Source organism: Thioclava sp. PTB-PU3-1 (assembly GCF_055666785.1).
The window spans coordinates 165,939-221,361 of sequence record NZ_JBVNVL010000006.1; the positions used below are offsets into that span (position 1 = coordinate 165,939).

Genomic DNA, 55,423 nt, shown 5'->3' on the forward strand with positions numbered 1-55,423 from the left:
CGCGATCACCCGGGCGCAGCATCGACTCTTGTGGGTGGTGCGGGCGCGGTTGGCGCGGCCCTCGGCGCCGCTGACCATTGACGACCTGCCGAAAGGCGGCGGTAAGCTGGAACTGAAAGCCGAACCGCAGGACGGATAGGGCAGGAGCCTCCGGCGGGGATATTTGAGCCAAGGCGAAGGAGGGGCGAGATGGGCGTGATGGTGGTGACCGGGGCGAGCGCCGGGATCGGGCGCGCAGTGGCAGAGGCCGCGCTGGCCGAAGGCTGGCAGGTCGCCTGTCTGGCGCGCTCGGAGGACAAGCTGGCGGAGGTCGCCGCGCAAGGCGACGGGCTGGCGGTGGCTTGCGATGTGAGCGATGCAACAGCGGTGGAGCGCGCCTTCGCCGAGGTGGTCGCCAAGTTCGGGCGGATCGACGTGCTGTTCAACAATGCCGGGATGTTCCCGTCTGCGGCCTTGCCCGACGAGGTTACGCTGGAGGATTGGGACGCCTGTATCGCGGTGAACCTGACGGGGATGTTCCTGTGTGCCCGGGCCGCTTTCGCGCAGATGCGCAAGCAGGCGCCGCGCGGCGGGCGGATCATCAATAACGGCTCAATCTCGGGGCAGGTGCCGCGCGCGAAATCGCTCGCCTATACGACCACCAAACACGCGATCAACGGTATGACCAAGCAGATCGCGCTGGACGGGCGCGATTTCGACATCGCCTGCGGCCAGATTGACGTCGGCAACGCGCGCACGGGGCTACTGGCCAATATGGATTCGGCGGCGACCAAGACGGCGGAGCCCACGATGGACGTGGCCAATGTCGCGCGCTCGGTGCTGCACATGGCCGGGCTGCCGCTCGAGGCGAATGTGCTCAACATGACGGTGATGGCGAGCGCGATGCCCTTCGTCGGGCGCGGTTAACGCACGAAGCGGAAGATCGCGGCGGCGGCCCAGCCTGCGAAGACGGCAAGCGCCAGCGACAAGAGCCCGTAGAGCGCCGCGTTCTCATGCGCGAGCGTGTAGAGCCAGCGCTCCAGCCCGACTTTGCGCACCTCGATCGCGGATTGGTATTTGTCCACCAGCTTGCCGTCGCGCAGCAGGAAGATACGCGTCTTGTAGTCGCCCTCGGTGAGGTTCGCAGGCAGCGCGAAATCGGCGCGGAACAGCGTGTTGTCCACGATATGCACGCCGCCGGTCTCGAGCTTGTAGAGCCCCTGCTCCTTTCGGATATCGACGAGCGCTTCGGTGAAGGGGATCGAATCGTCGACGGTGATCGGACCGGAGAAAGCGCGCATCGCGAGCGGAATCGAGATCCGCTGCTGGGTGTCGGTGCGCCGATCGAGGATGCCGCCGAGCGGGCCGGACGTGGCGACGGCGTAATAGCTGGGGGCTGCGGCGACGCCGACCGAAGCCGTGTTCACCCAGATCCCGAATTCACGCGATTTCTTGCGGATGGTGACCGGGCCGAGCGGCCCTTCGAGCGTCACGATCACCGCGAGTTTCTGCCCTTCGGGCTCCGGCTTCTCGCGTTTGATGGCGCCGTAGATCAGGATCTGGCTGCCGTCGAAGGAAGTGGTGATCCCGATATTGTCGCGGCTGAGGCCCGCCACGATCTGCTCATCGGGTTCGGGGCGATTGGTGATCGGCATGCCCGGACGCGCGGGCAGAACCTGTTGGTCCTGTGCCAGAACGGGCAGGGCGACAGCGCAGAGGCCGAGGGCGAGGAGGGCGGCTCGGATCATCATTCGCCTCCCGTCGCGATGGAGTAGAGGTTGCTCGGATGCAGCACGAGGTCGAGGCCGAGTTTGCCCGCGACGAGGATCACCAGCAGCGCCAGAAGGATGCGCAACTGTTCCGCCTTGAGGCGCGCGCCGAGACGCGAGCCGATCTGTGCACCGATCACGCCGCCGACGATCAGCAGGAGCGCCAGCATCACGTCGACCGTCTGGTTGGTGATCGCGTGCATCAGCGTGGTGAAGGCCGACACGAACAGGATCTGGAACAGCGAGGTGCCGATCACGACCTTGGTCGGCATGTTCAGCAGATAGATCATCGCCGGGACCATGATGAAGCCGCCGCCGACGCCCATGATCGCCGCGAGGATACCGACTGCGACCCCGACGAGCAGCGGCGGGATCACCGAGATATAGAGGCCCGAGGCCCGGAACTTGAACTTGAAGGGCAGCTTGTGGACCCAAGTGTGCTGCACGCGTTTCTTGCGCACGCCACCGCCCTTGCGCTGCTTTTGGATGGTGCGGATGCCCTCTTGCAGCATCAGAAGGCCGATCAGGCCGAGGAAGACGACGTAGCAAAGCTGCACCGCGAGGTCGATCTGGCCCAGCTCGGTCAGCAGGTTGAAGACGTAGATGCCGCTGGCCGAGCCGAGCAGGCCGCCCACCAGCAGCACGAGCCCCATCGGAATGTCGACCGCCTTGCGCTTGAGCTGTGCCAGAACGCCCGACACGGACGAGGCGACAACCTGGTTCGCGCCGGTGGCCACGGCGACGGAAGGGGGGATGCCGATGAAGAACAGAAGCGGGGTGATCAGGAAGCCGCCGCCCACGCCGAACAGGCCCGAGAGCAGCCCAACGATGCCGCCGAGCCCCAGCAGGGTGAAGATATTGACCGAGACTTCGGCGATGGGCAGGTAGATCTGCATGAGCTGCACCCGCTGAGGAGGTTGCATCGTTAGTGTCCCCGAAGGGCAGGCGAAGTCAAACCCCGCCGTGCCGCAGGGTTACAACTGTTGCAGATATCGTCGCAAAACCTGTTCGAGCTTGGCCGCGCCCATCGGCGCGATCGCCTTGGTCTGCTCGTGGCTGATATTTTCCTGCGCCATGCCCGCCCCCATATTTGTGATGACGGAAACGGCGGCGACGCGAAGGCCGAGGAACCGGGCGAGGATCACTTCCGGCACGGTCGACATGCCCACCGCGTCGGCGCCGAAGACTTTCGCGGCGCGGATTTCGGCGGGGGTCTCGAAGGTCGGGCCGGAGAACCAGCAATAGACGCCTTCGGGCAGTTCGATCCCTTCGGCCTTGGCGGCGGCTTTGAGCCCGGCGCGGATCTCCGGGTCATGCGCCTCTGTCAGCGGCACGAAGCGGGCATCCGAGGGCTCGCCGATCAGGGGATTGTTGCCCGAGAAGTTGATGTGATCGCTCAGCATCATCAATCCGCCGGGCTGGATGTCCTCGCGCAGGCTGCCGGCCGCATTGGTCAGCAGCAGGCGCTCGCAGCCGAGCTCCTTGAGGATCTCCAGCGGCAGGCGCATCTCGGCGGGATTGCCGTGTTCATAATAGTGAACCCGACCGCCGAAAACCGCGACGCGGACGCCTTCGAGCGTGCCGATCACCAGCTTCGGATTGTGTCCCGAGACGCCCGCATGAGGAAAGCCCGGAAGCTCCGAATAGGGGATCGCCACGCCCTCGACCTCCTCGGCCAGATGGCCGAGGCCGGAGCCGAGGATCAGGCCGAGGCGCGGGGCCTCGTCGCCCGCACGCTCGCGGATCAGTTGCGCGAGTTCAGCGCTCTTTGACATAGGGCTGCCCCCCTGCACGCGGCGGGATCGCCTTGCCGATGAAACCCGCGAGGATGATCACGGTGAGGATGTAGGGCACCGCCTGCATGAACTGGATCGGCAGGGTTACGACGCCCAGATCGATATTCGGATAGCGGTTCGAGATCGCTTCCAGCAGGCCGAAGAGCATCGTGGCCCCAAGCGCCGGAACGGGCCGCCATTTCGCGAAAATCAGAGCCGCGAGAGCGATATAGCCGCGCCCGGCGGTCATTTCCTTCACGAAGCCAGCCGCCAGACCGGTTGCCAGATAGACGCCGCCCAGACCCGCCAGAACGCCGGTGATGGCGACGGCGGTGTAGCGCATCCGAATGACCGAGATGCCTGCGGTGTCGACCGATTCCGGGTTCTCGCCCACCGCGCGCAGGCGCAGGCCGAAGCGGGTGCGGAACAGCACCCACCAGGTGATCGGCACCATCGCGAAGGCGACATAGACGAGGATCGAGTGTCCCGAGATCAGGTTCGAATAGATCGGACCGAGGAAGGGTACATCTTGGACCGCGTCGGCGCCGGGCAGGGTGATCGGATCGAAGCGCCCGTTGCCCGAGAGTTGCGGCGTGCGACCACCCTGATGGAACCAGCTTTGCGCGATCAGAACGGTAAAGCCCGAGGCAAGGAAGTTTACCGCGACGCCGGAGATCAGCTGATTGCCGCGGAAGGTGATCGAGGCGAGGCCATGCACGAAGGCGAGGCTCATCGAGCCTCCGACGCCTGCGAGAAGGCCAAGCCACGCATTGCCCGTCACCGCCGCGACCGCGCCGGAGAAGAAGGCGGCCATCAGCATCTTGCCTTCGAGGCCGATGTCGAAGATGCCCGCGCGTTCCGAGAACAGGCCCGCGAGGCAGGCGAGCAGCAGCGGCGTGCCGAGGCGAACGGCGCTATCGAGAATTTCGATGATCGTTCCGAAATCCATCTCAGGCCTCCTTCCGGGCGTTGGCGCGCGCGACGAAGAAGCTCTCGATCGGTGCGCGCAGCATGTTGTCGAAGGCCCCGGTGAACAGGATCACGAGCGCCTGGATCACGGTGATCAGCTCGCGCGGGATCGTGGTTTCCAGCGCCAGCTCGCCGCCGCCCTGGTAGAGGAAGCCGAAGAGAAGCGCGGCGAGGAACACGCCGAACGGGTGGTTGCGGCCCATCAGGGCCACTGCGATCCCGATGAAGCCCGCGCCCTCGACCGAGTTGAGCACGAGGCGATGCGCCTCGCCCATCACGTTGTTGATCGCCATCAGGCCTGCGAGGCCGCCCGAGATCAGCATCGCCGCCATCACGATTTTCACCGGCGAGATGCCTGCATAGCGCGCTGCCGACTCCGACCGCCCGAAGGCGCGGATTTCGAAACCCAGTTTGGTGCGCCAGATCAGCACCCAGACGAGGTAGCAGGCGAGGATCGCCACGAAGAACGACACGTTCGCCGGGACCGATTTCGAGAAGAACTGACCGACGAGCGGGAAGTCATGGAAGGTCGGCAGATGTGTCGACGCGCCGAAGCGCGCGGTGGCCGGGTCCATCGAGCCGCGCGGACGCAGCACGTTGACCAGCATGTAGTTCAGCACCGCCGCGCCGATGAAGTTGAACATGATCGTTGTGATCACGATATGGCTGCCGCGCTTGGCTTGCAGATAGGCCGGGATCGCCGCCCAAGCCGCGCCGAAAATCGCGCCGCCCGCCATCGCTGCGATCAGTGCGATGGTCCAATGCGGCCACGGGAAGGCCAGCAGCACCAGCGCCACGCCCAGACCGCCGAGCGTCGCCTGACCCTCGCCGCCGATATTGAACTGGCTGGCGTGATAGGCGACCGCGACCGCGAGGCCGGTGAAGATGAAGTTGGTCGCGTAATAGAGCGTGTAGCCCCAGCCATAGGGCGAGCCGAGCGCGCCCGAGACCATGACCTTGATCGCCTTGATCGGGTCTTCGCCGATTAGCAGCACCACGATCCCCGAGATCACGAAAGCGATCAGCAGGTTGAGGAGCGGAATCAGGGCCACATCGACCCATTTCGGTGTCTTTTCCATTATTGGCTCTCCTCGGGCGCGGCGATCGTCCAGCCGTCCATGCCGCGCACGTCCTCACCGCCCATGCCCGCCATCAGGCAGCCCATGCCGGTCTGCGTGGCGGTCTCGACGGGGCCGATGCCCATGATCTGCCCGTCGAACATGACCGCGACCCGGTCCGAGAGCGCCCGGATCTCGTCAAGCTCGACCGAGACCAACAGGATCGCGGCGCCTTGGTCGCGTAGTTCGATGATGCGTTTGTGGATGAATTCGATTGCGCCGATATCGACGCCGCGGGTGGGTTGGCCCACCAGCAGCAGCGCCGGGCTTCGTTCGATCTCACGCGCCAGCACGATCTTTTGCTGGTTGCCGCCCGAGAAGCTCTTCGCGGGCAGGGTCGGGATCGGCGGGCGCACGTCGAAGCGTTCCATCGCCTCGGCCGTGTGGGCGACGATCCCCGCATTGTCCATGACGAAGCGGTTCTTCTGATAGGCCGGATCGGAGTGATAGCCGAAGACCATGTTCTCCCACGCGGCGAAATCGAGGATCAGCCCGAGACTGTGGCGGTCCTCAGGAACGTGCGAGATGCCCCGGCGGCGCCGCGACTGGCCGTCGCTATGCTTGCCGGTGAGGTCGATCTCTTCGCCGTTGATGCGGATGTTGCCGGTGCCCTTGGCGAACCCGCCGAGGATTTCCAGCAGTTCGGACTGGCCGTTGCCCGCCACGCCCGCGATGCCGAGGATCTCTCCCGCACGGATCTCGAGATTGATGCCCTTGAGGCGCTCGATCCCGTCTTCGTCCTTCACGCGGAGGTTCTCGACCTCCAGCACGGTCTTGCCGGGCTGCGCAGGCGTCTTGTCGACGTTGAGCAGAACCTTGCGGCCCACCATCAGCTCGGCCAGTTGCTCGGGCGAGGTCTCGGCGGTCTTCACCGTCGCCGTCATCTCGCCGCGACGCATCACGCTGACCGTGTCGGTGATCTCCATGATCTCACGCAGTTTGTGGGTGATCAGGATGATCGTCTTTCCTTCCTTGCGGAGGAAATCGAGGATGCGGAAGAGGTGATCGGCCTCGGCGGGCGTCAGGACCCCCGTCGGCTCGTCGAGGATCAGGATATCCGCCTGACGATACAGCGCCTTGAGGATTTCGACGCGCTGCTGGTGGCCGACGGAGAGCTCTTCGATCTTCTCGTCGGGATCGACGTTGAGCTCGTATTCCTCGGCGAGGCGCTTGAGTTCCTTGCGGGCCTTGGAGAGCGAGGGGCGCAGCAGCGCGCCATCCTCGGCCCCAAGGATGATGTTCTCGAGCACGGTGAAATTCTGCACCAGCTTGAAATGCTGGAAGACCATGCCGATGCCGGCGCTGATCGCAGCCTGGCTGTCGGGGATATGGGTGTGCTTGCCCTTGATCCAGATCTCGCCCGCATCGGCTTTGTAGAAGCCGTACAGGATCGACATCAGCGTGGATTTACCCGCGCCGTTCTCGCCGATGATACCGTGGATCGTGCCGGGCATGACCCGGATCGAAATGTCCTTGTTGGCCTGCACCGTGCCAAAGGCTTTCGAGATGCCTTTCAGCTCGATCGCGGGCGCGCCCGTGGGCGTGGCGGCAGCGTGGGCCGCTTCGGCCGCATCGCTGGCGTTTTCAGTGGCAAGGGCGGCAGTTGCCTGCCGCCCCGCGTTGTTCGACTCTGTTGTGCTCATCACTCGACCGGGCAGCTGTCGTCCGACATGTAGTCATGCACTTCGATCTTGCCCGACGCGATGTCGGCTTTCGCCTGCTCAACGGCTTTTTCCATCTCGGGCGTGACGAGCGACTTGTTGTTGTCGTCCATCGCGACGCCGACGCCGTTCTGGGCCAGACCCATCACCTTGATGCCCGGCTTCAGATCGGGGCCCGCCGAGAACGCGTCATAGACGGCGTTGTCGACACGCTTGAGCATCGAGGTCAGGACCTTGCCCGGGTGCAGGTAGTTCTGGTTGCTGTCCACGCCGATCGACAGGACGTCGCCATCCGCGGCTGCCTGCAGAACGCCGATGCCGGTGCCGCCGGCGGCTGCGTAGATCACGTCCGCGCCCTGGCTGATCTGGGCCTTGGCGATCTCGCCGCCCTTCACCGGGTCGTTCCACGCCGCCGGGGTGGTGCCGGTCATGTTCTGGATGACTTTCGCGTCGGGGTTCACGGCTTTCACGCCCTGAACGTAACCGCAGGCGAATTTGCGGATCAGCGGGATGTCCATGCCGCCGACGAAGCCGACGGTGCCGGTTTTCGACGCCATCGCGGCCATCATGCCGACGAGGTAGGAGCCTTGCTCTTCCTTGAAGACGATCGACTCGACGTTGGGCTGGTCGACGACCATGTCGACGATCGCGAACTTGGTGTCGGGGTAGTCGGGAGCGACGGTGTTGAGCGTGTCGCCGAAGGCGAAGCCGGTCATCACGATCGGGTTGGCGCCCGACTCGGCGAGTTTACGCAGGGCCTGCTCACGCTGAGCTTCCGACTGCATTTCCAGTTCCTTGTAGGAGCCGCCGGTCTCTTCGGCCCAACGCTTCGCGCCGTTGAAGGCGGCTTCGTTGAAGCTCTTGTCGTATTTGCCGCCCAGATCGTAAATGATCGCGGGATCGGCCAGCGCGGCCCCGGCGCTCAGCGCGAGCGCGGTCGCGGCGCCAAGGAACTTGGTGAAATAGGTCATGGATTACTCCCGAACGTTATGGCCCTGTTGGATAAGCCTGTTGGCGCGCTCGGTTCAGCGCGCGGACAGGCCGATTTGGGCAGAGCTTGCCAAGGGGGTCAAGCGTCAAGTTGTGGATGACGCGAGGTCGCAAGACAAATTTGATTGAACGGTCAGCTTGTCGCTCTAGCGAGCGGCAAAGTGAGAACCAGCGCGTCGATGCGATCGCCCTCCGGGTTGCGGTAATACCTCTTGCGACGCCCCGATTCCTTCCAGCCGGTCGCGGCATAAAGCGCGCGCGCGGCGTCGTTCTCGGCGGAGACTTCGAGGAAGGCGCTTTTGGCCCCCAGCGCTTCGGCTTCCTGTGCGAACCGCTCCACCAGCGCGCGGCCCGCGCCGTTGCGGCGGCCTTTCGGGTCGACCGCGAGGGTCAGAAGCTCGGCTTCGCCCGCGATGACGCGTCCCAGCAGGAAGCCTCGGTTTTCGTTCAACAGGAAGGTGCCGGGGCCGCGCATCAGATCCCGGAATTCGGCCTCGGTCCACGGGCGTGGTGTGGTGAAGCAGGCGGCATGCAGCTCGGCGAGGGCTTCGGCGCGCATCAGTCGAGGATCCTTGGCGGCGGATCGGAGGGGGGCGCGGCATCGGCCGCACGCAGATAAAGCGGTGCCGGGCGTTCTCCGGGGATGAATTCGCGAGAGGCCGCGATCCGTGCGATGGCTTCGGCAGGCGCGAAAGCCGCGGGTGCGGCGGCGGCCCCGATCCGTTGGGCGACCTCCTCGGCGGCAGTGCCGATGCAGGTCAGGCCGGGTTCGGCCAGACCTTCGGGCAGGGCGTCGAGCTCATGCAGATCCAGCGGGATGGCCTGTGCGGTGCGGAACCCTTCGAGATAGACGCGTTCGCGCGGCGCTGCGACGGCGGCAAGCACCGGACCTTCGCTGCCGAATTGCGCGGCATCGGTGATCGAGACGCCGAGCGCTGGCGCTCTCAGGCTCAGCGACAGCCCACGTGCGGCAGAGACGGCGATGCGGACACCGGTGAAATTTCCCGGCCCGATCCCGACGCCGATCCGCGTCAGGTCGCGCCAGCCGACGCCCGCCTCTGCGAGCACCTCTTCGAGAAGCGGCATCAGCCGTTCGGCCTGTCCGCGTCCCATTTCCTCGTGTCGCGAAACGAGGCAGTCATCACCCGACAGCAAAGCGGCCGCGCAATGCGCGGCCGATGTGTCGAAGCCTAGCGTCAGATCAGGCATTGACCGGACGCACCTCTGAAACCTCGGGGATATAGTGTCTGAGCAGGTTCTCGATCCCCATCTTGAGCGTCAGCGTCGACGAGGGGCAACCGGCGCAAGCGCCCTGCATGTGCAGGTAGACCACACCACGCTCGAACCCGTGGAAAGTGATGTCGCCACCGTCCTGCGCCACGGCCGGGCGCACGCGGGTGTCGAGCAACTCCTTGATCTGCGAGACGATCGCGCCGTCCTCGCCGTCGTGCTCGGCATGGCCCGAGGGCGCAGCTTCGCCTTCGATCACCGGGGCGCCGGATTGGAAATGCTCCATGATCGCGCCGAGGATCGCCGGTTTCGCGTGATCCCAGCTGGTCGCATCGTCCTTCGTCACGGTCACGAAATCCGAGCCGAAGAACACGCCGGTCACGCCGGGCACTGCGAAAACGCGCTTGGCCAGCGGCGATTTGGCCGCCGTCTCGGCGGTGGGAAAATCAGCGGTGCCGGTCTCCAGCACGGTCTGGCCGGGCAGGAATTTCAGCGTCGCGGGGTTCGGGGTCGTCTCGGTCTGAATAAACATCGCGTGCCTCCTTGGCTTGCCGCTCATATGCGCCTTCCGACTGAATTAATCAAGTAATCGCGGCTATGCGCTAGATGATGCGCGGCGCGATCTCGGCGGGATCGGTGATCTCCGGGCGCCAGAACGCCTCCGCTTCCGGTCCGATCCGCGCGAGAGCGGCCTCGAAGTCACGATGATTGACATGGCGCCAGAGCGCAAAGGCGGTGGCCTCGATGGCGTTATCGGGGGTCAGGTTGTGATGCGGGCGCAACGCCTGCGCTTCGCGGGTCATCTCGGTCCGGCTGCCGAACGGGCGCGGCGTCGCCATCACATCCCAGTGATACAGGAAGATCGCGCGCAACACCGCAGGCAGGCAATCGGCGAAGGCGATGGCCTCGACAGGGCGCAGCCGTGCACGGAAGGTGACGAAGACGCCCTCCACCGCCGTGTAGGTCATATTGTCGGATTCGAGGCCCATCCGATCGCGCGCATCGGCGAGGAAGGAGGCGAACTCCTTCTGCGCATGGCGATAGGTCCAGGGCATCGGCATCGGTCAGGTGATCTGTTCGAGCTTTTCCTTCGACATCTCGCCCGGCACGATGGTCAGCGGGCAGGGCAGCGTGCCCGCCTGCTTGACCATCTGGCTGACCAGCGGCCCCGCACCGCCCTTGCCGGAGCCTGCGCCGAGAACCAGCACGCCGATCTCGGGATGTTCGTCCATCACGCCGATGATCTCGGGCACCGGTTCGCCCTCGCGGATCACCAGTTCCGGCTCCACGCCCTGACGGTCGCGCATCCATTTCGCGAAGACCTCGAAATGCGCCTCGATCCGCTCGCGGGCTTCTTCGCGCATGATCTCGGCCACGCCGATCCAGTGCTGGTATTCGTCGGGCGGGATCACCGAGAGGATGATCACGCCGCCGCCGGTATGGTTCGCGCGCATCGCCGCGAACCGCATCGCGTTGAGGCATTCGCGGGTATCGTCGAGCACAACCAGAAACTTGCGCATGGCTCCTCCGGGACGGGGTGTTCGTGGATCATCGCCCGGCGCGAGGTCTTTGGCAACCGCGGGGGTGTCGAGGCTCAAAGCGGCGACCCTTGTGCCCAGTCCATATAGGCCTCGCGCGCCCGCTGGGTGCCCTTGCCGGGCGTGTAGCTGACATCGTCGAAGCCCGCGACCGGCGTGACCTTGGCGAAGTTGCCGGTCAGGAAGACCTCGTCGGCATTGCGGAAATCGTCGAGCGTCAGCACCGCTTCATGCACCGTCTCGCCACCCTCGCGCAGAAGGCCCATGATCCGTTTGCGCGTGAGCCCCGCGAGGAAGGTGCCGTTCGGCATGGGCGTGAAATACTCGCCATCCTTCACCATCCAGACGTTTGCGGTCGCGCTTTCGGCGACGTTGCCCATCGCATCCTGCACCAGCGCGTTGCCAAAGCCCTTGCGCTGCGCCTCGACCAGCATCCGGGCGTTGTTCGGATAAAGGCAGCCCGCCTTCGCATCGGTGACGTTATCGGCCAGAACAGGACGGCGGAACTGCGTGGTGGTCAGCGTCGTCGACTTGCCGGGGTCGGGCATCGCCACCTCTTCGAGGCACAGCGCGAATCCGGTCTCGCCGGGCTTCGGCGCCACGCCCAGATCGGAACCCGCAATCGCCCAGTACATCGGGCGCACGTAAACGGCGGCACCCTTGTCGTATTTCCGCAGGCCCTCGCGCGCAATCTCGACAATCTCCTCGGCGGCGAGAGTCGGCGTGATCATCAGCGCCTCGGCGGAGCGGTTGGTGCGCGCGCAATGCAAGTCGAGATCGGGCACGACCCCGTCGAAAAGCCGCGCCCCGTCAAAGACTGAGCTGCCTTGCCAAAGCCCGTGATCGGCGGCGCGCATGACGGCGATATCGCCCTCGTGCCATGCGCCTTCGAACCAAGTGCGGATGTTTTTGCCGAATGCCATCGGTGCCTCCTTCGTATCGGGCGCGATCCAACCACTCGCGCCCCGCGAAGTCCATACGACCGATTGTATCGGTGTCAGGTGTCGTGAGGTCCGGTCATGGGAGCGGGGCTGCGTTAACCGCATCGCAACTGCGACCTGCCTAGGCTTGCGGAAGTTTCGCCCCTTGTGGCTACCCGTAATTGGAGATTTGGCATGACCCCGGCCCGGCGCAGGCGTAAACGTCTCTTCGATCTGACGCTGGCGGTGCTGGCGCTGCCCGTGGTCTTGCCGCTGATCGCGCTGGTCTGGCTGGCCGTCGCGCTGGTGCAGGGGCGACCGTGGTTCTATGGCGGCGAGCGGATGCACAGTCCGACGCGCAGCTTCCGGATGTGGAAGTTCCGCACGATGGAGGCGGAGCTGGGCGATCACGGCATCACCGCCGGGCATAAGCGCGCGCGGATCACCCCGCTCGGGCAGATCCTGCGGCGGTGCCACGCGGATGAGTTGCCGCAAATCTGGAATGTCCTGCGCGGCGATATGAGCTTCGTCGGACCGCGCCCTCCGCTGCGCGAGGTGGTGGCGCGTTTCCCGCAGCTCTACGCGCAGGTGCTCGCAAGCCCCCCGGGGATCACCGGCCTCGCGAGCGTCCAGTTTGCGCAAAAAGAGGCGCGTCTGCTGGCGCGATGTCGGACGGCGGAGGAGGCGCGACGAATCTACGATCAGGCTTGCGTCACCGAGAAAGCCCGGCTCGATCTGCTTTACCAAAGACAGGCCTCGTGGCGGCTCGATCTGGCGCTGATCTGGCAAACTCTGTGCGGAGGGATCGCGTGAGGGGAGCGCTTATCGACAAGATCGCGACGCGCCTGATCGCGCTGTCGCGCCCGCGCAAGGCGGCTGTCATCGCGACGCTCGATGCGCTGCTCGCGATGGCGTGCCTTGCGTTGGTGTTGCAACTAACGCCTGCCTTGAGCCGTGGGGGCCTCGAGATGGATGCCTGGATCCCGGTCCTGATCGGGAGCGGTCTCGCCGCGGTGGCAAGCCTTGGCACCGGCTTGGCGCGCCTGCCCCTGAAGGATTTCGCCATGCTAGGGGCGGGAAAGTCGGTCGTCCTCTCCTGCCTTCTTGCACTGACCCTCTGGGCCGGCCTCGGATGGCAGGGCGGCGACACTGCGCTCTTCTTTGGTTGCGCGTTTCTATCGGGCATCGTGGTCCAGCGCCGGGCGCTTCTGGCGCTGACGGGATGGCTCTATCGACGCTCGAACGTCGTCTCGCGCATCGCGATCTACGGTGCTACGCCGGAGGGGATCGCGCTGGCACGGGCGTTGCGCGACCGATCCGGGTTTTTGACCTGCGCCTATCTCGACGACAGCCCGGTTTTGCGCGGCGCGACGTTGGACGGGGTGCCGGTTCTGGGTCCCGCGGCGCGCAAGGCGCTGATCCGCAAGTTCAATGTCGATCGCGTCGTCCTCGCCGATCCGCGCCTGCCCGAGCAGCGTAAGGCCGCGTTGGCGCGTGACCTCTCGCGCCTTGGATTGCTCTGCGAGGCGCTGCCGGATTTCGCCCTGCTGGTCGGCGGCGCGGATCTTGCCGCGCGGCTCGAACCGGTGCGCCCCGAGCGCTGGCTGGGCCGCTGTGAGATCACCGGGGGCGACCCGCCCGAGGCGGAGTTCTACCGCGGAAAATCCGTGCTCATTTCGGGGGCGGGCGGCTCCATCGGGGCAGAGCTTTGTCGTCAGATTCTCACCTGTAGCCCGGCGAAACTCGTCCTGCTCGAACTCTCGGAGCCCGCGCTTTTCGCCCTCCTGTCCGACCTGACGCCGCTCGCCGCCCGCGCGGGTGTCGACCTCGTCACCCGGCTCGGCTCCGCGGGGGACGCGGCGCTGGTGCGGGAGATCTTCGCGCGAGAGGCGATCGATGCCGTGTTCCACGCCGCCGCCTACAAGCACGTCGCACTGGTTGAGGAAAACCCGCTTTCCGGATTCGCGAATAACGTCACCGCCACGGTCTGCCTCGCGCGGGGGGCGCGGGCCGCGAAAGTTGCGCGGTTCGTGCTGATTTCCAGCGATAAGGCGATTGCACCTCGCTCGGCCATGGGTGCGTCGAAACGGATGGCCGAGCTGGTGGTGCAGGATCTTGCGACCCGCGCGGGCGCGACGGTTTTCTCGATCGTGCGCTTCGGCAATGTGATCGGCTCGTCGGGATCGATCGTGCCGATTTTCGAGCGGCAGATCGCGCAAGGCGGGCCGCTCACGCTCACCGATCCTGACGCCACACGCTATTTCATGACCATCGCCGAAGCGGCGCGGCTCGTGCTGATCGCCGGGCGCTGGGAGGTTTCGGGGCGGGTCTACGCGCTCGATATGGGCGCACCGATCCGGATCGGCGATCTCGCCCGGCAGATTGTCGAGGCGCGCGGGTTACGGCTGCGCGGGCCGGACTGCCCCGACGGCGAGATCGAGTTGTTGCGGATCGGTTTGCGGAGGGGGGAGAAGTTGCACGAGGCCCCCGTGACCGGCGCGCATAGCTGCGCGACTGCGCATCCGAAGATCACGCATGCGCCAGTGGCCCACCTCTCGGAACGCGAGACCGCCCTGCTTCTGCGTGATCTAGATGTGGCTGTGGCGCAGCGTTGCCGAGAGCGGCTTGAGGAACTCATATCGACGCTGCGGCGAATTGAGGGCGATGCCCTAGCGCCGCTCGTTTTGGACGAAGCGTCGCGTCTACAAAGCGCGGACGCGCGGGAAATCGATGTCACCGCGAAGGGCTGGCGCCGGCAAAACGGAACGCCCGGAAGCGAAGTGGCAAGCGCCGTGAATGAGGACGCGGCGTTCGTCCCTGCTGAAACGCGCGGCGTCGCCGTGCCAACACGAATGCCGTTTCTTCCCGCCCCGCCCGGCGCGCGGGGCGCGTCAGGCGAAGGGGTCGCTCGGATAGCCGACCGCGCTTAGATAGAGCCCCTGCGGCGGGCAGACCGGTCCGCAAGCGGCGCGGTCGCGCGCGGCGAGCGCTTCGCCCACGCGCTCGGGCGGCCAGGACCCGGCGCCGACGCGCTCCAGCGTGCCGACGATCGAGCGGACCTGATTGTGCAGGAAGCTGCGCGCGCGCAAATGAAACCGGACCTCGCGCCCATGCGGGATGTCGATCGCCTCGATCCGGATCTCGTCGAGCGTTTTGACCGGCGAGTTCGACTGGCACATGGTCGAGCGGAAGGTGGTGAAGTCATGATGTCCGATCAGATGCGCGGCCCCTTCACGCATCGCCTCGATATCGAGTGGGTTGAGCACCTGCCAGACCAGCCCGCGGTCATGGGTCACCGGCGCGCGGCGTTGCACGAGCCGGAACAGGTAGCGCCGCTCTAGTGCAGAAAACCGGGAGTGGAATTCGTCTTCGACCCGGGCACAGGCGAGGATCGCGACCGGCGCGGGGCGCAGGTGAGAGTTCAGCGCCTCCGACAGCCGGAACGGGTCCCAATCCTTCGTCAGATCGGCATGGGCGACCTGCCCCGTCGCGTGAACACCCGCATCGGTGCGACCGGCCGCCGCGATCGTGTGGGGGCCGGGTTCGAGCTTCGCCAAAGCGGCCTCGACCGCGCCCTGCACCGAAGGCTGATCGGCCTGACGCTGCCACCCGGCAAAGGGGCCCCCGTCATATTCGATTTTGAACGCGTATCTCGGCATGGATCGCCCATAGCCCGAGCGCGCACCGTTTCGCAATCCCCTCCCGGTCCCGCGCCGCGATTGCGGGCCCCTGCACGGGGCGGCTTGCCCTTGTCATAACCCGGAGCTACCGATTGCCGGTCGGGCAGAGAAGGGTGCGGATATGAGTTTGACGATCATGGCGGCGGTGCTGGGCGCGGCCTTCCTGCATGCCCTGTGGAATGCGCTGATCCGTCTGGGCGGCTCGAAAATCCGCGCCATGGTGATGCTGTCCATTGCCGAGGCTCTGATCGGGCTTGTCGTGGCCCTGTCGCGACCGCTGCCGGACAGTGCCGCGCTCGGCTGGATCCTCGCCGCGGGCGTGATCCATTTTGGCTACAAGTTCTTCCTCGCCCATGCCTATGAGCAGGGCGATCTGAGCCGGGTCTATCCGATCGCGCGCGGAACCGCGCCGATGATGGTAGCGATCGTCTCCGCGGCACTGGCGATCGATGCGATCAGCGGGCTCGAATATGCGGGGATCGCGGTGCTGGGGCTCGGGATCGCGTTGATGGCGCGTGGCGTGTTCACCGATGGCGAAAGTCGCCGCCTGCTTCCCTATGCGCTGGGCTCGGCGCTGGCGACCGCGAGCTATACGCTGGTCGATGGGATGGGTGCGCGCATCTCGGGTGAGCCCGTGGGCTATGTCGGATGGATCATGGTGTTGGGCGGGGTGTTTTTCGCGATGGGCATGGTCGGGCTGCGTGGGACCGCGATGCTGCGCGCCGCGCCACGCGAATGGGGGATCGCGACGCTAGGGGCCGCGGCCTCCTATGCGGCCTATGCGATTTCGATCTGGGCGATGACCCGTGCGCCGATCGCGCTGGTCGCGACCCTGCGCGAGACCTCGATCCTGTTCGCGGTGCTGATCGGCTGGCTCGTCTTCGGCGAGAAGATGCGGATGACGAAGGCGCTGGCAGCTCTGTTGATCGTGTCGGGCGTGGTGCTGACGCGGGTCTGAGCGATTAAAATCGCGGCTGGCCTTGCGCGTCGCAGCTGCTCGGCATGGCGTCGTCCGCCGGGCGCGCGATCAGGTGCCCGGTCACGACTTGCAGCGGCGTGAAGGGCGGTTCCTGAATCGCGGGCTGGATCTGGCGGGTCACATAGCAGCCGCCGAAGCTCTCGGTTTTGCCGTCACCCGTCCGGGCGCTCACCGTCACCCCGAGCGCGGTGTAGATCGAGCCTGCCGCGCCTTCCGATGTCACCGGGCCGATCGTGACCGAAGCCTCGGCGGTGTCTGCATAGCCTTTCGCGAAATCCGCATAGGCGCCGTTCTTTTCGGGATCGGCGAAATAGCTCCAGGCGCGGGCGTAGTGATGCATCGAGATCGCGTTATAGAGCGAGCGGATCAGCGCGGACGGGGTCGAACGGTCGTCGAGATAATCCGGCGTCGCCATGGCCGATTGCGCGGAAAACACGAGAGCCAGAAGTGCGAGACTGCGGCGCATGCGACCTCCGTTTCGCGGCCCGTGCGGCGTGGGTCGCCGCGCCGGGGCCGCAGTTCGAGTCAGCTTCGCTCGGGCACGAGTTGTTGCACGATGCCGACGAGCAGCAGGTAGATGGACGTGACGACCAGCCCCCAATGCGCCCAGCTTGCCGGATCGAAATCGACCCATGCGGCCCAGCCCGCGAAGAAGGTCCACAAAAGCGCCATCGGCAAGGAGACCACGCGCCAGCGCTTCGTGCGCACGGGGTGGATGAACTTCAGCGGTAGGAACATCGCGATGGCGAGCGCCACGACGACGAGCAGGATCGTCCAATAGCCGGGCTTTAGCGCGAACAGCACCAGTACCAGCATGTTCCACGCGCCCGGGAAGCCCTGGAACGAGTTGTCCTTCGTCTTCATCCGGGTGTCGGAGAAATAGACGACGCTGCCATAGGTGATCGCGATGATCGCGAGCCAGCCCGTCCATCCCGGCAGCAGGCTCGACTGGAACAGCGCGAAGGCGGGGATGAAGACATAGGTCAGATAGTCGATGATCAGGTCCATCAGGACGCCGTCATAGAGCGGGAAATTCGCCTTCACATCATAGCGCCGCGCGAGCGGGCCATCGATCCCGTCGACGAAGAATGCGGTGACGAGCCAGAGGAACATCAGCGCCCATTCGCCCTCTGCGGCCGCGAGAAGCGCGAGCATCGACAGCACGGCGCCGGTGGCGGTGAGGAGGTGAACGAACAGGGCTTTGATGCGGATATCCATCTGCCCGTGATGCCGGATTTGCGACGCAGGGGCAAGCGAACTTCAGGCGCGCGGATGGCTCTTGTCGTAGATTTCCATTAGCCGCGCGGCATCGACGGCGGTGTAGATCTGGGTCGTTCCGAGGCTCGCATGGCCCAGCAGTTCCTGAATGGCGCGCAGGTCGCCGCCGGCCGCCAGCAAATGCGTCGCGAAGCTGTGGCGCATCGCGTGCGGGGTCGCCGTGGAGGGCAGGCCCAGCGACATGCGCGCCCGCTCCATCGCCTTGGAAATCATGCGCGGATTGAGCGGCTTTCCGCGTGCGCCGTAGAACAGTGGGGCATCCGGCTCGGCGGGGTAGGGGCACAGGCGCATGTACTCCGCGACGGCATCGCGGGCGGCGGGCACGACCGGCACGAGCCGCTCCTTGTCGCCCTTGCCGCGGATGCGCAGCACCTCGGGCAGAGGATGAGCGTCGGCGCGCAGGGCGAGCGCTTCGGAGATTCGCAGCCCGCAGCCGTAGAGCAGCGTCAGAACAGCGGCGTCGCGCGCGGCGATCCACGGTTCCATCGCCTGCGTGTCGACCTGTTCGATCATCCCGGCCGCGGCGTCCTCGTTCAGCGGGCGCGGCAGTTTGCGCTGATATTTCGGGCTGCGGGTCGAGAGGATATGGCTCGCATCGAACCCGTCGCGATCGGCGAGCCAGCGGATGAAGCTTTTCACCGAAGAAAGCGCGCGGGCGAGCGAGCGCGACGAGACCTCTCGGCCGCGTTCATGCGCCATCCAGGCCCGCATATCGGAGGGGCCAAGTTCTGCGATCCGGGCGGTGCCCAGGCTCTCGCCATGATGGGTTTGCAGAAAACCCAAGAAGCTCGCCACGTCGTGCCGGTAGGCGGTGATAGTGTGATCGGAGGCGTCGCGCAGCCCGCGCAAATGGCTCAGCCATTCGGCGAGCGCGTCTTGCAACCCTGCGGACGGCTCCGCCATCAATCCAGCCAGCGCCGCATCGTGCGTTCGAATACGCCCGCGAAGAAGGCCAGAAGGTCGGTGCCTTGCGACGGTTTGAACTGATGCGGGTCCTCGGCGGCCATGACCAGCATGCCGGGCAGGCGGCCCTCGCCCAGATCGAGCTGCATCAGCGCCTCGGAGCGCACCCAGTTCGCCGCCTCGCCGAAGATCGCCTCGGAGCCCGGCACGGTCTGGCGCAGCACAACCTGTCGCGGTTGCCCGCCACGCCCGCCGCGCATGTATTCGGTGATGAAGCCGGGTTCGGCAACGCAGAGCACCTCGCCCAGCTGGCGCAGCGCCGGGTCGTTCTCGTTCTGGTGGCTTTCCAGCACGAGGCGGACGGCGTCGACGCGCAGAATCTCGGCCACTTCGGTCGCGAGGTTGGACAGGAAGGACTGGAAGTCATGCGGGTCGAGCATCCGGAGCACCGCGCGGTGAATCTGGTTCGTGCCTGCGAGGTTCTCATAGGCTGCGGCGATGACAGACCGGTGGGTATCTTCGAGCCGGTCGAGCCGCGCCTCGAGCCGGGACATGGCCGCGCCGCGCAGGTCGACGATATTGCCGCCCATCGCGGCCTCGTTCGCAGCGATCAGCGCCCGCATCAGGTCGCGGTCCTCGAGAATCACGTCAGGGTCGGAAATGATCTTGTCGCGGAGTTGCTCCACGAGGGCCGGTTCGGTCATGCCTGTCTCGTCGCTGGTCGATGCATCATTTTTTCCAAGCATACACGATGCGCCCCGCGACGCAGTCGAAAAAATCGGCCCGCTCGACGAAAAAGGCCCGCCGGAGAGGCGGGCCTTTGTTGTATCGGACTCACGCGAGAAGATCAGATCTTCTGGCCGGTCGCTTCCCAGTCCTTGAGGAATTGGGCCAGACCCTTGTCGGTCAGCGGGTGGTTGACCATCGACTTGATGACCGCCGGCGGTGCGGTGATCACGTCGGCGCCGATGCGGGCAGCGTCGCTGATGTGGTTCACCGAACGGATCGACGCGGCGAGGATCTGGGTCGTGAAGTCGTAGTTGTCATAGACCGTGCGGATGTCCTCGATCAGGTTCATCCCGTCGAGGTTGATGTCGTCGAGACGGCCGATGAAGGGCGAGATGAAGGTCGCGCCCGCCTTCGCGGCGAGGATCGCCTGCGCGGTCGAGAAGCACAGCGTGACATTGACCATGTGGCCTTCGGATGCGAAAGCCTTGCATGCGGTCAGGCCGTCCCAGGTCAGCGGAACCTTGATCGCGATATTGGGGGCGATCTTGGCGAGCTTCATACCTTCTTCGATCATGTCCTTGGCTTCGGTGGCCACGACTTCGGCCGAGACCGGCCCGTGGACCATGTCGCAGATTTCTTTGGTGACTTCGAGAATGTCGCGGCCCGATTTCAGGATCAGCGACGGGTTGGTGGTCACGCCATCGACCATGCCCAGATCGTTGAGTTCCTTGATCGCGGCGGTGTCGGCGGTATCGACGAAGAATTTCATGGCAGCTCTCCTTGGCAGCAGTCGCGAGCGTGTTAGCGCAAAAGTGGCGACGGCGAAAGAGGTCGCAGCAGGACGGGGGCTCCGCCCCGCGGCTTCGCCGCTCCCCGGGATATTTAGCGCAGTTGGAAGGCATGGCGATGTCTGAACCCGGTTGGTTCGAAGAGGGCGCGCGGGTCGCGGTACTGACGGCGGAGCCGATCGGGCGCCCGCTCGATTATCGCGCGCCGGAGGGCGGTTGTTTCAGCGGGGCTTTCGTCGAGGTGCCGCTGGGGCCGCGCAAGGTGCTCGGCGTGGTCTGGGGGGCGGGCGAAGGCGGTTTCGATGCCGCCAAGCTGCGCGCGGTGAACCGGGTCTTCGACGTGCCGCCGATGCGCGACGAGCTGCGGGTGTTTTTGGAGCGGATGGCGGAGTACACGATGACGCCGCTGCCGCAGGTGCTGCGTCTGGCGACGCGCGCGCCGGGCTTGGGCGATCCGCCGGGGATGCGCAAGATTTACCGGCTGGGCGACCGGGAGCCGTCGCGGATGACCGATGCGCGGGCGCGGGTGCTGGAGGTGCTGGAAGAGCATGGCGGTGCGGGCTTCTATCTGAGCGAGTTGGCGCATCTGGCCGGGGTGACGACGCAGGTCGTGAAGGGGCTGGTGAAGACCGGCGCGCTTATCGAGGCGGAGGTGCCCCGCGATCAACCGTTCCCGCGGCTCGAACCGGCCCTGCCCGGCAAGGCGCTGTCGGAGGCACAGACCACGGCGGCGGAGGCTTTGCGCGCGGGCTCCGGGGCTTATTCGACGACGCTGCTTAAAGGCGTGACCGGATCGGGCAAGACGGAGGTCTATCTGGAGGCGGTCGCGGAATGTCTGCGCAAGGGGCGGCAGGCTTTGGTGCTGTTGCCCGAGATCGCGCTGAGTTCGGAGTTTCTCTCGCGGGTCGAGGCGCGGTTCGGCGCGCGCCCCGGCGAGTGGCATTCCGGGGTCACGCAAAGCGAGCGGCGCAGGCTGTGGAAGGCCTGCGGGGCGGGCGAGGTGCAACTTGTCGTAGGAGCGCGCTCGGCGCTGTTTCTGCCGTTCCGCGATCTGGGCCTGATCGTCGTCGATGAGGAGCATGACAGCTCCTACAAACAGGAGGAGGGCGTTCTCTATAACGCCCGCGACATGGCGGTTCTGCGCGCCTCGGGCTGTTCGGCGCAGGTGGTGCTGGCCTCGGCGACGCCAAGCCTCGAGACATGGGCGAATGCAGAGGCCGGGAAATATCAGCGGCTCGATCTGGGCGCGCGGTTCGGCACGGCGGAATTGCCCGAGATGGGCACGATCGACATGCGCGACGAAGCGATCGAGAGCGCGCATTGGATCGGGCCGACGCTGGTGAAAGAGGTTCTCGCGCGGGTGGCCGAAGGGCAGCAGGCGATGCTGTTTCTCAACCGTCGCGGCTATGCGCCGGTCACGATCTGCCGCGCCTGCGGGCATCAGATCGGCTGCGATCATTGTGACGCGCGGATGGTGGAGCACCGTTTCCTCAAGCGGCTCGTCTGCCACCAATGCGGCGAGACCAAGCCGATCCCGGTGAAATGTCCGAGCTGCGAGGTGGAGGGAAAGCTCGCCCCGGTCGGGCCGGGGGTGGAGCGGCTGGCCGAGGAGGTCGCGGAGCGCTTCCCCGAGGCGCGTCTGGCGGTGCTGTCCTCGGACCTGTTCGGCTCGGCCCGCGCGCTGAAGGAGAAGATTGCCGAGATTGCACAGGGCGAGGCGGATATCATCATCGGGACGCAGATCGTGGCGAAAGGGCATAACTTCCCGCGGCTGACGCTGGTGGGGGTGATCGACGCCGATCTTGGTTTGCAGGGCTCGGATCTGCGCGCGGCGGAGAAGACGTTCCAGCTGATGCGGCAGGTGGCGGGCCGGGCGGGCCGCGCCGAGGAGAAGGGCGCGGCGCTGTTGCAGACCTACCAGCCCGAACACCCGGTGATCCGCGCGATTCTGGGCGGCGACGAGGAGGCGTTCTGGGCGCAGGAGGCCGCTGCTCGGCAGGCGCAGGGCGTGCCGCCTTACGGGCGGATGGCTGGGATCATCCTGTCGGGGCCGGATTTGCAGCCGCTGTTTGAGGTGGGCAACCACCTCGCGCGCAACGATGCCGCGCTTCGCCGGATCGGGGCGCAGGTCTTCGGGCCCGCGCCTGCGCCGATCGCACGGGTGCGCGGGCGGCATCGGGTGCGGCTCTTGGTGAAGGCAGAGAAAAGCGCGCCGCTACAGGGCGCGCTCAAGGCTTGGCTCAAGGGGCTGAAGCTGCCGACCAATGCGCGGCTCGCGGTCGATATCGATCCGCAGAGCTTTCTGTAGGGGGCGCTTAGCGGCTCCCGCCTGGAACCCAGAGCACATCGTCCTTGCCGTCGTCATTCGCGATCCGGGCAGCGACGAAGAACCAGTCGGACAGGCGATTGAGATATTTCACCGCCCATTCGTTGACGCCTTCTATCGCGGCCAGTGACACGGTTTCACGCTCGGCACGCCGTGCCACGGTGCGCGACATGTGCAGGTGCGCGGCAAGCGGCGTGCCGCCCGGCAGGATGAAGCTGCGCAGCGGCTCCAGCTTCTTGTTCATCGCGTCGATCTCGGTCTCGAGCCGGGTCACCTGAGACTCGACCATGCGCAGGACCGGGTAGCCCGCCTCGTCGTCATGCTCCATATCGGGGCGCGCCAGATCGGCGCCCAGATCGAAGAGGTCGTTCTGGATCACGGAGAGCTGCTTTTGCAGCGCCTCATCCGCATGCAGGCGCGCAATGCCCACGGTCGCGTTCAGCTCGTCCACGGTGCCATAGGCGGTCACGCGCGCGGAATGTTTGGCGACGCGCACTCCGTTCGAGAGCGCGGTTTCCCCGGCATCGCCGGTGCGCGTGTAGATGCGATTGAGAACGACCATCAGCCACCCCTTCTAAGATAAACGAACAACAGGATCAGTGCGATCGCGACCGCCTGGGCGGCAATGCGCAACCGCATCAGCTTGTTGGCGTGTTTCTTGTTGAAATCGCCCCCGCGTCCGAAGCCCGCGATGCCGATCATCAAGATCACCAGAACCGCCAAACTCGCCAGAGCGACGACATAAAATAACGGGTCGTTGCGCATGTAGTCTCTCTCCCTCTGGGCTCAAGACATAGCTGGAGATCACGAAAATGCGAAAGGATTTTCAGCCCTTGTCCAGCACCCAGTCGAGCATCCGGTCCGGCAGGAAGCGACGCACGACGCTGATCGCCTTGGTCGGCGTGGTGATCTTGTAGCGCGGCTTCGGGTTCGGGGCCTCGAGCGCCTTGAGGATCGCCTTGGTCACCTCGGAGGGCGGCAGTTCGAACGTGTCGGGCTTGCCGCGGCTTTGGTAGAGGCGCTTGAGCAGACTTCCCTCGTATTGCGCGCGGCGGGCGGAATTCTCCCAATCCACCCATTTCTCGAAAGGCGGGATCGAATTGACCCGGATTTTCGAAGTGATCGGGCCGGGCTGGATCAGTACGATCTTGATATCCGTATCGGCCATTTCGAGCCGCATCACATCGGTCAGCCCTTCCAACGCGAATTTCGTCGAGGCATAGGCTGCGCGCCATTTCAGCCCGACGAAGCCCAGCACCGAGGAGCATTGCAGGATGCGCCCCTCGCCATTGTCGCCCTGCGCGCGCATCACCTTGATCGCGCGGGTCGTCAGGTCGTGAAGGCCGAACAGGTTGGTCTCGAAGATCTCGCGCAGCGCGCCGGGGGGGATGTCCTCCGCAGCGCCGGGGCAGGCGAAGGCTGCGTTGTTGTAGAGCGCGTCGAGCCGACCGTGCCCGCGCGCGAGAGCCTCGTTGAAGCCCGCCTCGATGCTTTCGGGATCGGCCACGTCGAGCTGGAACGAGATCAGCCCTTCGGAGCGCAGGCGCTCGCAATCCTCTTCACGGCGGCAGGTGGCGAAGACTTTCCAGCCCGCGGCTTTCAGCCCGTGGGCCGCGTCGTAGCCGATGCCCGAGGAGCATCCGGTGATCAGGATCGTCTTGGCCATGCGCGCGCCTTCCCTCTGATCCGGCGACGCAAAGGAAAACCCGCCGGAGATTTGCCTCCGACGGGGGTATTTCGAGCCATTTGAAAAGGCAAGATTTTAGCGGCTGGCAGGCCGGTTTAGGTCAATTTGCCGGGCGCAGGTACTTCTTGGAGACCCAGCCTTCGGTGCCGTCGCCCTCGATCTTCACATTCGCCCAGCCGCCGATCTCGGCCACGACGAGCACTTCGTCGTTCTTGCGGACGCGGTCGATCACGCTGTCGCTGGTGGACGGGCCGGAGCGCACGTTGAGCGCATTGGCAGACACGCTCCAGAGCGTGCCGCCCTCGACTTTCGGCGCCGAGGTGTCGCGATATTCCGGCGACGGTTTGAGCTCCGGGCCCGGCATCCGCGTGTTCGGCGTGACGCGCGTGATCAAAGAGGCTTTCTCGATTTTCGGCGCGTTGGCTTGCGATGCGGCGGCAGCCTTCGCGACAATTTGAGGAGCTTCGCTGGCCGAAAGCTCTTGATTGTCGCTCGCGGCGCGTGAGACCTGTACGGTGTCATTCGACGTGGCCGCAGAGGCCTGTTCGACGTTCCCGGGAACGTCGCGTCCGGCGATGGCCATAACGGCGTAAATACCCGCCAAAGTGGTCAGCAACAACTTGCCCATGATCAACCCCCTGATTCCGATTGGCAGCTGGGGAAGCGTGAAAATATTAACACGATTCTCTCTGCTCTACGTCGGTGAAATTCCGCCGACGGGGGAAAAGTTCCGTGGAAATTCTTATTACTGCTTTTCCCGCTGGACCGGGATCGGGTGCGGCTTTAGTAAATCGGCATGAGCAGTGACGAAGAAAATCCCCTCTCCACCAGTTCCGAACCGCTGAGCCGTGCGATTGGCGAGCGCTATCTGACCTATGCGCTCTCGACGATCATGCACCGGGCGCTGCCCGATGCGCGCGACGGGTTGAAGCCGGTGCATCGGCGCATCCTCTTCGCGATGCGCGAGCTGAAGCTGTCGCCCACCGGCGGTTTCCGGAAATCCGCGAAAATCTCGGGCGACGTGATGGGGAACTACCACCCCCATGGCGATGCCGCGATCTACGATGCGATGGCGCGTCTCGCGCAGGATTTCGCGATGCGCTACAAGCTCGTCGACGGGCAGGGCAATTTCGGCAATATCGACGGCGATAACCCGGCAGCCTCGCGTTACACCGAGGCGCGTCTGGCGTCCCCGTCCGAGTCGCTTCTGCAAGGTCTGGCCGAGGACGCGGTCGATTTCCGTCCGAACTACGACGGCACGCTGACCGAGCCGGTCGTGCTGCCCGCCGCCTTCCCGAATCTCCTGGCCAATGGCGCAAGCGGCATCGCGGTCGGCATGGCCACGAATATCCCGCCGCATAACCTTGGCGAGCTGGTCGAGGCCCTCTTGGAGATGATCAAGCGTCCTGACATCACCGATGACGAGCTGGTCGAGCATATCCCCGGCCCCGATTTCCCGACCGGCGGCGTGCTGGTCGAGCCGCCCGAAAATATCCGCGACGCCTATCGCACCGGCCGCGGCGCGTTCCGCCTGCGGGCGCGTTGGGAGAAAGAGGAACTGGGCCGCGGTCAATGGCAGATCGTCGTCACCGAGATCCCCTATCAGGTACAGAAATCGAAGCTGATCGAGCGTCTGGCCGAGGTCATTCAGACCCGCAAGGTGCCCGCGCTGGCCGATGTGCGCGACGAGAGCGCCGACGATATCCGCATCGTGCTGGAGCCGAAATCGCGCACCGTCGAGCCCGAGATGCTCATGGGGATGCTGTTCAAGAACTCCGATCTGGAGGTCCGGTTCTCGCTCAACATGAACGTGCTGATCGACGGGCGGGTGCCGAAGGTCTGCTCGCTCAAGGAGGTGCTGCGTGCCTTCCTCGATCACCGGCGCGAGGTGCTGCTGCGCCGCTCGCAGCACCGGATGGACAAGATCGATGCGCGTCTCGAAGTGCTCGAAGGCTACATCATCGCCTTCCTGAACCTCGACCGGGTGATTGAGATCATCCGCTACGAGGACGAGCCCAAGGCGATGCTGATGGCCGAGTTCGAGCTGTCCGACGTGCAGGCCGAAGCGATCCTCAACATGCGCCTGCGCAGTCTGCGCAAGCTCGAGGAAATGGAGCTCAAGCGCGAGCGTGATGCGCTGATCGAAGAGCGCTCGGGGCTCGAAGACCTGCTCGCCTCCGAAAAGCTGCAATGGAAGACGATCGGCGGCGAGCTGAAAGACATCGACAAGAAATTCGGCCGCAATGCCGAGGGTGGCGCGCGGCGCACCGGCTTCGCCGAGGCCGGCGAGGTCGAGGAAGTGCCGATCGAGGCGATGATCGAGCGAGAGCCGATCACCGTGATCCTGTCGAAGATGGGCTGGATCCGGGCGATGAAGGGTCACAACGCGCTCGATGCCGAGGTGAAGTTCAAGGATGGCGACGGGCCGATGTTCGCCATGCATGCCGAGACCACGGACCGGATCGTCGCGATGGGCTCGAACGGTCGTGCCTATACCGTGCTCGGGGCGAATCTGCCCGGCGGGCGCGGCATGGGCGAGCCGCTGCGGCTGATGGTCGATCTGCCGAATGAGGCGGAGGTGACCCATCTGCTGCTGCCGAAGGCGGGCGAGAAATATCTGCTGGCCTCCTCGGATGGCGACGGCTTCATCTGTCCGGGCGAGGAGCTCGTGGCGCAGACCAAATCGGGCAAGCAGGTTCTGAACATGAAGGGCGCGGCGAAAACCACCGTCTGTTCGAAGATCGACGGCGATACGGTCGCCTGCGTCGGTCAGAACCGCAAGCTGCTGGTCTTTGCGCTTGAAGAACTGCCCGAGATGGCACGCGGCAAGGGCGTCCGGCTGCAGAAATACAAGGATGGCGGGCTGAGCGATGCTCAGACCTTCACCCTGGCCGATGGTCTGAGCTGGAAGGATCCGGCGGGCCGGACTCGGACCGAGACCGATCTCGCCGAATGGACCGGCAAGCGGGCCTCGGCGGGCCGCATGGCGCCGCGCGGCTTCCCGCGGGACAACAGGTTCACCTGAGGCTTTGTCTGAGGGATCGTCCGGGCAGGCCCGGTCGATCCGCCAGGGGGCGCTGCCCCCTCTTGCCCTGCAGGGCAATTCACCCCCGGGATATTTTCGCCAAGGCGAAGGGCGCGTGTTTGCTCTCGCCCGTCACGCGCGCTCTGCCGTCAGCCAGATGCCGCCCTTCGGGCGTGTCGTCAGGATCATCTCCGGCACAGGCTCGCGTCCCGGCACGGCGGTGAAGCGGAACCGGGCGAGGAGCGTGGCGAGGATGATCTGTGCCTCCTGCATCGCGAAGCCCGCGCCGATGCAGATGCGTGGCCCGGCCCCGAAGGGCAGGAAGGCGAAGCGGTCATGCGTCGGATTGGCGAAACGGTCTGGAAGGAAGGCATGCGGGTCCTCCCAGAGCGCATGGTGGCGGTGCAGCGCGTAGATCGGCAGCATCACCGTGTCGCCCGCGCGCACCTCGCGCCCCAGAAGCGTGTCGGGTTTGCGCGCCGTGCGCGACAGGAAGCCCGCAGGCGGGTAGAGGCGCAGGCTTTCGTTCACGATCTGCGCGACGAGGGGCATCTTCGGCAGGTCATCGACGGTCGCCGCGCGCGCGCCGAGCGCGGCCCGCGCCTCGCTGCGGGCGGCCTCCTGCACCTCCGGGTCGAAGGCGCAGAGATAGAGCGCCCAGGCGAGCGTCAGCGCGGTCGTCTCGTGGCCTGCGACGATGAAGGTCAGCAGGTTGTCGCGCAGCTCGGCCGGGCTCATCTCGCGGCCGGTTTCGGGGTCCTGCGCGCCGTCGAGCAGGTCCAAAAGGTCGGGCACCGCCTTCGCCTCGCCCGCGCGCCGGGCCTCGATCGCGCGGTCGGCATGGCGCTTGAGGTCGCGCACGACGCCCGAGGAGATCACCCGATGCGGGCGCGGCACCCAGGCGGGCAGGGCGAAGAGATCCAGAAGCGAGACCTTCGCGGTCTGCGCGATATAGGCGTCGATCGCCCGATGGATCGCGGCGCGGTCGAAGCCCTCGTCGCCCGAGAAGGTCACGTCCGAGATCACCTCGAAGGTCGCGGCTACCATTTCCTGATGCAGGTCCACCGCGCGGCCGGTATTGGCGGCGGTGCTGATGCGCGCCGCAGAGGCCTCCGCTGCGGCGCCCATGACGGGGGCGAGCGCCTCCATGTTGCGCGCGGCGAAGACCGGAGAGGCGGCGCGGCGCTGCCAGCGCCATTCGGCCCCTTCGGCGACGAATAGACCTTCCCCTACGGCAGGGCCGAGAATGAGCTTGGTCACCACCGATTTCGGATAATCCTCGACGCGTGTCTTGAGGATGTGGCGCAGGCTGTCGGGGTCCATCACCATATGCCAGCGCGCCCCGGTATTGCCCGAGATGATCGGCGCATGGGTTGCCAGTTCCGGTATGATTTCCAACAGGTTGCGCCGCGCGGCGCGGAAGCTCGCGAAGATGCCCAGCGGATGCTCGGCAAGGGGCGCACGGGCCGGAAGGCGGTGGGTGTCGTCTGTCGCAGCGTAATCCATGACGAGATGGTAGTGCGGCGCCGGTCGCTGCCCAAGCGAAACCACGAACACAGACAGGGGAAACCCTGCATTCCGGGCTTGATTTTTCCCCGCCAGCGCAATAGGTAGCGCGCGATATTGACTCGGGCTCGCTGCTAGCGGCCCCCTAACCAGAGGCGCCCCGCGAGATGGCAAAGGAAAAGTTTGAACGTAACAAACCGCACGTCAACATCGGCACGATTGGCCACGTTGACCACGGCAAGACGACGCTGACGGCTGCGATCACGAAGTATTTCGGTGATTTCCGCGCGTATGACCAGATCGACGGCGCGCCGGAAGAGAAGGCCCGCGGGATCACGATCTCGACCGCACACGTGGAATACGAGACCGAGTCGCGTCACTACGCGCACGTCGACTGCCCCGGCCACGCCGACTACGTGAAGAACATGATCACGGGTGCAGCGCAGATGGACGGCGCAATCCTGGTCGTGAACGCAGCTGACGGCCCGATGCCGCAGACCCGCGAGCACATCCTGCTCGGCCGTCAGGTCGGCATCCCGGCGATGGTTGTCTACCTGAACAAGGTTGACCAGGTCGACGACGAGGAGCTGCTCGAGCTCGTGGAAATGGAAGTTCGCGAACTTCTGTCGTCCTACGACTTCCCCGGCGACGATATCCCGATCGTCAAGGGTTCGGCTCTGGCCGCGATGGAAGGCCGTGACCCGGAAATCGGCGAGAACTCGATCCGCGCGCTGATGGAAGCTGTCGACAGCTACATCCCGACGCCGGAGCGCGCCGTGGACCAGCCCTTCCTGATGCCGATCGAAGACGTGTTCTCGATCTCGGGCCGTGGTACGGTTGTGACCGGCCGCGTCGAGCGTGGCGTGATCAACGTCGGCGACGAACTGGAAATCGTGGGTATCCGCGACACCACGAAGACGACCTGCACGGGCGTCGAGATGTTCCGCAAGCTGCTGGACCGTGGTGAAGCTGGCGACAACATCGGCGCGCTGCTGCGCGGTGTGGACCGTGACGGCGTCGAGCGTGGTCAGGTTCTGTGTAAGCCGGGTTCGGTTAAGCCGCACACCAAGTTCGAGGCTGAAGCCTACATCCTCACCAAAGAGGAAGGTGGCCGTCACACCCCGTTCTTCGCGAACTACCGTCCGCAGTTCTACTTCCGCACGACGGACGTGACCGGCACCGTGACGCTGCCCGAGGGCACCGAGATGGTCATGCCGGGCGACAACCTGAAGTTCGAAGTCGAACTGATCGCTCCGATCGCGATGGAAGACGGTCTGCGCTTCGCAATCCGCGAAGGTGGCCGCACCGTCGGCGCCGGCGTCGTCTCCAAAATCATCGCGTGATCCTCGGATCATAGCGATTTGCGAAGGGCCGCCCGGTTGGGCGGCCCTTTTGCTTTGCGTGAAGGGCCTGTGCGGGTGGTCGTAATCGCGGGCGTGTCGCGCTAGGTCTTCTGCAGGGCGGACCATGGGGGAGGATGCGGGACATGGCAGAGGCAACTGCGGCACGCGAGTGCCATTGGGATATGGACGGGCTGCGGGTCGCGGGGCGCGCCTGGGGGCCCGAGGACGGTCTTCCGGTCTTGGCGCTGCACGGCTGGATGGATCATGCGGGAAGCTTTGCCGCGCTCGCGCCGCGGCTCGAGGGTTGCCACGTCGTCGCGCTCGATCTGAGCGGGCAGGGCCTGAGCGGGCATCGCGCGGCCCATGCGAGCTATAACATCTGGGATGACCTGCCGCAGATCCTGCGGGTGCTCGATGCTCTGGGCTGGGAGGAGTGCGTTTTGCTGGGCCATTCGCGCGGCGCCAATATCTCGGCGCTGCTGGCAGCGGCGATGCCGGAGCGGGTGCGGGGTTTCATCGCGCTCGATTCGCTGGCCCCCGAGCCGGTGGCGCAGGGTTTCGTCACAACGCTGCGCGCCTATCTGACCGAGGTGCCAACGCAGGCGGCGCGGCCTCCGCGCCGTTTCCCGACGCGTGAGGACTATATCGCGCGCCGCGCGGGGCAGGGCAATGCCCGCGCGGTGGCCGAGGCGCTGGCGGAGCGTGCGCTGGAAGAAGGTCCGGAGGGCTGGCATCTGCGCGGCGACCGGCGGCTGTTCGCGAGCTCTGCGGTGAAGCTCGACCGCGACGACGTGGAGGCGGTGCTGCGGGCGATCCGCGCGCCGGTCCTTAACATCTGGGCCGGGGACGGGATCCGGGCGCAGCGCGAGGGCACGGCGGAGCTGGCGCAGTGGGGGGCCGAGCTGGTCGCCGATTACGAGAGCATCGAGATCGCGGGCGACCACCATTTCCACCTCGACCCGGAGGCGGCGGAGCAGATCGCGGAGGCGGTGAAGGGCTGGCTTGCGCGCAAGCTGTGAGAGGGCGGCTGGCGCGGCCCCGTCGCTTGCACTAGACTGATGGGACGCACGATGGAGGCTCCGATGGACAAGACCCTTTTCTGATCCCGTTTCCCTGAAACTCTGATCGAGAGAGGTCTCTCCATGTCTGCCCATCCGCTGCCGCGGCGCTTTCCTGCGCCCGATACCCGCAATCCTGTCCTGTTGCCCGACGGCACCCCGCATGAACCGACTGTGTTTCTGCAGGCTGTGATCGACCATCCCAATATCGAGGTCGGGCTCTATGCCTATTACAGCCCGCTTGCCCCCGTGACGGACGCGGCGGCGGAGCTTGCGCCTTACCTCTATCCCGGCTGTCCCGAGCGGCTGGTGATCGGGGCTTTCGCGCAGATCGCGCATGGGGTGCGCTTCATCACGGCCTCGGCCAATCACCCGATGGGCGGGATCACCACCTATCCGTTTCGGATTTTCGACATGGAGACGGCCGGGAAATATCTCGAGGAGAATGCCGCGATCGGCGACACCGTGATCGGGCCGGATGTCTGGCTCGGCTTCAACGCGATGGTGATGCCCGGTGTGCGCATCGGCGCGGGGGCGATCGTGGCGGCTGGCTCGGTTGTCGCGCAGGACGTGCCGCCCTTTGCCATCGTCGCGGGCAATCCGGCGCGCGTGGTGCGGTCCCGGTTCAGCCCCGATGAGGTCGCACGATTGCTCGATCTGGCGTGGTGGGACTGGCCGGTCGAGGCGATCCAGAGGGCGTTGCCGGCGCTGGAGGCGGGGGGTGTGGCGGCGCTGGCCGAACACGCGCCTTGAGCGAGAGGCTTGCCGCTGCGCGCAACGACGCTAGGCTCTGGGCAACGCTACGATTTCTCCCGGAGCCCGGATGACCAACAGCCCGATCCTCTTCTCGCATATCCTGACGGGTGCGCCCGACCCCGACGGGCCTGCCGACATCGTCGAGGCGTTGCGGGACGAGCGGCTCGCCTGGGCGCATCTGGACGGGACGCATCCGCAGGCACAGCGCTGGATTCGCGAGGAGCTGGATTACCTCGACCCGCAGGCGGTGGAGGCGTTGCTCGACGTCGATACGCGCCCGCGGATGAGTCAGATCGGCGAGGGGCTTCTGGTGATCCTGCGCGCGATCAACTTCAACGAGGGCGAAGACCCCGAGGATATGGTCTCGCTGCGGATGTATCTCGACCGGCAGCGCATCCTGACGATTTCACGCAAGCGGGTGCGCGCGATCGAAGGGATGAACGCGGCGATCCGCGACGGCAAAGGGCCCAGCGATGCGGGAACCTTCCTCGTGCGACTGACCGAGGATATCGTCGGCAATATCGGGGTGTTCCAGACCGAGTTGGACGAACGTGCCGAGGCGTTGGAAGATCAGGTCTATGGCGGGCAGGCCGATCACATGCGCCACGATGTTCTGGATTTGCGGCTGCAGGTGATTGCGGCGCGGCGTTACCTCGCGCCGCAACGCGAGGCGTTGATCCGTCTGACACAGGCGGAGAGCCCGCTCATCGACGAGGTCACGCGGCGCGAGATCGAGGAAGAAGCGCTGAAGATGACGCGGATTTCGGAAGATATGGACGAGCTGCGCGATCAGGCGCAGGTGCTTCGCGAAGAACTGTCGAGCCAACTCTCTGACCGGGTCAACCGCAACACTTTCGTGCTGTCGGTCGTCTCCACGATCTTCCTGCCGCTCGGGTTTCTTACCGGTCTGTTCGGGGTCAACATTGGCGGGATGCCGGGGCTGAACTCCGACAATGCGTTCGATTATCTGGCGGTCGTCTGCGTGGTGATTGTCGCCGCGCAGTTGATGGTCATGGGCCTCCTGCGCCTCTATTCGAAGCGCAGGAAGCGGTAGTCTCTCGAGATCAGGCGGCCTCGCGCATGTGGCGGCCTTCCTGCACTTCCTCGATGATCTTGGCGACGAAATCGTCCAGATCGTTCGGGTTGCGCGATGTGACGACGCCATTGTCGGACACCACGGATTCGTTCACCCAGTCGCCGCCGGCGTTTTCGACATCGGTGCGCACCGAATGATACGAGGTCATCTTGCGCCCCTTGGCGATGCCGGTCTCGATCAGGAGCCACGGCGCGTGGCAGATCGCGGCGACCACCTTGCCTTGGTCGTAGAAGCTGCGCAGCAGGTCCAGCGCGCTTTTCTCGACGCGAAGAAGGTCGGGATTGATCTGACCGCCGGGGAGAACGATCGCATCGTAGTTGGAGGCGACGACGTCGGAGATCTTGCATTGAACCGAAACGGTCTCGCCCCAGTCGGTCTCGTCCCAGCCGCGAATGTCTTCGCCGTCGAGCGAGGCGAGGTCGATTTGCGCGCCGGCCTCGGTCAGCTTGTCGCGCGGAACGGTCAATTCGGCTTGCTCAAAACCATTGGTGGCCATGATCAGAATGCGGGCTTCGGAAATCTTGGGCATTTGCTTTCCTTTCCTTGAGGCGCAGCTTGCGCAGGTTCGGGAGAAAAACGATCTGCGCCCGGCATGCGTTCCACGGCGATTTCTTCGGCGGGGAAATGCGAAAGATCGGTGGAAAGGCACTTGATTTCGGTCGCGTGAGACTTTAGCACCCACGCCACGGCCTAGGGGTATAGCTCAGTTGGTAGAGCATCGGTCTCCAAAACCGAGGGTCGCGGGTTCGAGTCCCTCTGCCCCTGCCAGCCGTTTCCTGAAAATTTACGTTCGTTCGCGTAACGTTCCCGAAGTGGCGTCCTTTGACGCCGGTTTTGGGCGCTGTCGCGAGGAACCGTCGTGCTTGGCAGAATTTTCCGGGTCTTTCAGCGATATGTGGATGCGAATCTCCGGATTTCGCGGAGGGTGCCGGATCTGGGGCCGCGCGCGGCGGCTCGGGGGCTGCAGGTCACGCGCTACGATTTCCGCGGCAACCGTCTTCGTCTGGAAGGGCGAATCGATGCGCGCGAGGTGATTTTGCGGTTTGGGGGCGTGGCGCAGCGCTGCGCGCTCGAGCCTGAACCATCGGGGCCGGCGAAGTTTGCCTTTGACGTGCCTTTCTGGCCCGGCAAGGTGGAACTGGCCATTCCCGATACGGATGCCGATGGGCAGGGTGAGGAAAGCTGGGTTTTGCCGCCGATCGGCAGGGTTCGCCTCGCATGGGGGCAGCTGCGTCTTGCCCTGGTGTTCCTGTGGCGAATCGCCCGTCATGCCCGCAATATCTGGCGCTGGCGACACCACGGCGACAGTGCCGCGGGGTTCCGCGTGAAATCCGCGCTCGGTTTCGTCGGGCAATCGCGGGGCGTGACCCTGCCGTCCGACCTTCTCCGCGCCTCTTCGCCGACTGAGCCGTCCACGTTCCCCGCGATCGTGATCGTGTTGCCCGTGTTCAATGCGCGGGCGCTGCTGCGCGAGGCGCTCGCCCGCGTCGTGCAGCACACCGATCTCGATTGGCATCTGATCGTGATCGAGGATCGCTCGACCGATCCAGAGATGGGGCCATTTCTACGCAATTGGTGTGACGGTCGGGCGAACGTGACGCTTCTGGAAAATGGCACAAATCTCGGCTTCGTCGCGTCGGTCAATCGCGGGTTTGAAGCGGCGCTCAGGCGCTTTCCCGATCGCCCCGTAGTCTTGCTGAATTCCGATGCCCTCGTGCCTGCGGGCTGGGCGTCGCGGCTTGTTGCTCCGCTTTCCGATCCGCAGGTCGCAAGCGTCACGCCAATGTCGAATGACGCGCAGATATTGTCCGTGCCGACAGCCGGAGCGCGGAGCGATCTGCCGCCCGGTGCCGTCGATCAGATCGACGCCGTCGCCGCGCGCATGAACCCTGTGCAGGCGCGCGCCGAACTGCCGACCGGGATCGGCTTTTGCATGGCGCTCGCGCCGCACTTTCTTGCCAAGCTCCCGCGATTCGACCCCGCGTTCGGGCGCGGCTACGGGGAAGAGACGGATTGGTGTCAGAAGGCGCGGCGGCTTGGCGGGCGGCATATCGGGATCGGCTCGCTCTTCGTGGAGCATCGCGGTAGCGCCTCCTTCGGTGCGGCGGCGCGGCGAAAGCTACTGGACGCCAATCAGGCGAAGATCGAGAGGCGCTATCCAAGCTATCCGCGCGCCGTCGATCGTTTTCTCTCCACTGATCCGCTCGCGGCCCCGCGTTTCGCGCTCGCCCTGGCCCGAGCGGGGGCGCTGCAAACCGAGCCGATCAAGTTATGGCTCGGACATTCCCTCGGCGGCGGTGCGGAAATGTGGTTGCGCAAAGAAATCGCCTCGGAGCTTCGCGCCGGGCGGCGGGGCGTCGTTCTTCGCGTCGGTGGTGCCGTGCGCTGGTCCATCGAGCTTCACGACCCGCTCGGCCTGAGCACGATCGAGACAATGGATCGTGCGGTGGTGCTATCCCTGCTGCAGCTTCTGCCGGATCGCCACGTCATCTATTCCTGCGGCGTTGGCCATCCGAGCCCGCTCGAGATACCCGCGCTGCTTACGGAACTATCCGCGACGCAGCAGCTCGATATCCTGTTTCACGACTACTTGCCCCTAAGCGAGGCCTACACGCTCCTGCGTGCGCCAAACAGCTTGCGCGAGATCCCCGAGTACATCGGCCCTCGGGCCAAGTCTCGAAAGCCGTCTCAGCGCTCTTCAACCGACGATCTGTCGGATTGGGAAAGCGCGTGGGGCGCGGCACTGACCAGCGCAACGCGATTGCAAGTATTCTCCCGCAGCTCCGCAGAAATTGTGGCTTCGGCTCGTCCCGATTGCGCGCATAAGATCGACTGCAAACCGCATCATGTGGCGCGCCCTGCGGCTCTCATTCATGCGCCTCCGGGACACCAGGAGGGGTCCCGCACCGCGGGCTCTGTTCTTGGCGTGCTTGGTCATATCAGCGTCCACAAAGGCGCAGCGGTTGTCGAGGCCTTGGGGGAGGCCTTCGCTGCGGACGACCGCGCGCGGCTGGTGCTGTTGGGAAATCTCGATCCGCGGTTTCATTTGAGCGCGCCGAACCACGTCCACGGCCCGTTTGAGCCCCTAGATTTACAGATTCTGATCGCGCGCTACGGAATTGACCGATGGCTGATCCCATCGCTCTGGCCGGAGACCTTTTCCTTCACCACGCATGAGGCGCTCGCCACCGGCCTGCCGGTGTATTGTTTCGACCTTGGCGCTCAAGCTGAAGCGGTCAGAGCGGCAGGCGCACAGGAGGGTGTCTTACCGGTGCCACGCAGGCCATCGGATATAGACATCGATCGCCTCTTTGGGGCGCCCGCCACGCAGAGGTGGGTGGCATGACGCTCGAAGACAGTCATGCGATCTTTCATATAGGCGCCCCGAAATGCGGCAGTTCGGCTCTTCAAGCAGCATGGAGCGCGGAACCGGACCGGCCGTCGCGCACCGGTTTGCGTGTGCGCTATATCGGCGCGGTGCGGGTGGGCGGCAAACTCATGCCGTTGCGTGGCAGGGCCGTGCGCCGCGCTGCCGCGCTATCTCCCTATGGCTATGTCTCGATGCCCGATCCCGGCCGGGAGATCGCGGCGAAATCTCTCGGCGATTTCGTCTTGCGCGAGATCGCACGCGCGCGGCGGCGCGGCTATATCCCTTTCTTCTCGAATGAGGGCTGGATTCGTCGTCCCGAATTCTTCACGCGGCTGCTTTCAGACCTCGGCCATCCGCCCGTGACCGTGCTGGCCTTTCTGCGTCCTCCCCTGACGTGGATGAACGCGGCGTTCTGGCAATGGGGTGTCTGGAGCCGGCCCCGCTTCGACGATTGGCTTTCGTCCCGCCGTGTCCCGTTCAGCTTTGGCGGAGATCTCGCAGCCTGGGCGCGCATCCCCAACGTAGGATTGCAGGTCGCGCCGGCAAAGCTGGATGTGGTCACCTTCGCCGACGCTTTGCTGGGAACGTCGAGCAACGCGATCGGACCGTGCCACAGCACGGGCGGCGCAGCACAGTTTGGGTTTCTGCTGCGCAATCGTCGTTTTCGGCCGGACAGCCATCGCGCGGAGATCGAGTTCGTATTGCAACGGCAAATGGCGAACGGCCCCACGCTGCGCCGCGCGTGGGCTATCGCGCCACATCACGTCGAGACACTGCAGCGGCTTGCACAGAGCCATCGTCGAGAGCTCAAGCGCGTCTTACCCAACGTACAAGCGGAGGGGATATTCGACGACCCGCTCTGGACGGCGCCATATCCGTATCATCCTGAAATCGAGCGCGGCCCGGCGCCACTCGATGATCTCGATGAATTGCGCGCGTTTGCAGGACGGCTTCTTTCAAAACCGTTGTCCGAGGGGGCCGAGCTCGGTGCACTCGACGCGTCTATAGCGGAGCGGCTAGGTGTCCTTTTGCGCGAGGACCGTTCCTTTCGGTGGCGGACCGCTCTCCTTGGAGCGCCGCGAGATCAAACGCCGCGGCCGAGATCGTTCACCTTGCGAGGAGATCCCGGTAGCTCGTCCTGAGGGCAAAAAGGCCAAGGGCCAGCGCCACGAGCGACACGCAGATTACGTAGAACGCAGAGAGATAATCGGGCTGATAGGTCGGGAAAAAGCCGCGTCGCAGATAGCCGATCACATGGACCAGCGGGTTAAACCAAAGGGTATCCGCGGCCCAGCGCGGCAATTGGTCGGTGAGAAAAAAGACTCCGGAAATCAGGAACATCGGTCTCATCAGGATCGACCATATCTGCTGCCAGACCGGCGCGCGCAGAAAGAGGTAGCAGTTCAGGGTGCCGATTCCGAACGACAGCAGTACGGCGAGACCTGCTGCTTCGAAGATACGCAGCGGATCTGGGCTCGCGCGGGTGTCGAGAATCAGGAGGCATCCGTGAAGGACGAGGTAAGAAACAACAAGTTTCGTCAGCGCATTCAGAACGAGCCGTGCGATGAGCGCGTCGGCAAAGCTCACAGTCGGATAAGCGAGGAGCGCGCGCGAGTAGGTGAGTGCGTTGGCGACCTTCGACTGAACGTCTGAAAACAACATGAATGGCAGTAAGCCCGTCGCGTAGAAAAGGGCGAAACTGGCCCCGAGCGGCGGGGCGTGAAAGGTCAGCGAAAAGAACAGCGTCAACAATGCGACGCCGCCGATCGGCTCGAGCAACGCCCAAAGATAGCCCCCTGGTGAGCGACCGTAGCTTGCCGAGATCTCGCGCAGAATGAGCGCGCCGATGGCACGAAGCGCCGGAAAGGACCGGGCCGGGATGTGCGCCGCGCGGGAGGAGAACATTTCGAGCCTCGTTTACCGGTTTTCAATTCGGATCGTGTTCGCTGGAACCTGACGCGACCGATAGTGGAGCCAATTGTGAAACACGCGGTTAACGAGCCTGCGCAGCCGACGCCCGTCCTCGCGAAGGGGGCCGGATTGCGCGAAGTGCCAGTGCCGCTCCGGCCGATGCCGAGCGCATACGCGCCCCCCGCACGCAAGGCGCGCTGGCGGCGGCGGCACCAGACTGTGGCGTTAAGCTTCCTGGCGCTGGTCTTCGCGCCGGTTCTGGTGGCGGCCTATTATCTTTACGCGCAGGCCGCGGATCAGTTCGTTTCACGCGTCGGCTTCACGGTTCAGCGGGAGGAAATGGCGCCGGCGCTCGATCTTTTCGGCGGTCTGTCCAGCCTGTCGGGCGCGTCTTCGAGCGACACCGACATTCTCTATGAATTCATTCAAAGCCCGAGCCTTGTTGCGCAGATCGACGACGCGCTCGATCTGAAGGCGATCTGGTCGCGCGATCGGTCCGATCCGGTCTTCGGGCTTCCTGGCGACGCCACTCTCGAGGAGCTTGTCGCCTATTGGAACCGCATGGTTCATGTGCGGCACGGGGCGGGCGCGGGACTGCTCGACCTCGAGGTGCGCGCTTTCGATCCCGGCGCGGCACAGCGGATTGCGCAGACCTTGATGGCACAAAGCTCTGCGATGATTAACCGGCTCAGCAATGCGGCGCGCGAGGATGCGATTCGCCATGCGCGAGGAGAGTTGCGGCGCGCCGAGGCGCGTCTGACGACGGCGCGCACGGCGCTCACCACTTTCCGCAATCGCCACCAACTGATCAGTCCGGAGATGGATTTGCAGAGTCAGGCGGGGGTACTGGGGTCGCTGCTCGAACAGCAAGCGCAGGTGATGATCGAGAGTGATCTGCTGCGCGGCACGGTGCGCAGCGGGGCGGACCCGCGGTTGAAGCAGGCGGAGCGGCGACTTGCGGTGATCGAGGACAGAATCGGAGCGGAGCGACGCAAGCTCGGGATCGATGGCGGCTCCCAGGAAGAGGCCTTCGCGAGCATCGTCGGCGAATACGAGCGGCTTATGGCGGAGCGCGAATTCGCAGAGCGCGCTTATGCGGCGACGCGCGCAGCTTATGACGCGGCGGAGGCCGAGGCGCGCCGGAAAAGCCGGTTTCTCGCGACCTTCATGGCGCCAACCCTTGCCGAAAGTGCCGAATATCCACGGCGCGAAACGCTTCTGGCGTTGATCGCGGGTAGCCTCGTTTTGCTTTGGGCGATTGGCATCCTGGTGGGCTACGCGATCCGGGACCGTCGGTAACGGCGATGATCCGGCTGCAAAACCTCAGCAAGAGTTTCCGCGTCCCCGGTGGCGAGAAGGTCGTGGCGCGCGATATTCGCGCGAGCTTTCCAAGCGGCCGATCCGTCGCCTTGCTAGGGCGAAACGGGGCCGGAAAGTCGACGCTGCTGCAGATGATCGCAGGTACCGCGCGTCCGGATCGCGGGAGGGTGATTGCGCGGGGCAGCGTGTCGTTCCCGGTGGGCTTCGCGGGCTCGTTTCACAATGATCTGACGGGCGCGCAGAATTGCCGCTTCATCGCGCGGATCTACGGTGTGGATACCGATGAGATGGTGGCTTTCGTCGAGGCGACCGCCGAGCTAGGGGCGCATTTCCGGATGCCGCTGCGCAGCTATTCTTCCGGGATGCGCGCGCGATTGGCGTTTGCGACGTCGATGGCGATCAGCTTCGACACCTATCTCGTCGACGAGATTACGGCGGTCGGCGATGCCGCGTTTCGCGAGAAGAGCGCAGCCCTGTTTCGCGACCGGCTGAAAGATGCCGGGGCGGTTGTGGTCAGCCACTCGATGAACCAGTTGCGCGAGATTTGCGATTGCGGCGCGGTGCTGGAGCGTGGGCGGCTTGAGTTTTTCGACGATCTCAACGCCGCGATTGCCTGCCACGAACGCAACATGCTTTGAGCTGGGCGCTGTGAGCCGTCGCATTCTATTAAAATATTGAGAGAAAACCCTTTTTGGGCCGCTTTTCCTCCGCGCTCCGTGCCCAGCCGCGCCTCACAGTTGAGACAGTGTGAACATGGAAAGCGGAGGTGACTATGCCTCAATTGGTGCCGGTCGCGACTGTTACGAATGGCGCGGAAAACTTCCTGACGTCGATCACCGACCTGCTTCTCGTGCAGGGCGAGACCGGGCCGACGCTCTATTCGCTTTCGAATGCGCCGGGCGGTATCTCGCAGATTCCGCTGACTGCGCGGCTGAATTCGAGCGACCTGGCTTATCTGAGCGAGAGTGCGGGGCTGGATGCAGCCGCGACGCTGACCGAGATTTCGATCGACGGCAGCCCCGCCTTGATGGTGACGGGTTCGGCTTCGGGCGCGTTTCAGGCGGTCTGGCTGAACCAGAATGACGGCGGAATCAGCGATGTGTTCACGCTGCCGGGGGCGGTCGCGCCCGGTGCGGTGCTTGCGATCGCGCCGCTGCAACTCGACGCGCAGAGCTTTTTCGTCGGCGCACTGTCGCATGGCAGCGGGCTGCACGTCTGGCAGATGGGTGCTGGAGGCCGGATGACCGAGATCGCGCAGGGCATCGCGGGCGAGATCTGGTCAGAGAACGACGTCCATGCGCTCGCCACGGTCGAGATTGAGGGCGCGCAGTATGTCCTTGCGGCTTCGGTGACGGATAATTCGCTGACCACGCTCGCGCTCGATACGCAGGGACAGCTGCAAATCGCCAGTCAGATCGATGCGCGCGACGGCCTTTTCATCAACACACCGAATTCGATCGAGACGATCCAGGTGGGCGGACAGGCCTACGCGCTTCTGGGGGCCGCGGGCACAAGCTCGATCTCTGTCGTGGCGCTCGGTCCGGGCGGGCGGATGGAGGTCACCGATCAGATCAATGACGATCTGGGCACGCGGTTCGACGGCATGACGACGCTCGAAGCCGTGACGATGGGCGATCAGGTCTATGTGCTGGCCGGAGGCGCCGATGACGGGGTCAGCCTGCTTACGCTGCTGCCCGGCGGCAAACTGGTCCAGATCGGGACTCTGGCGGACGGGCTAGAGACCGCGCTGTCCGATCCGGCTGCGGCGGCGATGATCGCCGATGCGACCGGGCTCGATATTTTCGTGGCGGGCGACGTGCCCGCGAGCGTGAGCGATCAGGGGATGGGGATCAGCCATATCAAGGTGGAGTTGGGCCCTGCCGGTCTGGCGCTGAAGCTTGGCGATGGCGGCGAAACCGCAAACGGAGGCGTCGAGAACGATCAGATTTCCGGTGGCGCTGGCGATGACCAAATTCGTGGCGGGGCGGGGGCCGACATTCTGCAAGACGGCGGTGGCGCGGATTCCCTCTGGGGCGGCGAAGGGCAGGATGTGTTCGTGCTCGACGCGGACGGGCGCACCGATTTCATCATGGATTACGAGCCCGGCATCGATCGGCTCGACCTCTCGAGCATGGCGTGGTTCTACACCAAGGAGGCTTTGGATATCGCCCCGACCGCGACGGGGGCGGATATCCGGATCGGCGATGAGCGGGTGATCGTGAATACCGCGGACGGCTCAAGCCTGAGCGCTGCGGATTTCGAAACCTCGGAGCTGCGCGATCTGTGGCATTCCGCGATCAACCCGCTCGAGGTTGGCGATATCCACAAGGAAGGTACCGCGCAGGGCGATCTGATCGACGGGCGCGGCGGCGATGATCTGCTCGTCGGCAATGACGGGTCGGATATCCTGCAAGGCATGGCGGGCGATGATCTGCTCAATGGCGGGCGGATCGATCGCAGCTACGACCCGTTCGCGGCACAGGTGTTCCGGGTCTATCAGGCGACGCTTGACCGGGCGCCCGATGGGAACGGTCTGCACTATTGGACGGACCTTCTGTCGAGCGGCGCGGTCGAACTGCAGGAGGTTGCGGATCGGTTCATCAACTCGCCGGAATTCCAGTCGAACTACGCGGAGACGAGCGACGCGGAGTTCCTGACGCTGCTTTACCAGAATGTTCTGGATCGGGACCCCGATGACGGGGGGCTGACCTATTGGCTCGACCAGCTGGATCAGGGGGTAAAAAGTCGGGAGGAGATTGTTTTGGGATTTTCGGAAAGCCCGGAATTTCGGGATTCGACAGAGATCGACACGCTCATGCTGAGCCATGCCAGTGCGCAGACGGATTTCACCGATGACGTGTTCCGTTTGTATCAAGCGACGCTGGGGCGCGAGCCGAACCTTGGCGGGATGATGTATTGGAGCGAGATGCAGGCGGACGGGATGGAGTTTCTCGATGTCGTCTCCGGCTTCGTCAATTCGCCCGAATTCACGTCGACCTATGGCAATCTCGACGATGCCGGTTTCGTCTCGCTTCTCTATCAGAACGTCTTGGGGCGCGCGCCGGATAGCGAGGGGCTGACATGGTGGGTCGATCAGCTCGACAGCGGGGGCTACACCCGCGAGAAGGTGGTCGCCTCATTTGCGCAAAGCCCCGAGATGATCACCCAGACGGCGCAGCCGCAGATCGATTGGTTCCGCTCTTTCGGCTTCGAGGATCAACTCGATGGCGGCGAGGGGTACAATCTGCTGCAGGGCGGTGCGATGGCGGATCAGTTCGTCTTCCGCGCCGATGAGGACGGGCACCACGTCATTATCGATATCGAGCCCTGGGATCGGCTGAGCTTCGATGGCTTCAACTACAGCTCTGCCGCCGAAGCCCGCAGCCATATGGTCGAGGCGGGCTCCGGCGTGACCTTCACCGATCAGGGGGTCACGGTCGAGTTCATCGATGCCGATCTCGGCCTGTTCACCGACGGGATGTTCGACGTCTCGGGCTAGGTGAGTTCGGTTCGCAGCGCCGCAAGGTAGCGCGCCACGAGGGTCTGCGCGCGCTCCGGTGTCGCGGCTTCGGCATAGCAACGGCATTCGGGTGCGTTGCCCGAGGGGCGCAGATGGACGATCTCGCCCGAGGGGAAGGTCAGGCGCAGCCCATCGGTGCGGTCGATCTGTTCGGCTGGGGCGAAATCGCTGAAGAATTCCGCCCGGGCGGTTGGGTCGTCGGCAAGGCGGTCAATGAAGGCGCGCGAGCGGTCCGTCGGGACTTCGGCGACCCGGTCGGCCGCGGTGAAACGGGCGGGAAGCTGGGCGACAAGGCCGCTGAGGGCGGTGCCGGCCTGTTTCGCTGCAACAAGCGGAGCGACGATCGGCAGCAGGCAATCGCGCGTCGCGAGCGGCGCAATCGGCCCCGCTGGACCCGTCGCGGTGAAGCCCAGGAGGAAGCCGCCATTGGGCTCATAGCCCACGACCTTCGCGGCGGGATCGGCATCGCGCGCCGCCTCCATCGCGGCGATCACGAAGGGCGAGCCGATCTTCGTGCGATGGATGCTGTCGAATTCGGGCATCGCATCGACCATCGTATTGGCGGAGACCGGCGTGCAGAGGATTTTCGCCCCGAGAAGCCGCGCGGTCAGCGCGCCCAGCACGTCGCCGGGGATCAGTGTGCCGGTCTCGTCGCTCAGCATCGGACGATCGGCATCGCCATCGGTCGAGATCACCGCATCGAGCAGATGTTCGGCGCACCAGCCTTGCAGGGTTTTGCGGGTGTCGGGATCGACCGCCTCGGTGTCGACGGGGATGAAAACGTCAGAACGTGCGAGCGGCACAGCCGTCGCGCCCATCGCCTCCACCGCGGTGACGAGGATGTCGCGCGCGACCGAGCTGTGTTGATAGACGCCGATGCGCAGCCCTGCGAGGGCGTCCGCCCCGAACCCGTCGACATAGCGGGCGATGTAGCGCGCCGCGGTGTCCGCCCCCGGGATTTCGGGTGCCGGTTTTTCGGCTGCGGGTTGGTCCTGACCGAGCCGATCGAGGATAGCGGCCTCGTCTTCCTTCGCGATCTCGCCATGCGGGACATAGAACTTCAGCCCGTTGCGATCGGCGGGAATGTGGCTGCCGGTGACCATGATCGCCGAATTGCCCGCTCCCATCGAGGCGAGCGCCAGAGCGGGCGTGGGAAGTGCGCCTTCGCGAATGGCGGTGAGGCCAGCGGCGCGGATCGCGGCGATGACGGTCTCGGCGATTGCGGGGGAGGAGGGACGCAGGTCCCAGCCGACATGGACGGCGTCGCCCTGCGGACAGGCCGAAATGAAAGCGCGGGTGTAATCGGTGACCAGCGCGTCGGTCAGTTCGGTCACGAGGCCGCGCAGGCCGCTGGTGCCAAATTTCGGTGCCATATGTCCTCGAATGCTGCGCCGTTGAAATTGGGCCGAACCTAGGGGGAGGGGGGCGGACAGGCAAGCACCGTGCGCCGCTCTCAAACACGGTTAACGCTGGGTTCCTATCGTCGGCCTCCATCGCAACCCAGCGCAGGAACTCCCGATGTCCGATCAGACCGCCAATCTCGCGCTGCCGCTTATCCTTGGCAGCCAAGCCCAGAAACACGTCACCCATAACGAGGCGCTGCAGCGGCTCGATGCGCTCGTGCAGCTTGCGGTGATTTCGCGCAGCGTCACCGAACCGCCGATCGGTCCGCCGGAGGGGGCGCGGTATCTGTTGCCGACCGGGGCGCTGGGCGCATGGGCGGGGCAGGACGGGGCGCTTGCGATCTTTGCGGCCGGGGCGTGGCAATTCCTGACCTCGCGCGAGGGCTGGCGCGCTTTCGTGCTGGATGAGGCGGTGGAGCTGGTCTTCGCCGCAGGCGCTTGGGAAGTGCCGCCGTTGCCGGAGTTGAGCCAGCTCGACGGGGTCGGGATCATGACCGGCTATGACGCGGTGAACCGGCTTTCCGTCGCGGCGGAGGCCACGCTTCTGAGCCATGCCGGCGCAGGCCATCAGCTCAAGCTGAACAAGGCGGCGGCGGGCGAGACGGCAAGCCTGTTGTTCCAGTCGAACTGGTCGGGCCGGGCCGAGATGGGGCTGGCAGGCAGCGACGATTTCGCAATCAAGACGAGCGCGGACGGCGCGACCTGGTTCGAGGGGCTGCGCCTCGATGGCGTCACGGGGCGCGCGGCCATGCCGCAAGGCGCGGTGATCGACGGGGCGCTGACGGGCAGCGGTGTCGTCGGCACGGTCGCGCAGGTTGGAGGCGTGTCGACGGGCGCCGTTATCGAGCAGGGCAGCACCGCCTCGGGTGATTACATCCGCTTTGCCGATGGCACGCAGATTTGCTCGGCGCAGGTGAGCCTTGCTTATGTCGCGGATTGGGCGCTCAAGCAGGACTGGGCCTATCCGGCGCAATTCGCGCAGGCGCCCTGTCTGAGTGTCGCGCTCGATGCGGACAGCCTCGCGGCGGGCAGTGCCATTGGCGCGGGCGCGATCTCTTTCGCGGGTGTCGAGGGCGTCACAAGTTCGGGCGCGCGCGCCGTGGTCTACGCCGCGAATGGCGCGAGTTTCCTCAGCGGTGAAAGCTGCGATCTGAGCATCACCGCGATCGGGCGCTGGGTGTGACGCTCACTCGGCGGGGCGGGCGATCGGTTTGCACGCCCCGTCGAGCCGGGTGAAAATCTCGGACAAGCGGGCACTGTAGCGCGCGGCAATCGCATCGACGGAGAAATGGCGGCGCACGAAGGCTTCGGCCTGCGCCGCCTTTTTCTTGCGCGCGTCCGGGTCGCTGTGTGCCGCGCGGAACTGGGCGACCGCGGCGGCGTGATCCGGCTCGCCCCAGTGCATTCCGGGCTCGACATAGAGATAGTCCTGCGGCGCGACCTCGATCTCGGACGCGGGCACGAGCCACGCAGTGTCCTCGTTGCAAAATTCCAGATTTCCGGAATAGCTCGTGCACAGGACCGGCACGCCAAGCGCCATAGCCTCGAGCATGCCGAACCCCCAGCCCTCGGAGCGATGTAGCGACACGTAGAGGTCCGCGCCGGCCATCAGCTCCAGCACCCCCGCGTGATCGAGCGTCTCGTCGAGCAAAGCGATGCGCGGGTCGGCTGAGACGAGCCGGTCGATTTCGGCCCAGAGCGTAGCCTGTGCCGCGTCGCAGACATGGCCACGATTTTGCGTCTTGATCAGCAGGCGTACCTCCGCGTCCTCGGCGAAGGCTTCGCGGAAGGCGTGGATCGTGCCGAGCGGGTTCTTCCGTTGCACGAAGGAGAAGCTGTCGAAACTGGCGAGGCAGACGAAGCTTTCCTCGGGCCAATCGTTGCGTTGGCGCAGGGCGCTGCACGCGTGGGCGCGGTCGATGGCGGGCGGTTCGGGATAACACATCCCGACATTCACCACCGGCGTGTCGGTCGCTTTGCGGTAAATCTCGGCGCAGTATTCCGAGGGCACCCAGACCTCGTCGACAAGGTCGAGCGCGAGGTGGTGACACGCCGGGGCGCGGTCCAACTCCCAATGCATATAGGCGATGTTGTAGGCGCCGGAGTAGCAGTCGGCATCGAAGGCGTAGGCCGGGGGCACCGCGTCGCCATTCAGGTGCAGCAGGTTGATGCGCGCGGGGCGGGGCGCGCCGGTCTTGGCGCCGTCTTGCACGGGCGTCGGATTGTCGCGCGCGCTTTCCACCGCGTTGAGCGTGACGTCGCAGCGGGACAAAATGTCATGCGACAGCCGCGTCGATTGGCCCAACCCGGAGGCTTTCGCGAAGGGGCCGTGGATCTGAACGTCGACGGGGGTGCCCTCGGGGATGGGGTGCGTGGCGGCGGCGATCCGATGGCCGTCGCGCGTGCGCAGGAAGGACATGCTCTCGAGGTCGAAGCCCTTCTCGCGCAGCGCCGCAGCATAGCGCGCGCGGGTGATCGGCGGGCCGGGATGCAGTTGCAAGCAGACATCCGAGAGGCGGCCACCTTCGAGCAGCGTTTTCGTTTCGCTGCGGGGCAGGAATAGAAGGATCTCGGGCCGCTCGACCGCGAGGATCATCGCGAGCACATGCAGCATCCGGCGGTGACGCTCGGTCTTCGGCGAGAATTGCGCGAGCGGCGGGGTCGCCTCGCGCAGGCCCAGAAGCCCGCGGGTCATCGGCCAGGGGCTGGAGCCTTTCGTCTCTGCCAGCGTCTCGATCAGGCTGTCGGGGAGAAGGCAATCGCCGAACCCGAGCGACGGGGCATCGCGGAGCGCCCATGCGGATGCTGCGTCCGGGTCGCCGGTCTTGCCGAAGAGGTCCATCGCGCGGCTCGGTCCGCCGGGGCGGGTCTGCGCATTGAGCCAGTCGATCGCGGCGCGGCTCAGTGGGATCTGCTGAGACGGATGCTGCGCGGCGTAGCTGTCGAGATACCAGCGCAGGATGTCCGACGCTGCCGCATCGCTGCCATCGAGGGGGAGTTCCTCTGTCATGCCCGCGCGATGGCGCGCGTAATCGATGTAGGAAAAGAAGGGCGCGGGCAGGTCTTCGCCCTGCGCGGACCGCGTCGCGAAAAGCGGTTGCTGCGCAGTCAGGTCGGGCATTTCCGTCTGTGCGGTGGACGCGGCGCGCAATGTGATGATCGGGCCATGCAAATAGCGATGCAGGGCGTCTTTCTCCTTCGGAAGCGGCGTCGCGTCGGCGTCGAAGCACAGCGTGGCGATTGGGCCGCTGCCGGGGATGTGGAGGCTGATTTCGCCGCCCGCGGCCTCTTGCTGGGCCGCCGAAAGCGGCAAGGCGAAACCATGATTGCCCGCGCCGATGCCAGCCTGTGCAAGGTCGGCGCGAAACATCGCCGCGCGCCCCGAGAGGAGCCGCCCGGCATTGCAGTGGATTTCAATGTCGAGCGGAGTGCTATCGCCTTTCTTCGCGATCCAGCCGATCACCCTCCCGTTCTCGATCCGCTCCAGCGCTCCGCGATAGCCGCGCAGGCGATGGAGTAGGGAGACGGCTGACGGCGGCGGAACGAAAGTCGACATGCAATTCCTTGATGAAAAACAACCTTTGGTAGAGTCACCCTAGCCGATTGCGTGACAGTCGCAACCGTCTTGCGCCGCCCGAGATGCCCCGCACGGCGCGACGGCCGTTATTGCGGCTGCCCCATCAGTTGCTGGGCGAGCGTCGCGGCGGAGCTTTCGCGCGCTGCGGCGATTTCCGTCAGGCTTTGCGTCACATCGGCGTCCAGCTTGGCGGCGGCGTCGGTGCCCGAGAGGCCGAGCACGGGTGCGGCCTCCGACAAAGGCGCGTCGAACAGCGCCTGCGCGATCGCGAATTGCGGAGGTCCGCCACGCGCGCCGCTTTGAGAGCTCGTCGCGGCGGGAAGGACGAAGGCCAGCGCCGCCACGACCGAAAGCGCGAGCGCCAGCCCCATCGGCGCGCGTTTGAAGTAGTTGGTCATCGGCCGCCAGTTCTTCCAGATATGCAGCGCGAACGGCAGGATCAGCACCATCGAGAGCCATTCATGCATGCCGTGGAACCACGCGCTGCCCCAATGGAAGAACAAGGCGATTCCTGAAATCAAAGAGACGAGGAAAAGGCCGGTGATGAGCGGTGTGGCGTAGCGGTTGAGGATGGCGGGCATCGATGGCTCCTGTCGAATCGCGGCTGTGCTGACCGCGCGGGTTGTCGGATGTTAAGTTGCACGCGCATCGATGGATTTTCCGTTATCAAAGCCGGCTTGCAGTGGGCGCATGGCGTCCGCGGAGGGGCAGGCGGTCGCAACAGCCTTGAAATCCGCGAGGGGAGCAAGTATCTGGCGGCAGTTGCGCCGAAAGCGGCGCGGTATTTTCGGCTCAAGGGCGCCGCATTGGGCGCGTAAGGAACGACGACGATGGCAAACCCACTCCAGTTTCTCCAGCAGGTGCGCTCGGAAGCGGGCAAAGTGGCTTGGCCGAGCCGCCGCGAAGTTCTGCTGACGACCGGCATGGTGCTGGCGATGGCTGCGCTGACGGCAATCTTCTTCTCGCTCGTGGACTGGGTCATCCGTCTCGGCGTGACGCAGGTGATCGGGAGCTGATAGGCCCCCGGCGCTCTCCGCCAGACCTCATTCGCAGTTGCGGCAACGAAGTGATCGCGCTCCGGCCTTACGCTCTTGAAATCACAGGGCTCCGGCGGTAAAGGGGCGGGACTTTCCCAGAGGCGGCGTGCATCGATTCGCGTGGTGCGCGCTGTTTTTTATTCTGGGAGACACGGGTAATCCCGTGAAATAACAGGAATTTTCGGCGCTCCGGCGTCGTCGGCAAGGGGCAAAGAATCGGCATGGCGAAGCGTTGGTATTCGGTAAGCGTTCTCTCGAACTTCGAGAAGAAAGTGGCCGAGCAAATCCGTCAGGCCGTGATCGATCAAGGTCTGGAAGACCAGATCGAAGAGGTTCTGGTGCCGACCGAGGAAGTGATCGAGGTGCGTCGCGGCAAGAAAGTGACCTCCGAACGTCGCTTCATGCCGGGCTACGTGCTGGTGCGGATGGAGATGACCGACAAGGGTTATCACCTGATCAACTCGACGAACCGGGTCACCGGGTTCCTCGGGCCGCAGGGCCGGCCGATGCCGATGGGCGATGCGGAAGTGAACCGCATCCTCAGCCGTGTCGACGAATCGGGTGAGCAGGCCGCGCCGCGCAGCCTCATCACCTTCGAGGTCGGCGAGAACGTGAATGTGACCGACGGGCCCTTCGAGGGCTTCTCGGGCATGGTCGAGGAAGTGGACGAGGCGGCGAGCCGTCTGAAAGTCACCGTCTCGATCTTCGGCCGGCCGACGCCGGTCGAACTGGAATACACGCAGGTGCAGAAAACCGCCTGAGTGTGAGCCGTGGGAGGCGAGGGGCCCTGCGCGACAGGGACGCCCGGACCGAACCACTAAACTTCGCGACCCCCTAGGGGCGTGACAGTGATAAGGAGAGGGCCACATGGCCAAGAAAGTTGTTGGGCAGCTCAAGCTGCAAATTCCGGCAGGCGGCGCAAACCCGTCCCCGCCGGTCGGTCCGGCGCTGGGTCAGCGCGGGATCAACATCATGGAATTCTGCAAGGCGTTCAACGCCAAGACGCAGGAAATGGACAAGCAGGCGAAGATCCCGACGATCATCACCTACTACGCCGACAAGTCGTTCACCTTCGAGATCAAGCAGCCCACCGCGAGCTTCATGATCAAGCAGGCAGCCGGTCTCAAGCCGGTCGGCAAGCGTAACCGTCCGAAGGGTTCGGAAGCTCCGGGCCGCGTCGTCGCCGCGACCATCACCGCCGCTCAGGTGCGTGAGATCGCCGAAGCGAAGATGAAGGACCTGAACGCCAACGACATCGAAGGCGCGATGAACATCATCCTCGGCTCCGCGAAGTCGATCGGTATCGAGGTGAAAGGCTAAGTCATGGCAAAGCTCGGTAAACGCACCAAAGCCGCCCGCGAAGCCTTCGCCGGCAAGTCCAACGTCTCCGTCGAGGAAGCCGTTTCGCTGATCAAATCGAACGCGAACGCGAAATTCGACGAGACCCTCGAAATCGCAATGAACCTCGGTGTCGATCCCCGTCACGCCGACCAGATGGTTCGTGGCGTCGTCGCTCTGCCGAACGGCACCGGCAAGACCGTCCGCGTGGCTGTCTTCGCTCGTGGCGCGAAAGCGGACGAAGCCAAGGAAGCCGGGGCCGATATCGTCGGCGCCGAGGACCTGATGGAAACCATTCAGGGCGGCACGATCGAATTCGATCGCTGCATCGCGACCCCGGACATGATGCCGATCGTCGGCCGTCTGGGTAAGGTCCTGGGCCCGCGCAACCTGATGCCGAACCCGAAAGTCGGCACCGTGACGATGGACGTGAAAGCGGCTGTCGAAGCGGCAAAAGGTGGCCAGGTTCAGTTCAAGGTCGAGAAGGCCGGCGTCATTCATGGCGGCATCGGCAAAGTCTCCTTCTCCGAGGAGCAGCTGGCCGAAAACATCCGCGCCTTCGTGGATGCCGTGACCAAAGCCAAGCCCGCCGGCGCGAAAGGCACCTACATGAAGAAGGTGTCCCTGAGCTCGACGATGGGCCCGGGCGTCGCCGTCGACATCACGTCGGCGACCGGCAACTAAGAGAATTCCACCGGGGGAAACCTCGGTGGGTGGTAGGGCGGCGGCCTGACGCTTCCGCCCTGACCTGTCCGAGACGGAGGGTGCCTGATCCCGCAAGGTGACGGCTTAATTTCCTTCCTGAGATGGGGATCGAGACCAATTCCGGGTTTGGGCCTTCGGGCCGATCTCGGGCGATCTGGCCTCGGGCCCTTCGGACCCGACCCCGGGAAACCGGGACAATGAGAGCCGGGGGGAAACCCCCATACTTGGAGTGTAACTGTGGATAGAGCCCAAAAAGAGAAAGTGGTCGAGGAACTCGGCCAGATCTTCGCAAGCTCTGGCGTCGTAGTGGTTGCTCACTACGAAGGCATGACGGTTGCTAACATGCAGGACCTCCGCGCGCGCATGCGTGAAGCGGGTGGTTCGGTTCGTGTTGCCAAGAACAAGCTCGCCAAGATCGCCCTTGAAGGTCAGCCCTGCGAAAGCATCGCTGAATACCTGACGGGCATGACCGTGCTTTCCTATTCTGAGGATCCTGTCGCTGCGGCGAAAGTGGTCGTCAAATATGCCAAAGAGAACGAGAAACTCTCGATCCTCGGCGGCGCAATGGGAGACTCGGCACTCGACATCGCTGGTGTCAAAGCTGTCGCTGACATGCCGTCGCGTGAAGAGCTCATCGCTCAGATCGTGTCGCAGATCGGCGCACCCGCTTCGAACATCGCCGGTGCCGTTGGCGCGCCTGCTTCGAACATCGCGAGCATCCTTTCGACCATCGAGGAAAAGGCTGCGTAAGCAATCGACTTGTCCCGTAGCGGCTTGAAACCGCGACGTTGGAAACCCAAATCTAGGAACTGAAAAATGGCTGATCTGAAAAAACTCGCCGAAGAAATCGTGGGTCTGACCCTCCTGGAAGCCCAGGAACTGAAAACCATCCTGAAAGACGAATACGGCATCGAGCCCGCCGCTGGTGGCGCTGTCATGATGGCCGGTCCGGCTGCTGGTGGCGAAGAAGCTGCTGAAGAGAAAGACGAATTTGACGTCGTTCTCGTCGAAGCTGGCGCTCAGAAGATCAACGTGATCAAAGAAGTCCGCGGCATCACCGGCCTGGGCCTGAAAGAAGCCAAAGAGCTCGTTGAAGCTGGCGGCAAGGTCAAGGAAGGCGCTGCGAAAGCGGAAGCCGAAGAGATCAAGAAAAAGCTCGAAGACGCTGGCGCGAAAATCGAGCTCAAGTAAGCGAGCCGGATGCGACTGCATCCGATCTGAAAAAAGGGCTGGGTCCGGGGTTTTCCCGGGCCCAGCCGAACCTGTCTCGGAGAGGGCTTTGGCGCCCTGAAGCCCTCTCCAAGGCGGTGTTCGCGGTTCGGGAGCCTTTCGGTGGGACGAAAGGCAGGTATGGAACCGCCCCCCCTTCATTCGCCTTGCGGCGTGCAATGGGCCCCGACATTGCATGTGCCGCGAAGAGACGAAAGGTCACGCAGAGCATGGCTCAAGCTTACGTTGGTCAGAAACGCATCCGTCGCTATTACGGCAAAATCCACGAAGTCCTCGAAATGCCGAACCTCATCGAGGTTCAGAAATCCTCCTACGATCTGTTCCTGCGCTCCGGCGAAGTCGATCAGCCCACCGATGGCGAGGGTATCCAGGGCGTTTTCCAGTCGGTCTTCCCGATCAAGGATTTCAACGACAACGCCATTCTGGAGTTCGTGAAATACGAGCTCGAAAAACCGAAATACGATGTCGACGAGTGCCAGGCTCGCGACATGACCTATTCGGCGCCGCTGAAGGTGACCCTGCGCCTCATCGTGTTCGATGTGGACGAGGAAACCGGCGCGCGTTCGGTCAAAGACATCAAGGAACAAGACGTGTTCATGGGGGATATGCCCCTCATGACCAAGAACGGTACGTTCATCGTGAACGGCACCGAGCGGGTCATCGTGAGCCAGATGCACCGCTCGCCGGGCGTGTTCTTCGACCATGACCGCGGCAAGACCCACTCCTCGGGCAAGCTGCTCTTCGCCTGCCGCATCATTCCCTATCGCGGCTCGTGGCTGGACTTCGAATTCGACGCCAAGGACCTCGTCTTCGCGCGTATCGACCGTCGTCGGAAACTGCCGGTGACCACGCTGCTCTATGCGCTGGGTCTCGATCAGGAAGGCATCATGGATGCCTATTACGACACCGTCACCTACACCGCGAAGGGCAAGTCGGGCTGGGTCACCAAGTTCTTCCCCGACCGCGTGCGCGGCACCCGTCCGACCTTCGACCTCGTCGATGCGGCGTCGGGCGAAGTGATCCTGAAAGCGGGCGAGAAAGCGACCCCGCGCATGGTCAAGAAATGGCGTGACGACAACTCGGTTCCCGAGCTGCTCGTGCCGTTCGACCACATCATGGGCCGCTTCTGCGCCAAGGATATCGTCAACGACGAAACCGGCTTCATCTACATCGAAGCGGGCGACGAGCTGACGGCGGAATACGACAAGAACGGCGAGCTCTCGGGCGGTTCGATCAAGACCCTGATCGACAACGGCATCACCGAGATCCCGGTGCTCGACATCGATAACGTCAATGTCGGTCCCTACATCCGCAACACCATGGCGTCGGACAAGAACATGAACCGCGAAACCGCGCTCATGGATATCTACCGCGTCATGCGTCCGGGTGAGCCGCCGACCGTCGAGGCCGCGGACACCCTGTTCAACAGCCTGTTCTTCGACTCCGAGCGCTACGACCTTTCGGCCGTGGGCCGCGTGAAGATGAACATGCGTCTCGACCTCGATGCGCCGGACACCCAGCGCACGCTGCGTAAAGAGGACATCATCGCCTGCATCAAGGGCCTGGTGGAACTGCGCGATGGCAAGGGCGAGATCGACGACATCGACCACCTCGGCAACCGCCGTGTGCGTTCGGTCGGCGAACTGATGGAAAACCAATATCGCGTCGGCCTGCTGCGCATGGAGCGCGCCATCAAGGAGCGTATGTCCTCGGTCGAGATCGACACGGTCATGCCGCAGGATCTGATCAACGCGAAACCGGCCGCGGCTGCGGTGCGCGAATTCTTCGGCTCCTCGCAGCTGTCGCAGTTCATGGACCAGACCAACCCGCTGTCGGAAGTCACGCACAAGCGTCGTCTCTCGGCGCTCGGCCCGGGCGGTCTGACCCGTGAGCGTGCCGGCTTCGAGGTGCGCGACGTTCACCCGACCCACTACGGTCGGATGTGTCCGATTGAGACGCCGGAAGGTCAGAACATCGGTCTGATCAACTCGCTGGCCACTTTCGCCCGCGTGAACAAGTACGGCTTCATCGAAACCCCGTATCGCAAGGTCAATGACGGTCAGGTCACCGACGAGGTGGTCTACATGTCGGCGACCGAGGAAATGCGTCACACCGTGGCGCAGGCGAACGCGACGCTCGATGAGAACGGCAAGTTCATCAACGATCTCGTCTCGACCCGCCAGTCGGGGGAATACGCGCTCAACCCGCCGGAAACGGTGGACCTGATCGACGTGTCGCCGAAGCAGCTGGTCTCGGTCGGTGCGGCGCTCATTCCGTTCCTCGAAAACGACGACGCGAACCGCGCTCTGATGGGTGCGAACATGCAACGTCAGGCCGTGCCGCTGCTGCGCTCGGAATCGCCCTATGTCGGTACCGGCATGGAAGCGACCGTCGCACGCGACTCCGGTGCTGCGATCATGGCGAACCGCGGCGGCATCATCGACCAGGTCGATGCGCAGCGTATCGTTATCCGCGTGACCGACGATCTCGAAGCGGGCGACGTGGGCGTGGACATCTACCGTCTGCGCAAGTTCAAGCGTTCGAACCAGTCCTCGACCATCAACCAGCGTCCGATCGTGAAAGTGGGCGACCGGGTGGTGAAGGGGCAGATCGTCGCTGACGGTCCGTCGACCGATATGGGCGAACTGGCTATCGGCCGTAACGTGGTCGTCGCCTTCATGCCGTGGAACGGCTACAACTACGAAGACTCGATCCTGATCTCCGAGCGGATCCACCGCGACGACGTGTTCACCTCGATCCATATCGACGAATACGAAGTGGCGGCCCGCGACACCAAGCTCGGCCCGGAAGAGATCACCCGCGACATCCCGAATGTCGGCGAGGAAGCCCTGCGCAACCTCGACGAAGCCGGGATCGTCTATATCGGCGCCGAAGTGGGGCCGGGTGAC

The 55,423-nt window shown here is 64.8% G+C and carries 53 protein-coding genes and 1 tRNA gene (2 of these 54 only partly in view); 25 read left to right on the forward strand and 29 right to left on the reverse strand.

The window, feature by feature from the left end; translation table 11 throughout:
- On the forward strand, nt 1–139 hold the 3' end of the coding sequence (locus ACZ7GB_RS16205) for an ATP-dependent DNA helicase (protein ID WP_472159513.1). 1,406 nt of this gene lie to the left of the window's left edge; 139 of the gene's 1,545 nt are visible here — the last part of the coding sequence; its start codon lies off the left edge, out of view; the stop codon is at nt 137–139.
- Nucleotides 140–189: 50 nt separating this feature from the next.
- Nucleotides 190–906 (forward strand): SDR family oxidoreductase, encoded by a 717-nt coding sequence (locus tag ACZ7GB_RS16210; protein ID WP_472159515.1) that lies wholly within the window; start codon nt 190–192, stop codon nt 904–906.
- Here ACZ7GB_RS16210 and ACZ7GB_RS16215 read toward each other — a convergent pair.
- The 13 genes from ACZ7GB_RS16215 to ACZ7GB_RS16275 all read right to left on the reverse strand — a co-directional run bounded on the left by ACZ7GB_RS16215 (nt 903) and on the right by ACZ7GB_RS16275 (nt 11,952).
- A complete protein-coding gene (locus tag ACZ7GB_RS16215; RefSeq protein ID WP_472159517.1) occupies nt 903–1,727 on the reverse strand; it encodes a TIGR02186 family protein in 825 nt (274 codons plus the stop codon). The genes ACZ7GB_RS16210 and ACZ7GB_RS16215 overlap by 4 nt on opposite strands.
- Nucleotides 1,727–2,644: a sulfite exporter TauE/SafE family protein gene (locus ACZ7GB_RS16220; protein ID WP_078542579.1), complete on the reverse strand. Its 918-nt coding sequence runs from the start codon at nt 2,642–2,644 to the stop codon at nt 1,727–1,729. Before ACZ7GB_RS16220 ends, ACZ7GB_RS16215 begins: the two co-directional genes overlap by 1 nt.
- Nucleotides 2,645–2,722: 78 nt before the next feature.
- Complete coding sequence (locus tag ACZ7GB_RS16225) at nt 2,723–3,523, reverse strand: purine-nucleoside phosphorylase (RefSeq protein ID WP_472159519.1); 801 nt, start codon at nt 3,521–3,523, stop codon at nt 2,723–2,725.
- Complete coding sequence (locus tag ACZ7GB_RS16230) at nt 3,507–4,472, reverse strand: ABC transporter permease (RefSeq protein ID WP_078549367.1); 966 nt, start codon at nt 4,470–4,472, stop codon at nt 3,507–3,509. The genes ACZ7GB_RS16225 and ACZ7GB_RS16230 overlap by 17 nt, the downstream gene beginning before the upstream one ends.
- Before the next feature lies 1 nt (nt 4,473).
- The gene (locus ACZ7GB_RS16235) at nt 4,474–5,571 is read right to left on the reverse strand and encodes an ABC transporter permease (protein WP_078549365.1); all 1,098 of its coding nucleotides are present in this window, start codon (nt 5,569–5,571) and stop codon (nt 4,474–4,476) included.
- On the reverse strand, nt 5,571–7,253 hold the full coding sequence (locus ACZ7GB_RS16240) for an ABC transporter ATP-binding protein (protein ID WP_078542583.1): 1,683 nt from the start codon (nt 7,251–7,253) through the stop codon (nt 5,571–5,573). Before ACZ7GB_RS16240 ends, ACZ7GB_RS16235 begins: the two co-directional genes overlap by 1 nt.
- Nucleotides 7,253–8,242: a BMP family lipoprotein gene (locus ACZ7GB_RS16245; protein WP_078521388.1), complete on the reverse strand. Its 990-nt coding sequence runs from the start codon at nt 8,240–8,242 to the stop codon at nt 7,253–7,255. Before ACZ7GB_RS16245 ends, ACZ7GB_RS16240 begins: the two co-directional genes overlap by 1 nt.
- Nucleotides 8,243–8,394: 152 nt before the next feature.
- Entirely contained in the window at nt 8,395–8,820 is a 426-nt protein-coding gene (gene rimI / locus ACZ7GB_RS16250; RefSeq protein ID WP_472159521.1) for a ribosomal protein S18-alanine N-acetyltransferase, read from the reverse strand.
- Nucleotides 8,820–9,470: a tRNA (adenosine(37)-N6)-threonylcarbamoyltransferase complex dimerization subunit type 1 TsaB gene (tsaB, locus tag ACZ7GB_RS16255; RefSeq protein WP_078549359.1), complete on the reverse strand. Its 651-nt coding sequence runs from the start codon at nt 9,468–9,470 to the stop codon at nt 8,820–8,822. Before tsaB ends, rimI begins: the two co-directional genes overlap by 1 nt.
- Nucleotides 9,463–10,023 (reverse strand): NifU family protein, encoded by a 561-nt coding sequence (locus ACZ7GB_RS16260; protein ID WP_078521382.1) that lies wholly within the window; start codon nt 10,021–10,023, stop codon nt 9,463–9,465. The genes tsaB and ACZ7GB_RS16260 overlap by 8 nt, the downstream gene beginning before the upstream one ends.
- A 70-nt stretch (nt 10,024–10,093) precedes the next feature.
- Entirely contained in the window at nt 10,094–10,552 is a 459-nt protein-coding gene (locus tag ACZ7GB_RS16265; RefSeq protein ID WP_472159522.1) for a DUF2267 domain-containing protein, read from the reverse strand.
- Between the two features lie 3 nt (nt 10,553–10,555).
- Nucleotides 10,556–11,011: a universal stress protein gene (locus tag ACZ7GB_RS16270; RefSeq protein ID WP_098412126.1), complete on the reverse strand. Its 456-nt coding sequence runs from the start codon at nt 11,009–11,011 to the stop codon at nt 10,556–10,558.
- 74 nt (nt 11,012–11,085) lie between these two features.
- Nucleotides 11,086–11,952, reverse strand: coding sequence for a branched-chain amino acid aminotransferase (locus ACZ7GB_RS16275; protein ID WP_078600802.1), 867 nt, complete (start codon nt 11,950–11,952; stop codon nt 11,086–11,088).
- A gap of 192 nt (nt 11,953–12,144) precedes the next feature.
- Between ACZ7GB_RS16275 and ACZ7GB_RS16280 the strand changes: the two genes are divergently transcribed.
- On the forward strand, nt 12,145–12,762 hold the full coding sequence (locus ACZ7GB_RS16280; RefSeq protein ID WP_472159523.1) for a sugar transferase: 618 nt from the start codon (nt 12,145–12,147) through the stop codon (nt 12,760–12,762).
- On the forward strand, nt 12,759–14,879 hold the full coding sequence (locus ACZ7GB_RS16285; RefSeq protein ID WP_472159524.1) for a polysaccharide biosynthesis protein: 2,121 nt from the start codon (nt 12,759–12,761) through the stop codon (nt 14,877–14,879). The genes ACZ7GB_RS16280 and ACZ7GB_RS16285 overlap by 4 nt, the downstream gene beginning before the upstream one ends.
- On the opposite strand, the gene truA is transcribed toward ACZ7GB_RS16285, so the two are convergent.
- Nucleotides 14,841–15,608, reverse strand: coding sequence for a tRNA pseudouridine(38-40) synthase TruA (truA, locus tag ACZ7GB_RS16290; protein ID WP_472159525.1), 768 nt, complete (start codon nt 15,606–15,608; stop codon nt 14,841–14,843). The two genes, ACZ7GB_RS16285 and truA, sit on opposite strands and share 39 nt — an antisense overlap.
- Before the next feature lie 142 nt (nt 15,609–15,750).
- Here truA and ACZ7GB_RS16295 point away from each other — a divergent pair, with 142 nt between their 5' ends.
- A complete protein-coding gene (locus tag ACZ7GB_RS16295) occupies nt 15,751–16,587 on the forward strand; it encodes an EamA family transporter (RefSeq protein ID WP_472159526.1) in 837 nt (278 codons plus the stop codon).
- Between the two features lie 4 nt (nt 16,588–16,591).
- On the opposite strand, the gene ACZ7GB_RS16300 is transcribed toward ACZ7GB_RS16295, so the two are convergent.
- From ACZ7GB_RS16300 to fsa, 5 genes are all read right to left on the reverse strand, one after another.
- Nucleotides 16,592–17,074, reverse strand: coding sequence for a hypothetical protein (locus tag ACZ7GB_RS16300; protein ID WP_472159528.1), 483 nt, complete (start codon nt 17,072–17,074; stop codon nt 16,592–16,594).
- A 59-nt stretch (nt 17,075–17,133) separates the two neighbouring features.
- The gene (locus ACZ7GB_RS16305) at nt 17,134–17,826 is read right to left on the reverse strand and encodes a CDP-alcohol phosphatidyltransferase family protein (RefSeq protein WP_108722379.1); all 693 of its coding nucleotides are present in this window, start codon (nt 17,824–17,826) and stop codon (nt 17,134–17,136) included.
- Nucleotides 17,827–17,868: 42 nt separating this feature from the next.
- Nucleotides 17,869–18,789 carry a tyrosine recombinase XerC gene (locus tag ACZ7GB_RS16310; protein WP_472159529.1) on the reverse strand — a complete coding sequence of 307 codons (921 nt, stop codon included), beginning with the start codon at nt 18,787–18,789 and terminating at the stop codon, nt 17,869–17,871.
- Nucleotides 18,789–19,493 (reverse strand): DUF484 family protein, encoded by a 705-nt coding sequence (locus ACZ7GB_RS16315; RefSeq protein ID WP_078542595.1) that lies wholly within the window; start codon nt 19,491–19,493, stop codon nt 18,789–18,791. The genes ACZ7GB_RS16310 and ACZ7GB_RS16315 overlap by 1 nt, the downstream gene beginning before the upstream one ends.
- A gap of 143 nt (nt 19,494–19,636) precedes the next feature.
- Nucleotides 19,637–20,287, reverse strand: coding sequence for a fructose-6-phosphate aldolase (gene fsa, locus ACZ7GB_RS16320; RefSeq protein WP_078542596.1), 651 nt, complete (start codon nt 20,285–20,287; stop codon nt 19,637–19,639).
- 137 nt (nt 20,288–20,424) lie between these two features.
- Here fsa and ACZ7GB_RS16325 point away from each other — a divergent pair, with 137 nt between their 5' ends.
- The gene (locus ACZ7GB_RS16325; RefSeq protein ID WP_472159531.1) at nt 20,425–22,614 is read left to right on the forward strand and encodes a primosomal protein N'; all 2,190 of its coding nucleotides are present in this window, start codon (nt 20,425–20,427) and stop codon (nt 22,612–22,614) included.
- A gap of 7 nt (nt 22,615–22,621) precedes the next feature.
- Here ACZ7GB_RS16325 and ACZ7GB_RS16330 read toward each other — a convergent pair whose 3' ends face one another.
- From ACZ7GB_RS16330 to ACZ7GB_RS16345, 4 genes are all read right to left on the reverse strand, one after another.
- The gene (locus tag ACZ7GB_RS16330) at nt 22,622–23,194 is read right to left on the reverse strand and encodes a cob(I)yrinic acid a,c-diamide adenosyltransferase (protein ID WP_472159533.1); all 573 of its coding nucleotides are present in this window, start codon (nt 23,192–23,194) and stop codon (nt 22,622–22,624) included.
- Nucleotides 23,194–23,397: a twin transmembrane helix small protein gene (locus tag ACZ7GB_RS16335; protein ID WP_078521361.1), complete on the reverse strand. Its 204-nt coding sequence runs from the start codon at nt 23,395–23,397 to the stop codon at nt 23,194–23,196. Before ACZ7GB_RS16335 ends, ACZ7GB_RS16330 begins: the two co-directional genes overlap by 1 nt.
- A 61-nt stretch (nt 23,398–23,458) precedes the next feature.
- On the reverse strand, nt 23,459–24,298 hold the full coding sequence (locus ACZ7GB_RS16340; RefSeq protein ID WP_078542598.1) for an SDR family NAD(P)-dependent oxidoreductase: 840 nt from the start codon (nt 24,296–24,298) through the stop codon (nt 23,459–23,461).
- A gap of 121 nt (nt 24,299–24,419) precedes the next feature.
- Nucleotides 24,420–24,947, reverse strand: coding sequence for an SH3 domain-containing protein (locus tag ACZ7GB_RS16345; RefSeq protein WP_472159535.1), 528 nt, complete (start codon nt 24,945–24,947; stop codon nt 24,420–24,422).
- A 168-nt stretch (nt 24,948–25,115) separates the two neighbouring features.
- On the opposite strand from ACZ7GB_RS16345, the gene parC reads away from it, so the two are divergent.
- Nucleotides 25,116–27,344: a DNA topoisomerase IV subunit A gene (gene parC / locus ACZ7GB_RS16350; protein ID WP_472159537.1), complete on the forward strand. Its 2,229-nt coding sequence runs from the start codon at nt 25,116–25,118 to the stop codon at nt 27,342–27,344.
- A gap of 132 nt (nt 27,345–27,476) precedes the next feature.
- Here the strand turns inward: parC and ACZ7GB_RS16355 are convergent, their stop codons facing one another.
- Entirely contained in the window at nt 27,477–28,850 is a 1,374-nt protein-coding gene (locus tag ACZ7GB_RS16355; protein ID WP_472159538.1) for a cytochrome P450, read from the reverse strand.
- 167 nt (nt 28,851–29,017) lie between these two features.
- On the opposite strand from ACZ7GB_RS16355, the gene tuf reads away from it, so the two are divergent.
- The 4 genes from tuf to ACZ7GB_RS16375 all read left to right on the forward strand — a co-directional run bounded on the left by tuf (nt 29,018) and on the right by ACZ7GB_RS16375 (nt 33,061).
- Nucleotides 29,018–30,193 carry an elongation factor Tu gene (gene tuf / locus ACZ7GB_RS16360; RefSeq protein ID WP_078549290.1) on the forward strand — a complete coding sequence of 392 codons (1,176 nt, stop codon included), beginning with the start codon at nt 29,018–29,020 and terminating at the stop codon, nt 30,191–30,193.
- A 143-nt stretch (nt 30,194–30,336) separates the two neighbouring features.
- Nucleotides 30,337–31,212 carry an alpha/beta fold hydrolase gene (locus ACZ7GB_RS16365; RefSeq protein ID WP_472159540.1) on the forward strand — a complete coding sequence of 292 codons (876 nt, stop codon included), beginning with the start codon at nt 30,337–30,339 and terminating at the stop codon, nt 31,210–31,212.
- Between the two features lie 123 nt (nt 31,213–31,335).
- Nucleotides 31,336–32,004, forward strand: a complete 669-nt coding sequence (locus ACZ7GB_RS16370) for a CatB-related O-acetyltransferase (protein ID WP_472159542.1) — start codon at nt 31,336–31,338, stop codon at nt 32,002–32,004.
- A gap of 70 nt (nt 32,005–32,074) precedes the next feature.
- Nucleotides 32,075–33,061, forward strand: a complete 987-nt coding sequence (locus tag ACZ7GB_RS16375) for a zinc transporter ZntB (protein ID WP_472159544.1) — start codon at nt 32,075–32,077, stop codon at nt 33,059–33,061.
- Nucleotides 33,062–33,071: 10 nt separating this feature from the next.
- On the opposite strand, the gene ACZ7GB_RS16380 is transcribed toward ACZ7GB_RS16375, so the two are convergent.
- On the reverse strand, nt 33,072–33,632 hold the full coding sequence (locus ACZ7GB_RS16380; RefSeq protein WP_472159546.1) for a type 1 glutamine amidotransferase domain-containing protein: 561 nt from the start codon (nt 33,630–33,632) through the stop codon (nt 33,072–33,074).
- Nucleotides 33,633–33,795: 163 nt separating this feature from the next.
- Between ACZ7GB_RS16380 and ACZ7GB_RS16385 the strand changes: the two genes are divergently transcribed.
- From ACZ7GB_RS16385 to ACZ7GB_RS16395, 3 genes are all read left to right on the forward strand, one after another.
- Nucleotides 33,796–33,871 (forward strand) — tRNA-Trp (locus tag ACZ7GB_RS16385).
- 91 nt (nt 33,872–33,962) lie between these two features.
- Nucleotides 33,963–36,449 (forward strand): glycosyltransferase family 2 protein, encoded by a 2,487-nt coding sequence (locus tag ACZ7GB_RS16390; RefSeq protein WP_472159548.1) that lies wholly within the window; start codon nt 33,963–33,965, stop codon nt 36,447–36,449.
- On the forward strand, nt 36,446–37,615 hold the full coding sequence (locus ACZ7GB_RS16395) for a hypothetical protein (protein ID WP_472159550.1): 1,170 nt from the start codon (nt 36,446–36,448) through the stop codon (nt 37,613–37,615). Before ACZ7GB_RS16390 ends, ACZ7GB_RS16395 begins: the two co-directional genes overlap by 4 nt.
- Here ACZ7GB_RS16395 and ACZ7GB_RS16400 read toward each other — a convergent pair.
- Nucleotides 37,581–38,378, reverse strand: coding sequence for an ABC transporter permease (locus ACZ7GB_RS16400; protein ID WP_472159551.1), 798 nt, complete (start codon nt 38,376–38,378; stop codon nt 37,581–37,583). The genes ACZ7GB_RS16395 and ACZ7GB_RS16400 overlap by 35 nt on opposite strands.
- Here ACZ7GB_RS16400 and ACZ7GB_RS16405 point away from each other — a divergent pair.
- The 3 genes from ACZ7GB_RS16405 to ACZ7GB_RS16415 all read left to right on the forward strand — a co-directional run bounded on the left by ACZ7GB_RS16405 (nt 38,355) and on the right by ACZ7GB_RS16415 (nt 43,203).
- Nucleotides 38,355–39,683, forward strand: a complete 1,329-nt coding sequence (locus tag ACZ7GB_RS16405) for a KpsE/RkpR family capsule polysaccharide export protein (protein ID WP_472159552.1) — start codon at nt 38,355–38,357, stop codon at nt 39,681–39,683. The two genes, ACZ7GB_RS16400 and ACZ7GB_RS16405, sit on opposite strands and share 24 nt — an antisense overlap.
- A 5-nt stretch (nt 39,684–39,688) precedes the next feature.
- Nucleotides 39,689–40,342, forward strand: a complete 654-nt coding sequence (locus tag ACZ7GB_RS16410) for an ABC transporter ATP-binding protein (protein WP_472159553.1) — start codon at nt 39,689–39,691, stop codon at nt 40,340–40,342.
- A gap of 134 nt (nt 40,343–40,476) precedes the next feature.
- Nucleotides 40,477–43,203 (forward strand): DUF4214 domain-containing protein, encoded by a 2,727-nt coding sequence (locus ACZ7GB_RS16415; RefSeq protein WP_472159554.1) that lies wholly within the window; start codon nt 40,477–40,479, stop codon nt 43,201–43,203.
- Here the strand turns inward: ACZ7GB_RS16415 and ACZ7GB_RS16420 are convergent.
- Complete coding sequence (locus tag ACZ7GB_RS16420) at nt 43,200–44,597, reverse strand: phosphomannomutase (RefSeq protein WP_472159555.1); 1,398 nt, start codon at nt 44,595–44,597, stop codon at nt 43,200–43,202. The two genes, ACZ7GB_RS16415 and ACZ7GB_RS16420, sit on opposite strands and share 4 nt — an antisense overlap.
- A 145-nt stretch (nt 44,598–44,742) precedes the next feature.
- Here ACZ7GB_RS16420 and ACZ7GB_RS16425 point away from each other — a divergent pair, with 145 nt between their 5' ends.
- Nucleotides 44,743–45,810 (forward strand): DUF2793 domain-containing protein, encoded by a 1,068-nt coding sequence (locus ACZ7GB_RS16425; RefSeq protein WP_472159557.1) that lies wholly within the window; start codon nt 44,743–44,745, stop codon nt 45,808–45,810.
- A 3-nt stretch (nt 45,811–45,813) separates the two neighbouring features.
- Here ACZ7GB_RS16425 and ACZ7GB_RS16430 read toward each other — a convergent pair whose 3' ends face one another.
- Nucleotides 45,814–48,183, reverse strand: a complete 2,370-nt coding sequence (locus ACZ7GB_RS16430) for a glycosyltransferase family 4 protein (RefSeq protein WP_472159558.1) — start codon at nt 48,181–48,183, stop codon at nt 45,814–45,816.
- Nucleotides 48,184–48,290: 107 nt separating this feature from the next.
- Entirely contained in the window at nt 48,291–48,785 is a 495-nt protein-coding gene (locus ACZ7GB_RS16435) for a DUF4405 domain-containing protein (protein WP_472159560.1), read from the reverse strand.
- 249 nt (nt 48,786–49,034) lie between these two features.
- On the opposite strand from ACZ7GB_RS16435, the gene secE reads away from it, so the two are divergent.
- From secE to rpoB, 7 genes are all read left to right on the forward strand, one after another.
- Nucleotides 49,035–49,220, forward strand: a complete 186-nt coding sequence (gene secE / locus ACZ7GB_RS16440; protein WP_075773824.1) for a preprotein translocase subunit SecE — start codon at nt 49,035–49,037, stop codon at nt 49,218–49,220.
- A 242-nt stretch (nt 49,221–49,462) separates the two neighbouring features.
- Nucleotides 49,463–50,002 carry a transcription termination/antitermination protein NusG gene (gene nusG / locus ACZ7GB_RS16445; RefSeq protein WP_075773825.1) on the forward strand — a complete coding sequence of 180 codons (540 nt, stop codon included), beginning with the start codon at nt 49,463–49,465 and terminating at the stop codon, nt 50,000–50,002.
- Between the two features lie 106 nt (nt 50,003–50,108).
- The gene (gene rplK / locus ACZ7GB_RS16450; RefSeq protein WP_078521322.1) at nt 50,109–50,561 is read left to right on the forward strand and encodes a 50S ribosomal protein L11; all 453 of its coding nucleotides are present in this window, start codon (nt 50,109–50,111) and stop codon (nt 50,559–50,561) included.
- Between the two features lie 3 nt (nt 50,562–50,564).
- The gene (gene rplA / locus ACZ7GB_RS16455; RefSeq protein WP_075773827.1) at nt 50,565–51,263 is read left to right on the forward strand and encodes a 50S ribosomal protein L1; all 699 of its coding nucleotides are present in this window, start codon (nt 50,565–50,567) and stop codon (nt 51,261–51,263) included.
- Nucleotides 51,264–51,521: 258 nt separating this feature from the next.
- Nucleotides 51,522–52,034, forward strand: a complete 513-nt coding sequence (gene rplJ / locus ACZ7GB_RS16460) for a 50S ribosomal protein L10 (RefSeq protein WP_078521320.1) — start codon at nt 51,522–51,524, stop codon at nt 52,032–52,034.
- A gap of 66 nt (nt 52,035–52,100) precedes the next feature.
- Complete coding sequence (rplL, locus tag ACZ7GB_RS16465) at nt 52,101–52,475, forward strand: 50S ribosomal protein L7/L12 (RefSeq protein WP_078521318.1); 375 nt, start codon at nt 52,101–52,103, stop codon at nt 52,473–52,475.
- Between the two features lie 248 nt (nt 52,476–52,723).
- Nucleotides 52,724–55,423, forward strand: partial view of a DNA-directed RNA polymerase subunit beta gene (gene rpoB, locus ACZ7GB_RS16470; protein WP_078521316.1) — the 5' portion only. Its footprint extends 1,437 nt past the window's final position; 2,700 of the gene's 4,137 nt are visible here — the first part of the coding sequence; its start codon is at nt 52,724–52,726; its stop codon lies beyond the right edge, outside the window.

Bases quoted from the DNA above. Each gene is read 5' to 3' on its own strand.
- ACZ7GB_RS16260 (WP_078521382.1), bottom strand. From the start codon at position 10,023: ATGTTTATTCAGACCGAGACGACCCCGAACCCCGCGACGCTGAAATTC.
- tuf (WP_078549290.1), top strand. From the start codon at position 29,018: ATGGCAAAGGAAAAGTTTGAACGTAACAAACCGCACGTCAACATCGGC.
- ACZ7GB_RS16315 (WP_078542595.1), bottom strand. From the start codon at position 19,493: ATGACCGAACCGGCCCTCGTGGAGCAACTCCGCGACAAGATCATTTCC.
- parC (WP_472159537.1), top strand. From the start codon at position 25,116: ATGAGCAGTGACGAAGAAAATCCCCTCTCCACCAGTTCCGAACCGCTG.
- ACZ7GB_RS16380 (WP_472159546.1), bottom strand. From the start codon at position 33,632: ATGCCCAAGATTTCCGAAGCCCGCATTCTGATCATGGCCACCAATGGT.
- secE (WP_075773824.1), top strand. From the start codon at position 49,035: ATGGCAAACCCACTCCAGTTTCTCCAGCAGGTGCGCTCGGAAGCGGGC.
- tsaB (WP_078549359.1), bottom strand. From the start codon at position 9,470: ATGCCTGATCTGACGCTAGGCTTCGACACATCGGCCGCGCATTGCGCG.
- ACZ7GB_RS16245 (WP_078521388.1), bottom strand. From the start codon at position 8,242: ATGACCTATTTCACCAAGTTCCTTGGCGCCGCGACCGCGCTCGCGCTG.
- ACZ7GB_RS16340 (WP_078542598.1), bottom strand. From the start codon at position 24,298: ATGGCCAAGACGATCCTGATCACCGGATGCTCCTCGGGCATCGGCTAC.
- nusG (WP_075773825.1), top strand. From the start codon at position 49,463: ATGGCGAAGCGTTGGTATTCGGTAAGCGTTCTCTCGAACTTCGAGAAG.
- ACZ7GB_RS16370 (WP_472159542.1), top strand. From the start codon at position 31,336: ATGTCTGCCCATCCGCTGCCGCGGCGCTTTCCTGCGCCCGATACCCGC.
- ACZ7GB_RS16420 (WP_472159555.1), bottom strand. From the start codon at position 44,597: ATGGCACCGAAATTTGGCACCAGCGGCCTGCGCGGCCTCGTGACCGAA.
- ACZ7GB_RS16235 (WP_078549365.1), bottom strand. From the start codon at position 5,571: ATGGAAAAGACACCGAAATGGGTCGATGTGGCCCTGATTCCGCTCCTC.
- truA (WP_472159525.1), bottom strand. From the start codon at position 15,608: ATGCCGAGATACGCGTTCAAAATCGAATATGACGGGGGCCCCTTTGCC.
- ACZ7GB_RS16355 (WP_472159538.1), bottom strand. From the start codon at position 28,850: ATGGATTACGCTGCGACAGACGACACCCACCGCCTTCCGGCCCGTGCG.
- ACZ7GB_RS16275 (WP_078600802.1), bottom strand. From the start codon at position 11,952: ATGGCATTCGGCAAAAACATCCGCACTTGGTTCGAAGGCGCATGGCAC.
- rplL (WP_078521318.1), top strand. From the start codon at position 52,101: ATGGCTGATCTGAAAAAACTCGCCGAAGAAATCGTGGGTCTGACCCTC.
- ACZ7GB_RS16305 (WP_108722379.1), bottom strand. From the start codon at position 17,826: ATGGATATCCGCATCAAAGCCCTGTTCGTTCACCTCCTCACCGCCACC.
- ACZ7GB_RS16325 (WP_472159531.1), top strand. From the start codon at position 20,425: ATGTCTGAACCCGGTTGGTTCGAAGAGGGCGCGCGGGTCGCGGTACTG.
- ACZ7GB_RS16430 (WP_472159558.1), bottom strand. From the start codon at position 48,183: ATGTCGACTTTCGTTCCGCCGCCGTCAGCCGTCTCCCTACTCCATCGC.
- ACZ7GB_RS16295 (WP_472159526.1), top strand. From the start codon at position 15,751: ATGAGTTTGACGATCATGGCGGCGGTGCTGGGCGCGGCCTTCCTGCAT.
- ACZ7GB_RS16310 (WP_472159529.1), bottom strand. From the start codon at position 18,789: ATGGCGGAGCCGTCCGCAGGGTTGCAAGACGCGCTCGCCGAATGGCTG.
- ACZ7GB_RS16300 (WP_472159528.1), bottom strand. From the start codon at position 17,074: ATGCGCCGCAGTCTCGCACTTCTGGCTCTCGTGTTTTCCGCGCAATCG.
- ACZ7GB_RS16425 (WP_472159557.1), top strand. From the start codon at position 44,743: ATGTCCGATCAGACCGCCAATCTCGCGCTGCCGCTTATCCTTGGCAGC.
- ACZ7GB_RS16365 (WP_472159540.1), top strand. From the start codon at position 30,337: ATGGCAGAGGCAACTGCGGCACGCGAGTGCCATTGGGATATGGACGGG.
- rimI (WP_472159521.1), bottom strand. From the start codon at position 8,820: ATGCGCGCCGAAGCCCTCGCCGAGCTGCATGCCGCCTGCTTCACCACA.
- ACZ7GB_RS16215 (WP_472159517.1), bottom strand. From the start codon at position 1,727: ATGATCCGAGCCGCCCTCCTCGCCCTCGGCCTCTGCGCTGTCGCCCTG.
- ACZ7GB_RS16230 (WP_078549367.1), bottom strand. From the start codon at position 4,472: ATGGATTTCGGAACGATCATCGAAATTCTCGATAGCGCCGTTCGCCTC.
- rplA (WP_075773827.1), top strand. From the start codon at position 50,565: ATGGCAAAGCTCGGTAAACGCACCAAAGCCGCCCGCGAAGCCTTCGCC.
- ACZ7GB_RS16210 (WP_472159515.1), top strand. From the start codon at position 190: ATGGGCGTGATGGTGGTGACCGGGGCGAGCGCCGGGATCGGGCGCGCA.
- ACZ7GB_RS16240 (WP_078542583.1), bottom strand. From the start codon at position 7,253: ATGAGCACAACAGAGTCGAACAACGCGGGGCGGCAGGCAACTGCCGCC.
- ACZ7GB_RS16375 (WP_472159544.1), top strand. From the start codon at position 32,075: ATGACCAACAGCCCGATCCTCTTCTCGCATATCCTGACGGGTGCGCCC.
- ACZ7GB_RS16395 (WP_472159550.1), top strand. From the start codon at position 36,446: ATGACGCTCGAAGACAGTCATGCGATCTTTCATATAGGCGCCCCGAAA.
- ACZ7GB_RS16225 (WP_472159519.1), bottom strand. From the start codon at position 3,523: ATGTCAAAGAGCGCTGAACTCGCGCAACTGATCCGCGAGCGTGCGGGC.
- ACZ7GB_RS16435 (WP_472159560.1), bottom strand. From the start codon at position 48,785: ATGCCCGCCATCCTCAACCGCTACGCCACACCGCTCATCACCGGCCTT.
- ACZ7GB_RS16280 (WP_472159523.1), top strand. From the start codon at position 12,145: ATGACCCCGGCCCGGCGCAGGCGTAAACGTCTCTTCGATCTGACGCTG.
- ACZ7GB_RS16265 (WP_472159522.1), bottom strand. From the start codon at position 10,552: ATGCCGATGCCCTGGACCTATCGCCATGCGCAGAAGGAGTTCGCCTCC.
- ACZ7GB_RS16400 (WP_472159551.1), bottom strand. From the start codon at position 38,378: ATGTTCTCCTCCCGCGCGGCGCACATCCCGGCCCGGTCCTTTCCGGCG.
- ACZ7GB_RS16335 (WP_078521361.1), bottom strand. From the start codon at position 23,397: ATGCGCAACGACCCGTTATTTTATGTCGTCGCTCTGGCGAGTTTGGCG.
- ACZ7GB_RS16410 (WP_472159553.1), top strand. From the start codon at position 39,689: ATGATCCGGCTGCAAAACCTCAGCAAGAGTTTCCGCGTCCCCGGTGGC.
- ACZ7GB_RS16415 (WP_472159554.1), top strand. From the start codon at position 40,477: ATGCCTCAATTGGTGCCGGTCGCGACTGTTACGAATGGCGCGGAAAAC.
- fsa (WP_078542596.1), bottom strand. From the start codon at position 20,287: ATGAAATTCTTCGTCGATACCGCCGACACCGCCGCGATCAAGGAACTC.
- rplK (WP_078521322.1), top strand. From the start codon at position 50,109: ATGGCCAAGAAAGTTGTTGGGCAGCTCAAGCTGCAAATTCCGGCAGGC.
- ACZ7GB_RS16220 (WP_078542579.1), bottom strand. From the start codon at position 2,644: ATGCAGATCTACCTGCCCATCGCCGAAGTCTCGGTCAATATCTTCACC.
- ACZ7GB_RS16345 (WP_472159535.1), bottom strand. From the start codon at position 24,947: ATGGGCAAGTTGTTGCTGACCACTTTGGCGGGTATTTACGCCGTTATG.
- ACZ7GB_RS16270 (WP_098412126.1), bottom strand. From the start codon at position 11,011: ATGCGCAAGTTTCTGGTTGTGCTCGACGATACCCGCGAATGCCTCAAC.
- ACZ7GB_RS16330 (WP_472159533.1), bottom strand. From the start codon at position 23,194: ATGGTCGTTCTCAATCGCATCTACACGCGCACCGGCGATGCCGGGGAA.